The organism is Fructilactobacillus sp. X2R6C1 (assembly GCF_059901295.1).
On record NZ_JBWXUZ010000005.1, the window covers coordinates 115,343 to 167,670 of the forward strand.

At 38.9% G+C, this 52,328-nt stretch carries 45 protein-coding genes and 1 pseudogene (1 of these 46 cut by a window edge); 21 read left to right on the forward strand and 25 right to left on the reverse strand.

Translation table 11 applies throughout. From position 1 onward, the window contains the following. Positions 1-30 carry the final stretch of a type 1 glutamine amidotransferase domain-containing protein gene (locus tag AC6UDF_RS06465; protein WP_500724105.1) on the forward strand. It extends 666 nt beyond the left edge of the window, so only the last 30 of its 696 coding nucleotides appear in the window; the start codon falls outside the window, past its left edge; its stop codon occupies positions 28-30. Between the two features lie 84 nt (positions 31-114). Here the strand turns inward: AC6UDF_RS06465 and AC6UDF_RS06470 are convergent, their stop codons facing one another. Both AC6UDF_RS06470 and AC6UDF_RS06475 read right to left on the reverse strand, forming a co-directional pair. Then, on the reverse strand, positions 115-477 hold the full coding sequence (locus tag AC6UDF_RS06470; protein ID WP_500699737.1) for a MerR family transcriptional regulator: 363 nt from the start codon (positions 475-477) through the stop codon (positions 115-117). A 103-nt stretch (positions 478-580) separates the two neighbouring features. After that, positions 581-952, reverse strand: a complete 372-nt coding sequence (locus AC6UDF_RS06475; RefSeq protein WP_500699738.1) for a carboxymuconolactone decarboxylase family protein — start codon at positions 950-952, stop codon at positions 581-583. A 290-nt stretch (positions 953-1,242) separates the two neighbouring features. Here AC6UDF_RS06475 and AC6UDF_RS06480 point away from each other — a divergent pair, with 290 nt between their 5' ends. The 5 genes and pseudogenes from AC6UDF_RS06480 (at position 1,243) to AC6UDF_RS06500 (ending at position 6,723) form a co-directional block, all read left to right on the forward strand. Then, positions 1,243-1,839 (forward strand): MucBP domain-containing protein, encoded by a 597-nt coding sequence (locus tag AC6UDF_RS06480; RefSeq protein WP_500706041.1) that lies wholly within the window; start codon positions 1,243-1,245, stop codon positions 1,837-1,839. Positions 1,840-2,459: 620 nt separating this feature from the next. After that, positions 2,460-3,476 (forward strand): zinc-dependent alcohol dehydrogenase family protein, encoded by a 1,017-nt coding sequence (locus AC6UDF_RS06485; protein WP_500694283.1) that lies wholly within the window; start codon positions 2,460-2,462, stop codon positions 3,474-3,476. Positions 3,477-3,494: 18 nt separating this feature from the next. After that, positions 3,495-4,217 (forward strand): annotated as a pseudogene (locus tag AC6UDF_RS06490) (DUF6198 family protein); the annotation flags it as partial. Positions 4,218-4,289: 72 nt separating this feature from the next. After that, a complete protein-coding gene (locus tag AC6UDF_RS06495) occupies positions 4,290-4,682 on the forward strand; it encodes a VOC family protein (RefSeq protein ID WP_500696009.1) in 393 nt (130 codons plus the stop codon). Between the two features lie 286 nt (positions 4,683-4,968). After that, positions 4,969-6,723 carry a teichoic acid glycosyl transferase gene (locus tag AC6UDF_RS06500; RefSeq protein ID WP_500724107.1) on the forward strand — a complete coding sequence of 585 codons (1,755 nt, stop codon included), beginning with the start codon at positions 4,969-4,971 and terminating at the stop codon, positions 6,721-6,723. 49 nt (positions 6,724-6,772) lie between these two features. Here AC6UDF_RS06500 and AC6UDF_RS06505 read toward each other — a convergent pair whose 3' ends face one another. Continuing rightward, the gene (locus AC6UDF_RS06505; RefSeq protein ID WP_500724143.1) at positions 6,773-9,547 is read right to left on the reverse strand and encodes a cation-translocating P-type ATPase; all 2,775 of its coding nucleotides are present in this window, start codon (positions 9,545-9,547) and stop codon (positions 6,773-6,775) included. Between the two features lie 262 nt (positions 9,548-9,809). Between AC6UDF_RS06505 and AC6UDF_RS06510 the strand changes: the two genes are divergently transcribed. Beyond that, on the forward strand, positions 9,810-10,718 hold the full coding sequence (locus AC6UDF_RS06510; protein ID WP_500724109.1) for an alpha/beta hydrolase fold domain-containing protein: 909 nt from the start codon (positions 9,810-9,812) through the stop codon (positions 10,716-10,718). A gap of 19 nt (positions 10,719-10,737) precedes the next feature. Here the strand turns inward: AC6UDF_RS06510 and AC6UDF_RS06515 are convergent, their stop codons facing one another. The 3 genes from AC6UDF_RS06515 to AC6UDF_RS06525 all read right to left on the reverse strand — a co-directional run bounded on the left by AC6UDF_RS06515 (position 10,738) and on the right by AC6UDF_RS06525 (position 13,202). After that, complete coding sequence (locus AC6UDF_RS06515; protein WP_500724111.1) at positions 10,738-11,331, reverse strand: cadmium resistance transporter; 594 nt, start codon at positions 11,329-11,331, stop codon at positions 10,738-10,740. Positions 11,332-11,342: 11 nt separating this feature from the next. Further along, positions 11,343-11,858 carry a hypothetical protein gene (locus tag AC6UDF_RS06520; RefSeq protein WP_500724113.1) on the reverse strand — a complete coding sequence of 172 codons (516 nt, stop codon included), beginning with the start codon at positions 11,856-11,858 and terminating at the stop codon, positions 11,343-11,345. 156 nt (positions 11,859-12,014) lie between these two features. Beyond that, positions 12,015-13,202 carry a multidrug effflux MFS transporter gene (locus tag AC6UDF_RS06525; protein WP_500724115.1) on the reverse strand — a complete coding sequence of 396 codons (1,188 nt, stop codon included), beginning with the start codon at positions 13,200-13,202 and terminating at the stop codon, positions 12,015-12,017. Positions 13,203-13,363: 161 nt separating this feature from the next. On the opposite strand from AC6UDF_RS06525, the gene lepB reads away from it, so the two are divergent. From lepB to AC6UDF_RS06545, 4 genes are all read left to right on the forward strand, one after another. Next, the gene (gene lepB / locus AC6UDF_RS06530; protein WP_500724117.1) at positions 13,364-13,966 is read left to right on the forward strand and encodes a signal peptidase I; all 603 of its coding nucleotides are present in this window, start codon (positions 13,364-13,366) and stop codon (positions 13,964-13,966) included. Positions 13,967-14,029: 63 nt separating this feature from the next. Beyond that, positions 14,030-15,124, forward strand: coding sequence for a hypothetical protein (locus AC6UDF_RS06535; RefSeq protein WP_500724119.1), 1,095 nt, complete (start codon positions 14,030-14,032; stop codon positions 15,122-15,124). A 76-nt stretch (positions 15,125-15,200) separates the two neighbouring features. Further along, entirely contained in the window at positions 15,201-16,526 is a 1,326-nt protein-coding gene (locus AC6UDF_RS06540; RefSeq protein WP_500724121.1) for a C1 family peptidase, read from the forward strand. A gap of 440 nt (positions 16,527-16,966) precedes the next feature. Continuing rightward, positions 16,967-17,158: a hypothetical protein gene (locus AC6UDF_RS06545; RefSeq protein ID WP_500724123.1), complete on the forward strand. Its 192-nt coding sequence runs from the start codon at positions 16,967-16,969 to the stop codon at positions 17,156-17,158. Between the two features lie 62 nt (positions 17,159-17,220). Here AC6UDF_RS06545 and AC6UDF_RS06550 read toward each other — a convergent pair whose 3' ends face one another. Next, a complete protein-coding gene (locus AC6UDF_RS06550) occupies positions 17,221-17,379 on the reverse strand; it encodes a hypothetical protein (RefSeq protein ID WP_500720645.1) in 159 nt (52 codons plus the stop codon). 119 nt (positions 17,380-17,498) lie between these two features. Between AC6UDF_RS06550 and cls the strand changes: the two genes are divergently transcribed. Further along, positions 17,499-18,971, forward strand: a complete 1,473-nt coding sequence (gene cls, locus AC6UDF_RS06555) for a cardiolipin synthase (RefSeq protein WP_500724125.1) — start codon at positions 17,499-17,501, stop codon at positions 18,969-18,971. Positions 18,972-19,067: 96 nt separating this feature from the next. Here cls and AC6UDF_RS06560 read toward each other — a convergent pair whose 3' ends face one another. Further along, positions 19,068-20,492 (reverse strand): NAD-dependent succinate-semialdehyde dehydrogenase, encoded by a 1,425-nt coding sequence (locus AC6UDF_RS06560; RefSeq protein ID WP_500724127.1) that lies wholly within the window; start codon positions 20,490-20,492, stop codon positions 19,068-19,070. A 344-nt stretch (positions 20,493-20,836) separates the two neighbouring features. On the opposite strand from AC6UDF_RS06560, the gene AC6UDF_RS06565 reads away from it, so the two are divergent. Beyond that, the gene (locus tag AC6UDF_RS06565; protein ID WP_500694258.1) at positions 20,837-20,989 is read left to right on the forward strand and encodes a helix-turn-helix domain-containing protein; all 153 of its coding nucleotides are present in this window, start codon (positions 20,837-20,839) and stop codon (positions 20,987-20,989) included. 60 nt (positions 20,990-21,049) lie between these two features. Here the strand turns inward: AC6UDF_RS06565 and AC6UDF_RS06570 are convergent, their stop codons facing one another. After that, positions 21,050-22,363, reverse strand: coding sequence for an NCS2 family permease (locus AC6UDF_RS06570; protein WP_500724129.1), 1,314 nt, complete (start codon positions 22,361-22,363; stop codon positions 21,050-21,052). A 174-nt stretch (positions 22,364-22,537) separates the two neighbouring features. On the opposite strand from AC6UDF_RS06570, the gene AC6UDF_RS06575 reads away from it, so the two are divergent. The 4 genes from AC6UDF_RS06575 (at position 22,538) to AC6UDF_RS06590 (ending at position 32,040) form a co-directional block, all read left to right on the forward strand. Further along, positions 22,538-23,113, forward strand: coding sequence for an NAD(P)H-binding protein (locus AC6UDF_RS06575; RefSeq protein WP_500701521.1), 576 nt, complete (start codon positions 22,538-22,540; stop codon positions 23,111-23,113). Further along, positions 23,113-26,697 carry a PD-(D/E)XK nuclease family protein gene (locus tag AC6UDF_RS06580; RefSeq protein ID WP_500724131.1) on the forward strand — a complete coding sequence of 1,195 codons (3,585 nt, stop codon included), beginning with the start codon at positions 23,113-23,115 and terminating at the stop codon, positions 26,695-26,697. Before AC6UDF_RS06575 ends, AC6UDF_RS06580 begins: the two co-directional genes overlap by 1 nt. Beyond that, positions 26,684-30,409 carry a helicase-exonuclease AddAB subunit AddA gene (gene addA, locus AC6UDF_RS06585; protein WP_500724133.1) on the forward strand — a complete coding sequence of 1,242 codons (3,726 nt, stop codon included), beginning with the start codon at positions 26,684-26,686 and terminating at the stop codon, positions 30,407-30,409. The genes AC6UDF_RS06580 and addA overlap by 14 nt, the downstream gene beginning before the upstream one ends. A gap of 272 nt (positions 30,410-30,681) precedes the next feature. Then, positions 30,682-32,040 carry a cytosine permease gene (locus AC6UDF_RS06590; RefSeq protein ID WP_500694263.1) on the forward strand — a complete coding sequence of 453 codons (1,359 nt, stop codon included), beginning with the start codon at positions 30,682-30,684 and terminating at the stop codon, positions 32,038-32,040. 54 nt (positions 32,041-32,094) lie between these two features. On the opposite strand, the gene AC6UDF_RS06595 is transcribed toward AC6UDF_RS06590, so the two are convergent. The 7 genes from AC6UDF_RS06595 to AC6UDF_RS06625 all read right to left on the reverse strand — a co-directional run bounded on the left by AC6UDF_RS06595 (position 32,095) and on the right by AC6UDF_RS06625 (position 38,730). Then, entirely contained in the window at positions 32,095-33,810 is a 1,716-nt protein-coding gene (locus AC6UDF_RS06595) for an ABC transporter ATP-binding protein (protein ID WP_500694264.1), read from the reverse strand. A gap of 76 nt (positions 33,811-33,886) precedes the next feature. Next, positions 33,887-36,493, reverse strand: coding sequence for a class III lanthionine synthetase LanKC (lanKC, locus tag AC6UDF_RS06600; RefSeq protein WP_500694265.1), 2,607 nt, complete (start codon positions 36,491-36,493; stop codon positions 33,887-33,889). A 50-nt stretch (positions 36,494-36,543) separates the two neighbouring features. After that, a complete protein-coding gene (locus AC6UDF_RS06605; RefSeq protein ID WP_500694266.1) occupies positions 36,544-36,681 on the reverse strand; it encodes a class III lanthipeptide in 138 nt (45 codons plus the stop codon). Between the two features lie 17 nt (positions 36,682-36,698). Further along, positions 36,699-36,830, reverse strand: a complete 132-nt coding sequence (locus AC6UDF_RS06610) for a class III lanthipeptide (RefSeq protein WP_500694267.1) — start codon at positions 36,828-36,830, stop codon at positions 36,699-36,701. Positions 36,831-36,852: 22 nt separating this feature from the next. Further along, a complete protein-coding gene (locus AC6UDF_RS06615; protein WP_500694268.1) occupies positions 36,853-36,990 on the reverse strand; it encodes a hypothetical protein in 138 nt (45 codons plus the stop codon). Between the two features lie 257 nt (positions 36,991-37,247). Then, on the reverse strand, positions 37,248-38,384 hold the full coding sequence (gene recA / locus AC6UDF_RS06620; protein ID WP_500694269.1) for a recombinase RecA: 1,137 nt from the start codon (positions 38,382-38,384) through the stop codon (positions 37,248-37,250). A gap of 112 nt (positions 38,385-38,496) precedes the next feature. Next, positions 38,497-38,730 (reverse strand): hypothetical protein, encoded by a 234-nt coding sequence (locus AC6UDF_RS06625; protein WP_500694270.1) that lies wholly within the window; start codon positions 38,728-38,730, stop codon positions 38,497-38,499. 195 nt (positions 38,731-38,925) lie between these two features. On the opposite strand from AC6UDF_RS06625, the gene AC6UDF_RS06630 reads away from it, so the two are divergent. Beyond that, positions 38,926-40,665: an oleate hydratase gene (locus tag AC6UDF_RS06630; RefSeq protein ID WP_500694286.1), complete on the forward strand. Its 1,740-nt coding sequence runs from the start codon at positions 38,926-38,928 to the stop codon at positions 40,663-40,665. A 54-nt stretch (positions 40,666-40,719) separates the two neighbouring features. On the opposite strand, the gene AC6UDF_RS06635 is transcribed toward AC6UDF_RS06630, so the two are convergent. Continuing rightward, on the reverse strand, positions 40,720-41,130 hold the full coding sequence (locus AC6UDF_RS06635) for an ImmA/IrrE family metallo-endopeptidase (protein WP_500694271.1): 411 nt from the start codon (positions 41,128-41,130) through the stop codon (positions 40,720-40,722). Continuing rightward, entirely contained in the window at positions 41,111-41,428 is a 318-nt protein-coding gene (locus AC6UDF_RS06640; protein ID WP_500694272.1) for a helix-turn-helix domain-containing protein, read from the reverse strand. Before AC6UDF_RS06640 ends, AC6UDF_RS06635 begins: the two co-directional genes overlap by 20 nt. A 289-nt stretch (positions 41,429-41,717) precedes the next feature. Between AC6UDF_RS06640 and AC6UDF_RS06645 the strand changes: the two genes are divergently transcribed. Continuing rightward, positions 41,718-43,814, forward strand: coding sequence for a glycoside hydrolase domain-containing protein (locus tag AC6UDF_RS06645; RefSeq protein WP_500724135.1), 2,097 nt, complete (start codon positions 41,718-41,720; stop codon positions 43,812-43,814). A gap of 103 nt (positions 43,815-43,917) precedes the next feature. Here AC6UDF_RS06645 and AC6UDF_RS06650 read toward each other — a convergent pair whose 3' ends face one another. The 6 genes from AC6UDF_RS06650 to AC6UDF_RS06675 form a co-directional block, all read right to left on the reverse strand. After that, positions 43,918-44,433 carry a hypothetical protein gene (locus AC6UDF_RS06650; RefSeq protein WP_500694274.1) on the reverse strand — a complete coding sequence of 172 codons (516 nt, stop codon included), beginning with the start codon at positions 44,431-44,433 and terminating at the stop codon, positions 43,918-43,920. A gap of 583 nt (positions 44,434-45,016) precedes the next feature. Next, positions 45,017-45,529 (reverse strand): hypothetical protein, encoded by a 513-nt coding sequence (locus tag AC6UDF_RS06655; protein ID WP_500724137.1) that lies wholly within the window; start codon positions 45,527-45,529, stop codon positions 45,017-45,019. A gap of 668 nt (positions 45,530-46,197) precedes the next feature. Continuing rightward, complete coding sequence (locus tag AC6UDF_RS06660) at positions 46,198-46,656, reverse strand: hypothetical protein (protein ID WP_500710241.1); 459 nt, start codon at positions 46,654-46,656, stop codon at positions 46,198-46,200. A 147-nt stretch (positions 46,657-46,803) separates the two neighbouring features. Next, positions 46,804-47,559 carry a hypothetical protein gene (locus AC6UDF_RS06665; protein WP_500724139.1) on the reverse strand — a complete coding sequence of 252 codons (756 nt, stop codon included), beginning with the start codon at positions 47,557-47,559 and terminating at the stop codon, positions 46,804-46,806. A 195-nt stretch (positions 47,560-47,754) separates the two neighbouring features. Further along, on the reverse strand, positions 47,755-47,895 hold the full coding sequence (locus AC6UDF_RS06670; protein WP_500695882.1) for a hypothetical protein: 141 nt from the start codon (positions 47,893-47,895) through the stop codon (positions 47,755-47,757). Positions 47,896-47,950: 55 nt separating this feature from the next. Next, positions 47,951-48,484, reverse strand: a complete 534-nt coding sequence (locus tag AC6UDF_RS06675) for a GNAT family N-acetyltransferase (RefSeq protein WP_500694276.1) — start codon at positions 48,482-48,484, stop codon at positions 47,951-47,953. 144 nt (positions 48,485-48,628) lie between these two features. On the opposite strand from AC6UDF_RS06675, the gene brnQ reads away from it, so the two are divergent. Next, positions 48,629-49,981 (forward strand): branched-chain amino acid transport system II carrier protein, encoded by a 1,353-nt coding sequence (gene brnQ, locus AC6UDF_RS06680; RefSeq protein ID WP_500694277.1) that lies wholly within the window; start codon positions 48,629-48,631, stop codon positions 49,979-49,981. Between the two features lie 59 nt (positions 49,982-50,040). Here the strand turns inward: brnQ and AC6UDF_RS06685 are convergent, their stop codons facing one another. Then, the gene (locus AC6UDF_RS06685; RefSeq protein WP_500694278.1) at positions 50,041-51,222 is read right to left on the reverse strand and encodes a thiolase family protein; all 1,182 of its coding nucleotides are present in this window, start codon (positions 51,220-51,222) and stop codon (positions 50,041-50,043) included. 141 nt (positions 51,223-51,363) lie between these two features. Between AC6UDF_RS06685 and AC6UDF_RS06690 the strand changes: the two genes are divergently transcribed. Beyond that, on the forward strand, positions 51,364-51,903 hold the full coding sequence (locus AC6UDF_RS06690; protein WP_500694279.1) for a hypothetical protein: 540 nt from the start codon (positions 51,364-51,366) through the stop codon (positions 51,901-51,903). Positions 51,904-52,328 lie beyond the last annotated feature (425 nt).

The following is a 52,328-nucleotide window of genomic DNA, read 5'->3' on the forward strand; positions in this document are numbered from 1 at the left end:
GTGAGGGCGATAAATATAAACAAGAAATAAAAAGATATATAATACTAATTATCAATTTAGCTAAAAGGAGGCTCACAATGATTGCCATTGTGAGTCTCTTTTAAATAAAAATGATTAATTTTCCTTTTCTTTTTTCATTTGCTTATATATTTCTAATTTTTTGTTTATAAAATTGATGTAATTATTTACGATATTTTTGTTTTCAATAAGATGTTTTTTATGTTCATTTAGTAAATAAATTCTTTCATCAATTGAACTGTTACCCTTTTTTCGTAACATTGAATATTTAACAATTGTTTTTAATGGCATTCCAGTTTGTTTTAATCTTTTTATGAATTCAATCCATTTTATGTCTTTTTCTTGGTACATTCTTCGATTGCTTTTAGATCTTTTCGGATTCAATAATCCCAATTTTTCATAGTACCGTATTGTATCCATTGAAAGGTTTACTTTTTTAGAAAATTCACCAATATTCATAATTAATTATCCTATTCTGTTGATATAGATCTAAAATTGTATTTATATTAGCATGAATTATACTATATAATAATTTGTTTTTAACAGTAAAAGGCTAAATAAATTAACGTGATTTAAATACAGTTTTAGCTACTTCAATTGCATTCAACACTTTAGGAAATCCAACATATGGTATGCACTGGATAAACGTTTCTATTATTTCGTCTTTTGTAAGACCAACATTTAAACTCCCATTAATATGAACTTTTAATTGCTCTTTAGTGTCTCCTTGGGTTAATAGGGAAGTAATTGTTATCATTTCTCGTTGCTTTAAGTTTAGGGTTCCTCTTCCATAAATATCGTTAAAAGCAAATTCGATAATCAAAGATCCAACATCTGGAGCAACTTCATTCAATGACTCCATAACTTGATCGGCTGAAGACACATCGATCTTATCTAACAATTTTTTGCCATTTTCAAATCTTTTGTTATCCATAAAATATTATCTCCTTTATTTTTGTTAATTAGATAATATCTTATGGAGTTAACTCCATGTAAAGCGTGATTTTAGGATATTAAAAATATCATTTTAATTACGTACTACTAATAAGGTCATAATTTAAATTATTATAGATAATTGTAGAGAAATAAGTTTATAATTAAGATGAATAATTAGAAAGATAGGAGATTAAGAAATGCTATTACATAAATATTTAAAATTATTATCTCACTCGGAATCTTTTTTGTGGTTCTCAAGTAATTAATAAAAGTGTTCATGCCGATGATGTGAATAATCAATCAGTTACGCTACAAATTAATTATCTTGATAGTGAAAGCTATCAACCAATCTCGTCGTCTACTTCTATAACTGGAAATGCGGGATCTTCTTATCACATTACTCCTTCACAAATTAGTAATTATAAGTTTTTTGGTAGTAGTGACCCGATTAATGGTACTTTTACTTCTGGTGATAATGTAATTAATTTATATTATAGTAAGACTCCTGCAGCTAGCTCAAACTCATCTAATTCCAGTAGTTCAAAAACTAGTAAAGAGGCTCAAAGTGCCACTAGTTCTAAGAATTCATCCAGCAATAACAGTCCTATGAAAAATGGATCGAAAGCAGCAATTAATAATTCAAATAATCCAAATAAGTCTAGTAACACAAATGATTCAAGAAAATCGAAAGTCGATAAAAAGAATGCTAGTTCATCTCCGGTTACTAGTAAAACGGATGATAATGGTAAAAATGCTGGTAGCAAAAACAAAGTCAAAAATTCTGGTCATGAAAAGAAAGATACAAATAAAAAATCAACTAAGCATGATAAAAGAAATAAAAGTAGTAAAACGCCATGGATTATTGCAATTATTGTGTTAATTTAGTTGGTGCAGTTGGTGGATTCATCTGGCATCGTTTCCACAAATCAGAGCACTTTAAACATTAATTTTAATAAGAACTGAATATCAGTGAAATACAACTAATTTATGATTAGTTGTATTTTTTATGATTTATGTTTTATTTAAGTGTGAAATTTGAAATTATATAGAAAGTAGTACCATTATTTCTGTCGTTCATAATAAGTCTGAACTACAGTACTTTGATCATGTAGTTAATCTAAATAATTTAATTTGATAATCATCCCTGGACCACTAGTACATCTTCTAGCGGTTTGGGGATGTTTTTATTTCCGAACAATTCGTGTGATTTTCATTTTTATTTCTTTTTATCAAAACAATTATTGTGAAATTATTATTTATGTTAATTTATTTCAGAATAAAATGAGAATCAAAATGATTTGAAATATTGATCTTAGTATATTTGCTGATTCAGAAGTGCTTGTGAAGTTGTTATTTATTGCCATGCCAATAGTGTAAGCGGTTGCATTATTAAAATTCCGAGTATATATTGAATGTGTAAATAAAAACAAGCGCTTATTTTACTTACTATTAATTAATACTAAATTTAACATGATAAAAAGAGGCTATTTATTATGAACGATAAAATGAATGCTTTAGTAATGACTGCCAAACAAAAGATGAAGATGGAGCAGATTGACACTCCAACTCCTAAAGACGATGAAGTTTTGGTTGAAACGGCCTATGCCGGAATCTGTGGGACTGATAATGGGCTGTTCAACGGACTCCCAGGCTCCACTGACGCTACCCCACCAATCGTGTTAGGTCACGAAAATTCTGGGATTGTTGCCGCCGTTGGTAAAAACGTCCAAGAATTTAAAAAGGGTGATCGGGTGGCCGTTGACCCCAATATTTATTGTGACAAGTGTTTCTATTGTCGAACTGGTCGTTATGAACTCTGTGACAACTTGTCAGCCATTGGAGTAACTCGTAATGGTGGACTTGCTCAATACTTTACAGCACCTGAAAAAGTGGTTTACAAGTTGCCAGACTCAGTCTCACTTCAAGCTGCATGTTCACTTGAACCAATCTCTTGTGTGGTTCACGCAATGAAGATTACCGAGAACATTACCCCTTACCAACACGCTTTAATCATTGGTGATGGTTTCATGGCTCGTCTGTTCGCTCAAATTCTGCGTGACTACGGGATTCAACGAATTGATTTAGCCGGGATTCTAGACGACTCAGTGCTTGACCGTTTGAAGACTGAATTAAAGTTAGACAACGTGATTAACACGACGAAGACCCCAATTAAAGAAAATTATGACTTTGTGGTTGAAGCCGTTGGTCGTCCTGAGACTCAAGAAGAGGCTGCTGAGCACACCAACAAGGGTGCTCAAGTGCTGATGTTTGGAGTCGGTAAACCTGATCAGACCTTCTCAATGAATACTTACAACGTCTTTAAGAAACAGTTAACGATTAAGGGATCGATTATTAATCCCCATGCCTTTGAAGATGCGATTGCTTTACTGGCATCCGGTGCCGTTAAGACCACTCCGTTCCAGGATAATATTTTAAAGCTTGACGAAGTTGAAGGAGTTCTAAATCACACGACCCCTAAGATGGGGAAGTCGATTGTCGCAGTTAACCCAGAACTTAAATAGAAAAATGTGGTGATTGTTATGACTGCAAAGAAAACACCACGAACGATTTCGATGAGTGCTTCGATTATTTATTTTATTATTTCAATCATCATCAATTCACTTGGAAACGTTCTGACGTTGGTCACCAGTGCCAAGGTGGTTCCCCAGTTTTTGGGGTCCGCGTACTGGACGGCGGCCGAAACCAACTTTAGTATTGCGATTCATTGGAATCTTTTTTGGACTTTCGTCCTGATCGGAGTCGCCATCATCATTTTGAATGCACTCTTGCTTGGAAAATGGGACTGGGGCAGAGCCATTGGAAACATGATTTTCATGATTCCGTTTTCCTGGTTAGTTCAGGTATTCTATGACCTTTTGACCGAGATTATCAAGTTACCGGAGGCCCGTTCGTTGGGCTTAATCACCGTTTACGTGCTGGTCAACTTTATCGGAGTTGCATTTATTGCGATTGGAATTTCGATTTATCAACGGGTCAACCTGGTCTTACACCCAAATGACGATCTAATGCAGATCCTACGTTTCAAGTATTTTAAGGGGAACGCCGCTGAAGCAATGTGGGCTTCATACATCCCACCGACTGTTATTGGAATAATTGCGATTTTGATCACACATCGAATTGAATACTATGGGATTGGAACGGTTTTTGCCTTTCTTTTCCAGGGTGGCATTACCGGAATTGCCGATAAGGTCGTCTTTCCAAGCCTCAAGCACCAAGCGTTAGATACGTCTAATGGCATAGAAGATTCAACGGTGGCAACCGACGTTGATAATGATGAACACCAATTATCGCATAATAAAAAGGGGAGTAAGAAAATGAATATTAGTGATTACTTTACTGGTCTTCAACACGTAGGAATTCCTACCAAAGACCTTAACAAAACCATTCAGTACTATGAAAAACTTGGATTTAAAAAGATTGGCGATTTCCCAAATGGTAACATTCACTGTGCCTTTATGAAATACGACAACCTCACCCTTGAAATTTGGGAAGGCGAGCCAACCAACCCAGTTGATGGCGCGATTAACCACTTTGCCTTAAATACCACTGACATTGAAAGTGCCTTTAAGGCCGCTAAAGAAATGGGACTGAACGTCGATGATGATCAAATTCAATACATTGGGGCGTACTGGACGAAGGGAATTAAATTCTTTAACGTCTATGGTCCTAACCACGAACGCATTGAATTTTGTCAGATTCTGAAGTAACGATTGATTGCCATTAAATTATTAAAACCTCAATTTTTAAAACCCATACCAAAAAGGGGATGTTGAACAATTCGTTCAGCATCCTCTTTTAATTTTATAGGGATTTTTCTGATTTGTAATTATCAGATTGATTTATTTATCACATTCACAAAAAAACTCTTGCAATAAATCCTCTGGGGGGGGGTAACATGGCATTATGAGAAGTTAAAATTTAATAACAATGTCATGATAATGTTCGTTTTTAATGAATACTTAGTACATTGTAAGATAGGATTGTGAAAGAGTAATGCATTTTAAATCAAGAAGGATTCGTTTTAATAAGGTTTTTAATCGTACGAATTTAATGTTTTTTTGTATTTTTTTATTTGCTAGTATGATTTTTTTAGGAATATGTAGTTACACTTCTCCTTTGTACTATTTTGACTATTCACCAGATAGTAACTGCTATTTTACTGTTGGGAAAGCTATGATGAATGGAATTATTCCGTATAAAGATTTATTTGAACAAAAGGGTCCTTATGTTTATTTTATTCATGGAATTGCTTGGTTAATAAATTCCAAAAGTTTAGTTGGAATGTTTCCATTTGAAGTGTTGTCTTTAATGGCAATTATGTACTTTGCTTATAAAATAACGCATCTTTATATAAAGAGTAATCCTATTTCTGTTTCAGTAGGCCTATTAACGTCAATATTATCACTCTATCACCCATACTATAATTATGGAGATTCCGTTGAGTTTTTTGCTTTTCCTGCAGTTTTAGGACTTATTTATCTTGTTTTACTAATTAGTAATAGAAACTTTACAGTTACAAAGCTTGAATGGTTAATTCAAGGTATTATTGTTGGAATTATTATATTTTCAAAATTTACTTTAATCGGAAGTTGGATTGTCTTCTATCTTCTCATTTTTGGTTTTTATCTTTTTCATAAAAGGTTTGAAGCGATGAGAAACATGATTTTATATAGTGGATTAGGTTTTTTATTATCTACTGTTCCATGGATTATTTATTTTATTATTACTAATTCATTAAAACAATTTATTAATGTTTATTTTATTGCCAATATTTTCCAATATAGTGGATCTCATGCTTCTATCATTGGGAAATTAATTAATGCTTTAATAGTATTTGAAAAATTTCTTACTTCTGATCCAATAATATTTTGTTTTGGATTTTTAGGAATTTTATTTTTATGTTTATATAATAGCTTTTTTACAAACACGTTTACGCATATATTAATTTTGCTTATGTTATTTGGTAATGCACTTATTTCAATTTATGGACATGATCTATCTAATGTTCTTCAATATTATGAGCTTATATGGTTTCCTTACATTATTCTTTCAATAATTGCCTTAGTAGTCTACTTATATAAATCCTTATTAAAAAGTAAAATAAATGTAAAAGAGAGAAATATTATATTAGGAACTTTTCTTCTTTCCTTTTCACTTTTGCTAGGAATAAATAATAATGTAATGAACTCTAAAGTTTTTGCCAATAATGGATCGATGACTGTCAATCCAACTGGCAAGCCCACTCAACCTGCGCAAGTTATATTTGGTAAAATTATAGAACATAATTCGAAAGGGAAACCAACTTTATTAAACTACGGATCTCTTGATATGGGAATTTATACAACTTCAGGTGCAATGCCATCAACTTATTATTTTCAAAATTATAATTTTCCAGCAAAGTTTGAAAAGAAAGTTTTGAATTCTCAATATAATGTTATTAAGGATAGAAAAGTTCAGTGGGTAACTTTGAATACACTTGGAGGAACAAGTATTAGTGAATATAGTGGACCAGGTGGTGAAAAACAAGGACAGATGGCAGGAAGTAATTTAAATCCTGGAACACAACAAATTTCTTCGACGCTTTTTAAAAATTATAAAATCGTAGCAAAGCATGGGCAGAATTTTGAAAATCAGAATGTCACTTATTGGTTACTTGAAAGAAAAAAGATTTCTCATCATAAAAACAAACAACATAAAAATACCATTCAACGGGGTGCTTATCAAACAACATATAATAGTTATTATTGATCACAAAAAAGGGGATGTTGAACAATTCGTTCAGCATCCTCTTTTAATTTTATAGGGCTTTTTCTAGTTTTTGTAGGTGAGACATGTGTTGGTTGAACTTGTTGTGAATGTGTCGTCTTACGAAGTACTTTCTGACCTCATCAATTAGAACCAGTGGAATTGGGATGGCAATCAGGTAGATCCAGTCACTGACACCAATTGCGGCGGTTCCAAAGACACCTTGAAGGAACGGAACGTAGATTAGAAGGGTGATTAGGACAATCTGAAAGGCGATGCCCCACATGATGCGGTGGTTACTAAAGAGCCCAATTTTAAATAGGGAAGTCGAATCGGTTCGACAGTTAAGGACGGCAGCGATTTGACAGAAGCCGATGGTAGCTAGCGTCATGGTAGTGGCTTCGGCGTAAAATGTGCCACTGCCAGCTAGCGGAATCTTGGGCCAACCGTGTTGGTAGTTGACGAAGAAGTAACCGCCAGTTGACAAGATGGACGCAAATAGTCCGTACCAACCAAACGCTTTGATAATAAGTCCTTTGTTTAACAGGTGCGAGCTTCTTGAACGTGGTGGCCGTTTCATGATTCCCGGTTCACTCTTTTCGGTTCCAAGTCCCAGAGCTGGCAGGAGATCAGTCCCCAGGTCAACGGTTAAAATCTCCATAACCGTCAGTGGGAGTGGAATGGCACCGTTAGAGATTAGAAACAGAATTGATGGAAAGGCTTCGGCCATATTACTGTTCAAGATGTAAAGGAGGAACTTCTGGATGTTGCTGTAGACGGTCCGACCTTCTTCAATGGCAGAAACGATGGAGGCAAAGTTGTCGTCGGTTAAAATCATGTCGGCGGCATCCTTGGCGACGTCGGTTCCGTTAACCCCCATGGCGATGCCGATGTTAGCTTTCTTTAGAGCTGGAGCGTCGTTGACACCGTCACCAGTAGCGGCAACCACGTCACCGTTTTTTTGACACATGGAGACGATGCGATATTTGTCTTCCGGAGCCACTCTGGCAAAGATGACTTCACCCTTGACGGCTTCTTGAAGTTGATCGTCTGACATCTTGGTTAATTCCTCTCCGGTGATGACCCGAGCCTTATTAGAGGTAATGCCGATTTGGACGGCAACACTCTTGGCAGTTAAAGAACTGTCTCCGGTGACCATGATGATTCGAATGTCGGCACTGTGACACTTCTTAACCGCGTCGAAGATTTCCTCTCGTGGGGGATCGGACATGACGGCTAGACCAACAAACACAAGGTTCTTTTCGGTGTTGTCAATCGTGGCTTGTTTCGGATCATCAGTATCGTTATCGCGGTAGGCAAAGGCTAATGAACGTAGCCCCTGCTTAGCGTAATCGGCGTTCGCCTGGTTAATCTTTTGCCTGTCAGTTGCGGTGATGGGGCGCACCTGACCGTTTACTAGGATTTTGTCACAAATCGAAAGAATGTTATCAAGGGCACCCTTGGTGTAAATGACGTTACTGCCGTCTGGCGCCGTCTTTTGAATCGTGGTCATGCGGCGCCGATTAGCATCAAATGGGAGTTCTTTCAGCCTTGGAGTCTGCTTTGTTGCGTCATCACGGTTTAAACCAGCCTTGTCGGTCAAGATGTTCAATCCGGCTTCGGTTGGAGTTCCTAAAATTGACGGAGCTTTCTTGTTGTCCGGGTCGTACTTAATGGCCGTGTCATTATTTAACAGGGCAATCTTTAACAAAAGGGCCAAATCCGGTTCGTGAGCGAGATTGACATTTTTGCCGTTGAATTGGATTTTGCCATTGTTGAAATATCCCGTTCCGGTAACGGTATACTCCTTGTCTGGAAGCCAAACGTGGTTGACCGTCATCTGATTTTGGGTCAACGTTCCGGTCTTATCAGAACAGATGACGTTGGTTTCACCCAAGGTCTCAACGCTGTCTAAGTCCTTTAAAAGGGCGTGACGTTTGGCCATGACCTGAGTGCCATGGGCTAGAGATAACGTGACGGTCGGAAGGAGTCCCTCCGGGATAAAGGCCACGATCATTCCCAGTGCGAAGATAAACGATTTGGCAAGCGGGTAATGAACGAAGTAGATGGCGAGGATAAAGAACGTAATTCCAATCGCAAAAGCAATAATGGAAATTTGACGGGTCAAACGGTTCAATTCCTTAGTAAGTGGTGAGTCCGTCTTCTTCTGGTTTTGCGTCAGGCTGGCAATCTTACCAAATTCGGAGTTCATCCCGGTCTTAACGGCTAAAACGGTCGCCGTTCCGTTGGTGACAACGGTCCCAGCGTAGACCACGTTACTGATGGCAAACTTTCCGTCACCATGTTGGTATTTATTGTTCTTATCAACCGGAAGTGATTCACCGGTTAGAGCGGATTCGTCCACCTGTAGTGATGAAGAATGGACCACGACTCCATCAACCGGGATGGCGTTACCGGCTTGTAGTTGCAGTAGGTCGCCGGGGACAATCCCATCAGCGTTGATCTGAACTGATTTCCCGTTTCTGATGACGTTGACGTATGTTGGTAGTAGATTACTCAGGGCGTCGGTTGCCTTTTTGGCTGCATGTTCCTCCCAAAATGAGAAGAGACCATTAATAATGTTGACCGCCCAAATTGCGATTCCAAGGTCGACGGTGCCTGCCAGAATGGCAATCACACCACTGACCCACAGCAGCATGGCCATTAGTGAAGTGAAGTTTTTAAGGAAGGCGATTAAAACCGATTCCTGCTTACCTTTCTTGATGACGTTGTATCCGTTTTTTTGTAACTTTTGTTTAACTTCGCTGGTAGTTAGACCCTTGGTGCTCGATGTGTCTAGCGTGCTAGTGAGATCTGACAATGGCATTTTGGCGTAATCATCGTCAGTTAGAATTTTGTTATCCAATGTTTTTCACCCCTTTTTCCAAATATCGTTTAGAATGTGCTTCTAAACAACCGTGGACTGATTTTAGCCTCTTTTTTTAAAAAAGCAATAGAAAAAACTGACTTTCGCAAAATAAATTAATTTAACCTGAGTCAGGACGAAACCATCACGATTAAGTAGGAATAATTGCCGCTCTTTCGCTTTTGAATTATCATAAAATTAACTACTTCAAAGGAGTCTTAAAATGGTTAAATTCATTGAACGTGAACATAAATTTTCACCAGCTGATTCTGACTTCGTGGACCGCAAGTTCATCGATGTGGCCTATGCGGAAGGCAAACGACACAAACTTGACGTTTACCTCCCAAACGAAAAGCGGGACCGTTATCCGGTCATCATTGATGTGCATGGCGGTGGGATGTACTTTGGACAAAAGAGTTCCTTTAAATTAAATGGAGCCCTAGAACTGTTAAAACGCGGCTATGCGGTTGTCAGCCCCAATTATTCGCTTAGTTACATGAAACCATTTCCCACCGCAATCTACGAATTAAAAGCCGTGGTGCGCTTCGTGAAAGCTCACGCTGATAGTTATCACTTTGATAGTAACGCAGTTTTCATGATGGGTGAATCATCAGGGGCTCAATTAGCGATGTTACTGGCAGCTTCTGAAGCCAGTGGCCACCTTGAAAGTGATTTTGGTAGTCATTTTGACTATTCAAGTCAGGTTGATGGTGTGATTTCTTCGTACGGATTGTACGAAATGGACCTTTTAAAGCCGGAGTTTGAGGCGCTCGGTCAAAAGCCCAATTTTTATGAAACTGGTGACGCCGACTCTTTTGAGGGTGCCATGCTGGGATTTCACCGACCGATTGACGTTCCTGATTTAGTTGCCGAGGCCAATCCGGTGACGTACCTAAATGAAGCAATGGTTCCGGCACTTCTGTACGCGGGAACCGGTGATCGCGTCGTTCCTTACGTTCAAACGATTAACATGGCGGCCGAACTCATCAAGTTCATTGGCAAACAGAACGTTGAGGTTCACATTGTTGACGGTGTTCCCCACGGTCCGAGTGGTTTTATGAATGAGACCGTGTTTGACCAGAAGGACCAGTTCATGAAACGAGTTATAAAACAAAAGGAAAAGGCATCCTAATGGGATGCCTTTTTGTTAATTAGTGAAAGAAATGGGCAATCGTTCCGTTTTGAACTAAAACGGAGACTCCCAAAAGGATATACACGATTGATGATAGGTAACGGCCGTATTTTCCTAACAGATTTTTAATCGGTTTATTGTCCTCAATGAGGATGGCACAGAAGAAAAAGATGACCGCCATGATGAGCATGGTGATGAGTGCCAGGAGTAGTTCTAAGTTAGTTTTGCGGATGAAAATGGGAATGAAGACGGCGACGTTATCAGCACCACACGCGGTAATGGTAATCGCCACGACTTTCATCACAATTTTGAATTTTGATCCATTACTGGTACTGATGTCACTACTTGAGTGCGGCTTTGGTGGAAACAGTTCCTTAATTCCGAATAAAATGGGGAAGATCCCAAGAAGGCCCAGAATCCACATCTGGGGGACGGCTCCGAGAATTCGCGCAATTATCATTGGTAGTAGGGTTAATCCCACCGTTCCAATTAAGTCACCGGTTAGGACTAACTTGGGATTCCTGTATGTTCCTAACAAGAGGACTAAGACGAGTAAGTAATCCAGATTGGTTGAAAAATAAGCCACGATTGAGCTGAAAATAATTTCGATCATTAATTCACTCCCTAAAATGCTCGAACGGCAATGACGATGCCATCGGCGACGAAGAACAAGGCCAATAAGATGACCATTTCTGAGGTGGAGACAAACGACAGAATGGTGAGGGCAACTGAAACGATAATGCCCAAAATCCCGAGGCCAATCACGACTACGTGGTACCACTTCCGAACTTTAGGAATGAATCTGACCGTTAAAAGTTCGGTGAGGGAGTCCACGATTATCCAGGCAAATATTAAGATCAGGACCACGTGAAAGTTCAAGAATTGATGAAAAAACAAGATGATACTGATTACGAGTTCAATCGTTCCCGTTACTATCAGGGTCTTATTAATCACATTGAAATAGTTGGACAACTCGTAGTACAGAACGTAGCGATAGATTCCGGCTAGTAGGGTTCCAAGTGCCATAATGGTGATTAAAGAGCCAATTGGTCGGATAAATAGGAGGAACGCAACAAATAAAAAGTAGAGTCCGACTACAAGTGAGAAGGAGTCGAAGCGTTTGTTTTTGGTGGTGAGCATGGGGGGGTGTTCTCCTTACTGATAGAATAAATCTGCAGAAAACATGCAGAAAAGATACGGCAAAAATGTTAATTTGATAGTCTTTGTGTACTTAAGGGTGCTGAAAACCTGCAGAAAACATGAAGAAAACCTGCAGAAAAAATTAATGATTTTGCTTTATTTTCTCACAGTTTTGGGTCTGACCAACAATAAATTAATCAGAATCATGGCAATTAAAATGATGAGTCCCATTGGTAAATACGTATTTTCACCCATGATACCAACGAGTGGTGAAACAATTCCACCCATGGCGTTTTGCGTTAGACCCACAAGAGCTGAGGCACTGCCGGCGTTCTTACTGGCAGCGTTCATGGCGACGGTCGTGGATAACGTCAGCATGGCACCGATAAAGATGAGAATGATGAAGACTAGGATAATAACCACTAACAGGTTTTTAAACCAGATGGCACTGAGAATCAGGATGAAACTAGTGATGATGGTGGCCTTAATGAACCATTTTAATAGGGTGATGGAGTCGGTTTTCATTACCAAACGACCCGGCAACGCACTACCAATCCCAATGGCAACTCCGTTTATGGCGTATAAGAAGCTAAATTCGGTGACTGACATGTGAAACTGACTCTGAAAGACAAAGGAAGAGGAAGAAATGTAGCTAAATAGCGACCCGTAGACCAGTCCGGTTGCGAGCACCAGGCGGAGAAACTTGGGATCTTTTAGTAGGTAAAACATCTGTACTTCGGATTGAAAAAGGGAACCGGTGCTGCGGTTTTCGGGCGTCAGAGTTTCGGGAATGCCAAAGAGGCACATAAAAACGATAACAATTCCAATCACCCCTAAGATGAGAAAGATTCCCTGCCAGTTGGTAATTTTGATGATTAAACCACCAAAGATGGGGGCAATGATGGGGAAAATTCCGTTAACAGCGGTTAATAACGAATAGAAACGGGTCAGGATTTTTCCTGAAAACATGTCACGAGCGACGGCTCTAGAAATGACCTGACCGGTTGCCCCGGCGATTCCTTGAATGAGTCTTAAAGTGATTAAGGCATAGATATTGGGGATGAACGCGATAAGTGCTGATGAGATACTAAATAAGACAAAACCGATGATTAGTAGTGGTTTTCTACCATAATGGTCACTTAAGGGGCCGATGATGACTTGTCCAACTGCCAAGCCAATCAGACAAGCAGTGATGCTTAGTTGCATCATGGAGGCGTTGGTGTGAAACGTTGCCATCATCTGTGGGAGCGCCGGCATGTATAGGTCCATTGAGAGTGGACCAGTTGCGCTCACGATCCCAAGTAAGACCGCTAACCAAATGACATGACTTTTCTTTGTTTCCATTTTTTCATCCCTAGTAAAAAATTTGCGATCAATGACGCACTAATTGCTATTATAAGGTATACTTACTAAATATATAAAGGAAATTTTCGGGATGGAGTTCATCCCTGACAAATCATTAGTGATAGAATAAAATTATACATAATGATTGAGGAGAATCTGAAATGAAATTTTTTAAGAGCGTCATGAGTTGGGTGATTCCGATTGTGATTGGACTGATCCTAGCCTTAATAATCAGACAATATCTATTTACGCTGGCCAAGGTTGATGGACCGTCGATGCAGCCGAACCTTGAAAATGGAGAACGGATCATGGTCTTCAGACAGGCGAAGATTAAGCATCGAAGTGTCGTCGTGTTTAATGCGGCTGGGGAAGATCCAACCGCTGCCCCGAACACCGACTACGTTAAGCGAGTAATTGGACTTCCTGGTGATACTGTTGCATTTAAGGGTGGCAGTATCTACGTTAACAACAAGAAGGTTAACCAAGATTACATCAGTAAGAGTCAGCAGCAACAGGGAACCTACTACAATCGCATGCCTGGTGACTGGAATCTAACTAGTTTATCCAAGAACTGGCCTAAGAATAAGGGGGCTGTCAAAGTGCCAAAGGGAGAGTACTTCGTTTTAGGTGACCACCGGAGTGTCTCAAATGACAGTCGTTACTGGGGCTTTGTTCCAAAGAAGAAGGTCGTTGGGGTTGTCAAGACCTTCCCATGGAGTACCACCAAGCAAAAGCGGTATAATATTAATGAATTAGGATATTAAATCAATAAAAGCTCATCATATTTATGATGAGCTTTTTATTTAAATTAATTTTTGGGGGATTATATGAAGGGATTGATGAAGAAGCTTTTATTTGTGATGTGTCTGCTTTTTGTTGGATTGGTCGTCATTTTTTACCTTTTAGAATTTATGAAATCAAATCAAAATGAGACCCAATCATCAAAACAAGCACATGCCTATCAGGTAGTTGACAACAAGGATTACTCACGGGGCTATTATCCATACGAATCGGCCTATAAACCAAATGAGAACTATCCGAACACTTTACATACGATTCGGGGTGACGGTCATTCTGACTTTGTTACCCAGTACTTTTTACCTACTTATACCAGTAGATACGCGCGTTTGAACGACCGCAATCACCGGCTGATGCGTAATCCACAGAGTGTGGTACTACACGGACAGTATGCGTACGTTATGTACACCTTCTACGGTGGCTCCAACACCGGGTTCGTGGTGCGCTATGATTTAAAAAAGCTAAACGAACTGGGATTTGACTTGCCAGGCTACATGGGGAAGTTTCGTCATAGTAAGACCGAATTGGCCGCCATCAAGGTTGGGCCCGTCTTTCACACGGGGCATGGGCAGTCGATGGCCTATAACCCTAGGAATAAACAGATGTGGTTTATCAAACAGAATGGGTTTAAGCCGGTTGTCCAACGTCTGAACATGGACACCTTAAAGCCAGAACAAAAAGTCAGAACACGGGTTCAGTCGACCATTCCTGGTAAGGTTCCAATGGGAATGGTCCTCGCCTTTGATAAAACCGGTCGGGCGTATTTTTACAGCATTACTCATCACGGCATCGCTCCAAGGGGAGCCGTTAAGATTTATCGCGGTCAGATTAACGAACGGGGAGCTAAGTTCAAACTAATTCCGCAGTTAATCCGACACGCTCCTGGCATTGTACCCCAGTCCCTGGCATATAACGGTCAGAATAATAACCTTTACCTCGTTTCTAATGGTGGGGTCATGCGAATTCCGGTCAATAAGTTAGGCCACCTCAAGACCAGCGACATCCGGACGATTATTACTGACGGTCACCGTGAATTTGAGGGACTCTCATTTGAAGACGGGAAGGGCATGCTACTGGTCAACCGGGGACCCGAGCTGATGCGGATGACGAATCCTAATTTTTAGTCCCTTCGCTTGTAAAACGATTAGTTGGGACTTAGAATTACAATTAACTAATTAATCGAAAGAAAGGACAAAAATAATGACAGAATTTAACCACCCAATTACACCAGATGACGTTGATCAAATGCAGGCCGATCTGGAAGTGCAACCAAAAAATGAAGTGATCTCACGGGCCATCATGACCAACGGGATTGATAAAGCTTCTGAAGATCCTAAGACCGCAGTCCGCTTAAACCGCACCTTTTCAATTGACATTGATACGGGAACGGTTTCTAATCAGAAACACAGTGGCCGCTGCTGGCTATTTTCATTGTTAAACACCCTGAGACATAAATTTGCGGTCAAGTACAACAAGAAAGACTTTGAGTTATCCCAAAACTACCTGTTCTTCTGGGATAAGATTGAACGGGCTAACATGTTTTACGACCGGATGATTGCACTGGCCGATCGTCCCACTAGTGACCGGGATGTTGATTTTTATTTGAGTATGCCAGGTGAAGATGGTGGTCAATGGGCCATGGCTGCGGCACTGGTTCAAAAGTACGGCGTTATGCCAAAAGAGGCCTTTCCTGAAACGGCTGTGACTGATGACACCACTGATTATGATGAAGTGATGGACAGAAAGTTACGTCATGACGGGATGGTCCTCAGAAACTTGGTTAATTCCGATGCCTCAGACGATGATATTAATCAAATGAAACAGAAAATGATGACAGAGGTCTACCGCATGACGGCTTACTCATTTGGTGTTCCACCAAAGACCTTTGACCTTGAATATCGTGATGATGATAAGAAGTATCATTTAGACCAGGGTCTGACTCCCAAACAATTTTACGACAAGTACATCGGCGTTGACCTAAACGATTATGTCGTTTTAACCAACTCACCTGACAAGAAAATGGATGAGATGTATTCCCTTCCAAGTCAAAACAACGTTGAGGGTGGCATGCCAATTGAGTTCTTGAACGCTCCAATGGACGAACTGAAGGAAGCCGCCATTAAGCAACTTAAAGATGGCGAGACTGTTTGGTTTGGAAATGATGTTTTGCATCAAATGAACCGACAAAAGGGTTACTTAGACAGCAAACTCTACCGTCAATCTGCCTTATTTGATGTAAACATGACCATGACTAAGGCTGAACGCCTCAAGTACCACGAAGCTGAAGTTTCCCACGCCATGACGTTGACCGGTGTTGATTTAATCAACGACGTTCCAACGAAATGGAAAGTTGAAAACAGTTGGGGCAAGAAGGTGGGAGACGATGGTTACTTCGCAATGACCGACGAATGGATGCAGGACTTCGTTTACGAAGTGGTTGTTAAGAAGAGTTATCTAAAACACACCCAAAAAGAGGTCTTGAAGAAGACTCCAATCAAGTTGGATCCATGGGATTCATTACAATAAAAATTGATTTAACATCCTTCTGATGTGGAGGGTGTTTTTTTATGGATTATTTTATTCCGTATGATAATATATAATTATAAAAAAGCAATCGCATTGATATACAGCTGCCAGTACAATGGCTTCATACTTTAATGAATCGTTATTGGGATGCATAGCTAGGACAGTTATTGATCACAAAATGTTATTGGTAAAAACACGTAAATATTCCATTTTTGGTTTTAACGTAAGTTCGTTTCACAGTAATTTACCTCTTTTTTAAATTTACATTCGTTGTTTTGGCATGAAAAAAGTGTTTGTGACATTATACACTATTACAATCCATTTAACAGCGGGTTAAAATTCCAAAACACCGCTACTAAGCGGTAGACACTGATTTATATTGCTTGTATAATTTGCATCAATAATTATTAAACAAGCAGTAGAATAGGTGGGAGAGTAAGATGAAGTGGTTTTTAAAAATTGGATTGTACGTCGTTGAATTTATGATATTTGGATCGTTATCTTTGGTACTAATTAGTCTCCCCATCGATTACTTTCCGATGCTAATATTGGCGTTCTCAAATTTAGCGTTCTTGTTGATCATTAACCAACGTGTTCAAAATACAATCAATCATCATTATAAATATAAATGAAACATAAAAAAGTGTTCCGTAGTTGTGAGCGATGTTTACTAATCGCCAACTATGAAACACTTTTATTTTCTCAAAAACAATTGATAGACTAAGATCGCGATTACTATGGCGGCAAAGACCACGGTTGCGACCTGCGGGTTGGCAATTAAGGCGTTGACTAATCGATGAAGAATCGAAAAACTGTGCACACCATGTAGTCCGAGGACAAAGTAAGAATTCATTTTCATCACCTGCTATTTCATGCGAAGTACATATTATTTTAATCCATCGTTAGCAAAAAAGTAAGCAAAGTCTTTTAAAATTATGTATTATAGACGTATAAAACCTAGGAGGATCTACAATGGCAATTGATTGGATGTTAATTTGGCACATTATCGTCATCGGTAATGCGATTTTTGCGATTATTACCGTGTTCAGGCAACCCCGAGACATCGCCGCAACGTGGGCATGGCTTTTAGTACTGGTATTTCTACCATTACTAGGTTTCATTATTTACGCTTTCTTTGGGAGAAAACTACCTAAGAGTAAGTTCTTTCGGTTAAAGGGTAGCGTGAAAAAACACGTGAGACACGAACTTAGTGAAGAAAAAGCAATGCTTAAAAAACCGAAGGATGCTGACACACCATCAAAACAGATTGCGTGGGAGTCGGCTAACATGGTTCGCATGTTTATGAATTCTGATACCTCGCCACTCTATGACAACAACAAAATCGACGTTTTCACTAATGGCGACAAGTTGATGGATCAGATGTTTTCTGACATTAAGAACGCGAAAAGTTCCATTAACCTTGAATTCTATACTTTTTATGCTGATAAAATTGGTAAAAAGGTCTTAGCGGCATTGGTTGAGAAGGCCAAAGAGGGCGTTGACGTCCGGGTCATCTATGACTCATGGGGTTCGATGGGAACCACGCAGAAGTTCTTTAAACCGCTGTTTGAAGCGGGCGGCCATGCTTACCCTTTTCTACACACCCATTCTAATTTCTTCGATTTCCGGGTTAACTTTCGAGATCACCACAAGATTTTAGTGATTGATGGTGAGCATGCTTACGTCGGTGGCTTTAACATCGGCGACCAGTACATGGGTTGGAGCAAGAAGTTTGGCAATTGGCAGGACTGTTCAATTCGGATTCACGGAAACGCCATTTATGGACTCCAGTCCCAGTTTATTTTGGATTGGAACGCCACTGATGGAAAACTCCAAATTAATCCCAACAACCCCGAAATGATCAAGAAGTACTATCCAGTCATTCATACCGACGGTGAAGCGGTGATGCAGATTGTTTCCAGTGGCCCTGATACCAGTATGGAACAGATTAAGATTGGCTATATTAAGATGATTGAAATGGCCAAACACAAGGTCCAGATTACTACGCCATATTTAATCCCTGACCCATCGGTCTTAGATGCCTTGAAGATTGCGTCCATGTCGGGCGTTGACGTCCAAATCATCGTGCCAGACATGCCGGATCATCCGTTCGTATACCGGGCCACCCAGTACTATGCACGTCAGTTAACCAAACTGGGGGTCAAAGTCTACTACTACAATAACGGCTTTATGCACGCTAAAACGGTGGTCGTTGATGATAAAATTGTTTCAGTTGGGTCCGCTAACATGGATTATCGTAGTTTTAAACTAAACTTCGAGATTAATTCATTTACCTATGATGAAGCATTTGGAAAACAAATGGGAGCAATTTTTGAAGAGGACTTGAAGAATAGTACCCTTCAAACAACAAAGATGTTTGAATCGGAATCATGGTGGTTAAACTTCAAGCAGCACTTTAGCCGTTTGTTAGCCCCAATTCTCTAACGTTCAAATTTAAAAATAAAGAAGAGCCTAGATCAAACGATCTAGACTCTTCTTTATTAAAAAGGATGAATTATTTAAGTTCATTCTTAGTTTGATTTATTTTTCAGGATCAGTGGCAACCAGTGCACCTGCCAGGTTATGCATATCTGGTTCTTGAGCGGTAACGATCAATTGCTGATTGACGAAGGCCATTTGACCAATGTCACTCATTTCTCTTCCGTAGCCAGAGCCCTTCACACCACCGAATGGTAATGCTGGAAGGGAAGCGAGGAAGTTGTTAACAAAGACCATCCCGGTTTCAATCTGGTCGGCAACCTTGGCGCCGTGTTGGGGATCGCCAGAGAAGACGATTCCACCTAGTCCATAAGGGTTGTCGTTGGCTAAATCAATGGCTTCTTGTTCACTGTGGGCCTTGTAGACCGAAGCAACTGGACCAAAGAATTCAGTGGTGTAACCAGGGTTAGACTTGTCGATGTCGGTAAGAATGGTTGGCATGAAGAATTGGCCTGGGAGATCAACTGGTTCATTGCCATAGACTACCTTAGCGCCGGCTTTAATGGTGGCATCAACTTGGGATTGAAGTTTGTCCTTAGCCTTTTTTGAATTCATTGGAGCAAGCGTTGTGGATGGGTCCATTGGATCGCCCATTTTAACCTTACTGAAGTCTTCCTTTAATTTCTCAACAAACTTGTCATAAACGTTGTCCATGACGATAAAACGTTTGTCAGAACAGCAGACCTGACCGTCGTTATAGAGACGAACCCGCCAAGCAATGTCTTCCGCTTTGTCTAAATCAGCGTCATCTAAAATCAGGAATGGATCCATTCCACCCAGTTCCATTGAGTTTTTCTTGAGGTTCTTACCAGCGGCCTCAGCGACTGAAGATCCACCTCGTTCGGAGCCAGTTAGTGCTACTCCTTGAACCCGTTTGTCTTCGATGGCTTTTGTGACCTGGTCGTATGATAGGAACATATTGGTTAAAGCGCCCTTTGGTGCCCCAGCCTTTCTGATGACGTCCGCAAATGATTGAGCTGAGTCTGGGATGTTTGAAGCATCCTTTAAAATCATTGGGTTTCCGACCATAAAGTTGGGAGCGAAGACTCGCATAATTTGGTAGTAAGGGAAGTTCCATGGCTCAACCATGACTAACGTCCCGAGGGCGTGGTAGTGAACTTCAGCCTCACCAGTTACAATTGAAGAGATGGCCTTTGGTTGAAGCAATTCTTCGCTGTGGTCGGCGAACCAATCAGCAATGATGGCACAAAGTTCAACTTCACCTTGAGATTCGCGGAACAACTTGCCCATTTCAATGGTAGCGGTCTTAGCTAGATCGTCCTTGTTGTCACGCAAAGCCTTGGCAACGTTGTGAAGGATTTTAGCTCGTTTTTTAATGTCTTGTTTTTTAGTACTTTGATAAAGCGCTTCGTCAGTTTTTAGGACTTGCTCTAATTCTGCGTCGGTAGCGTTTGGATAAGTCTTAATTGTTTCGTTGTTAAATGGATTTACAGTCTCATATGCCATAATAACTCTCCCTTATTATAAATAAACTTGAATTAAACTTTAGTGACCAAATAACTATGAGAATCAGTTAGCTAACTCGGATCTCACCTTGAGTATAATCCATTCGGAAGCGGTTACAATGAAATTGGCTTAATTGTTTTGAAAAAATTATTTACCTATATATTTACGAAAAAGATACAAAAATCTTGCAAGTGGGAAAAGAACAAAAAATAAATATATCCTTGATAAGGGGAGAATATAATGAATAAGTTAGAAAAGTATGTCTTAGATAGAGATAAAAAAGAACCCGGCTTTAAGAGTGGGGTTCAAAAAGAAGAAGGCAATTAGAAGGTGCTGTTTCAGTTATGAAAGCACGAAAAGATGCGGGATATTCTCAAAGAGAACTTGCTAAAAAGGCTAGAATTCCTCAGTCAACTGTTAACCGCGTTGAGAAGGGTGATAACGTTAGTGTAAAGACGCTTTCAAAAATTGCGACGGCGTTAGGTAAAAAAACTTAGTATTACCATTTCTTAAAAAAGCCCCAAAATGAACTTTCAAATTCATTTTGGGACTTTTTGTTATTTAATGTTTAGTATCCACAAGAAGACTAGGAAGATAATTGCTAACGAGTACATCATCCAACCGACTTCTTTACCACGTTTAGCGGCAATCATGGTAATTGGGTAGGCGATGAAACCAAGTGCAATTCCGTCAGAGATACTGTACGTTAGTGGCATTCCAATTGCGATCAGAAAGGCTGGGGCTGCCACTTCAAACTTGTTCCAATGAATGTTACCAAGTGACTTGGCCATCAAGATTCCAACGATAATTAGTGCTGGAGCAGTGACTTGACTGGTAATGACGGTCAAAAGTGGTGAGAAGAACATCGCTAACAAGAATAGAATTCCGGTCACAATGACGGTAAAACCAGAACGACCACCAACTGCGATGCCAGCTGAAGATTCGACGTAGGCACCCATTGGCGAAGTTCCAAGAAGTGAACCAACAAGCATGGTAACCGAGTCGGCACCTAAAGCACGGCCGATTCGTGGAATTTTATTGTTTTTCATGTAACCAGCCTGTTCGGCTAATCCAACTAACGTTCCGGCGGTATCAAAGAAGGTTACCAAAAGGAACGTCAACACGACGACAATTAACTGGGGCGTGTTGATCTTGTCAACGTTGAATAATCCTACTAGGAAAGTGGATTTAATGCTTGGAACTGCTGAGACGATTCCGGTAGGCATTTTGATTAATCCGAAAAGGACTCCAATTACGGCTGAAGCAACCATCCCAATGAAGATTGAGGCTGGAACGTTAGCGGCCATCAAGAACAAGGTGATGACTAAGCCGGCAACCGTCAGTAAAGTGAGTGGGTTACTGAACGAACCAAGTCCAACTAACGTTGACTTATTGGCAACCACAAGCCCACCATTGTTCAATCCTAGAAAGGCAATGAACAGGCCAATCCCACCCGCAATGGCCGATTTTAAGTCAGATGGAATTGAATCGATGATTTTTTCTCGCAACTTGAGCAAGGTCAAGATGACGAAAAGAATGGAGGCAACAAACACGCCGGCTAGTGCGGTCTGCCATGGAATCTTCATCCCAATACATACGGAGTACGCAAAGAAGGCGTTGAGCCCCAGACTGGCGGATAATGCAAACGGATAGTTTGCGATGATTCCCATTAGGAAACAGCCAAAGGCAGAGGCGAGGGCCGTTGCCGTAAAGACGGCACCTTTATCCATTCCTGCGGCACCCAAAACGTTCGGGTTTACGAATAAAATGTACACCATGGAAACAAAGGTCGTAACTCCCGCAACCGTTTCACGGGTGAAGTTAGTTCCTAATTCCTGAAAGTGAAAAAGCGAGGCAATTCGATTAGCCATTTCCACAACTCCTATCAAATTAATATTCGGTTTTTCAAAAACGAATTACGATAATAGGATAACACAAAGTTAAAATGTGTCAAATCACGAACGATACTAATTACAAGGCAAAAATCGTGCATTAACGTCCGTTGACATGTTTGTTAGAATTAGAGTATGAATGGAGTTTTAGAGATGAAGAAGATTTTATTATTAGGAAATACTCCGGCCGAACAAATGGTCTTTAACTATTTTAATAGAAGTAATAAATTTCAGGTTTTTGAGATTACCGCGGGCGATTTTACTAAGGAACGGACGTATCAGGGACACTTAAAGGATGTTGATATCGTGGTTTCTTTTCTGGGACCGATGGACGTCGATTTGGACATGGAAGCGTTGTTTTCCGTGATTTATTCGCACCGCCTTCAACTAGAACGAGTTATTTTTCTTTCGGTAGCAGGCATTGACAAAGAAGTTGACGGAAAGTTGGATTATCCCGGGGTTGACGATGTTTCCGAATTTTTAAAGCAGCAACAGTACGCCATAAAAGTAATTGATGAATCGGAAATCCCCTACACTGTTTTTCGCTTGGTTAACGTAGTTAATACCAAACACAACGATGGTCATACGATTGAAGAAGGAAAGTCCGTTCCAGTTGGAGACGTTTCCCATGAAACGGTTGCACATTTTGTAATTGACGCAATCGTGAACGAGAAATTTATCAATCAGTCACAAGCACTCATTGAGGAGCGTTCAGAAAGGAAAGCATAATGGCACTACAATTTGTTTTAGGCAAAGCCAGTAACGATCATTTTAAAAAAGTGGTCGGCGATCTTGATCAGTCCATGCAGCAACATCCAAATGATGCTTATTTTTATTTGGTACCGAATCACATCAAGTTTGAGTCCGAACTAGGGACGCTGAAACAATTGAATCATAAGCAGCAGAGCACGTTTGCTGAGACACGGGTCCAGGTCTTTTCCTTTTCACGATTGATGTGGTATTTTCTCGGCAACAGTAAGGAGTACCAACTACCTCGGCTTTCAAAAGATGCTATCAACATGATTATTTTTCAGATTATTGAAAATCAACAGGAACAATTATCCGTATTTAAGGGTGAAGGAGCCCAACCAGGTTTTATTTCGCAGGTGGCTGATCAGATTAACGAACTGCAGCAGGGCAAGATTGACCCCGATACGCTGGATAAGATTGCTGATCTTGATCCTGGAACGATTAATCCCGAATTACAGGGAAAACTGAAAGACATTAGCGTGATTTATCGCGAATTCTTGAAAAAAACGGACGGAAAATACGTCTATAGCTCACAGACTTTGACAATGTTAAACCAGTACCTACTGAACACCGACCTGTCCCAGATGCATTTTTACATCAGTGGTTTCTCCCAGTTTTCCGCTTCGGAACTAGACATCGTCAAAACGTTGATTGATAAGGCCAAAGACATCACGATTGACCTCAACTTGGACCGTTCGTATCCAAATGAAATGCCCGATAACTCGGCCTTCTTTTTGCGTTCGGGAAGACTGTACAACCAGCTGTACCAGTACGCTAAGGCAAGCGGGGTCAAAATCATGACTGATCAGTACGCGGGCGACTGTCGTTGTAATGACGGCATTAAGGAACTAGAGGACTACTGGATTTCAAGTAGTCAAGTGGGCTCCCCAATTTTGCCGAACACGAATGGCAACTCGGACCTCGAACTTTTTCGGGCTGATTCCAATTATGACGAGTTGATGAACATTGCGACCATGATTCGTCAGATGGTTGCCACGGGACGCTTTCGTTACTCCGATTTCATGGTGGTTACCAGACATTTGGACAAGTATCAAAACGTCATTGATCCCATTTTTCAGATGCAACAAATTCCGTATTTCGTGGACATTCAGAAACACATGGATAATCATCCCCTAGTGGAACTAATTGACGCGTTGCTTTCCATCTATCGTACCGATCGGAAACGGAATTACCGCTACGACGATGTGATGCGATTACTAAAGTCAGAATTGTTACTGCCAAAAGATCCAGACGGAAAGCCAATGAACCTTGACCGTTACCGCCGCTGTCTTTCGTTGTGTGAAAATTTAGTCCTAAAGAATGGCTACGAAGGAAAACGCTGGACTCAGGACGAAGACTGGGAGTACGCCACTGTTTCTGATAATGATACGGGGATTGTGTCAAATCGAAATAAGGAAATCTCCACTGACATCAACGTCATTCGCCACTTTGTAAAAGAAACGTTACCACCATTTTATAAGAAAATGGCGCAAGCCAAGACGGGGAAAGATGCTGCCAACCTGCTGTACCAATTTTTGGACGAGAATGGTGTGATTAATGAACTAAAACACTGGCAGGATCATGCCACTGAACGTGGTGACTTACAGGAAGCTGGTCAGTCTGAACAAGTTTGGAACACGCTGTGTGGTTTACTGGACGACTTTGTGACTTTTTTGGGTGATCATCCCTTTGAGATGGACACCTTCTTGGACCTCTTAAAGGCTGGTTTTGAAGGAGCGTCATACTCCCAGATTCCTTCTACTTTGGATCAGGTCACGATTTCTGAAACTGGACTAGTCCAGTTGAACGATAAAAAAGTGACCTTTGTGATGGGGGCTGACGACAATAGTATGCCGGCCACCATTGAAAACGATAGTCTTTTTAACGACGCTGATCGTGACCAGATGAACGATCATTTTACTGATGATCAGTATTTAAATGACGACAGTGAGACCCAGATGGTCAACGAACCCTACTTAAATTATTTAGCTTTCATGACCCCGTCTAATAAATTGGTCTTTTCGTACAATTTGGGTGGCGGAAAGGAAGACGTGACTCAGTCCATCTCACCGTACGTTGCCAGAATTAGGGATCACTTTAACCTAAAAGAGCAACATGTAAGTGGGACGCCAGCATCGGATTCTAATGATGTTCGGCAGTTCATTGGTTCCAAGCGTGCCACCCTGAAGTTTTTGGTCAAGGCCGCACTCGATGCGAAGGTTAGTGGTAAAAAATTGAGTCCGGCTTGGAATCAGATTAAAGCGAACCTTGAAAATGACCCAACGATGCGGACCATCACGCAGAAGTTACTTGGCAGTCTGACGTATGAGAACGTGCCAGCTTCTTTGAAGCCACAAATTGTGACGGGGCTGTACGGGAAAACGATTAATACCTCCATTTCTAAGCTAGAAGAATTCTACTATGATCCGTACGAATACTTTTTGAAGTATGGACTGCGACTAAGAGAACGAGACGAGTTTAACCTTGATCCCAGCAGTACGGGAACGTTCTACCATGAGTCCCTTGATGAGCTGGTCAAGAAGATTAATGCCGAACACATTGACATTACTAAATTAACCAACGAACAGATTAAAAACATGGTAACTGAAATCACTGATACCATTATTGAAAACGACCCGAACCTGCAGTACGAAATCCTGAAGAGTTCTAACCGGATGGAGTACATTGCTAGGCAGTTAGTTCAAACCGTGATCCAGATGGCGACGGCGCTTAGAGACCAGTCCCACTACACCAAGATGCGGCCGAAAAACACCGAGGTCATCTTTGGTGAACCCGGAAAACCGAATGGCATTGACGGTCTGAACTTTGATTTAGGCAGTCAACACTCGGTGAACGTGCGGGGCCGAATTGACCGGATTGACCAGATGTTCATTGATGGGACTGAGTATCTCGGGGTGGTCGACTATAAATCCGGTGAAAAGAAGATTGATTTATCGGAAGCCTATGACGGAACGCGGATGCAGATGATGACTTACCTTGATGCGGTGCTACAAAATCAGGACAAGCTGTCTACTACTGACAAGGTGAAGTTAGCGGGAGCGCTTTACATGCACATCTTTGACCCGATTTTGAAGCCGCAGGACGTCAAGAATTTTGATGATCCGAAGCAGCTGGAAGCTGCATTGATGAAGGCTCATAAGTACACGGGCCTCTTGGTTAATAACGACGGTATGTTAAAAGACATGGTCAATAACGTTGACGATGCCGGTAATATTTATCCATATCAGTTTACCAGTAAGGGTGATTTATACAGTAATGCGGTCAAGACCAGCATTGTTGAACCACGTGACTTGGACCTTCTACTGAAACGGACTGAAGATCGGATTAAGAATGCCGGTAAGCAGATTTTTGCCGGAAACATTAAATTGGAACCGTCTCAGTATAAAGACCAATCCAAGATTATTTATTCTCCCTATAAACCGGTGATGCAGTTTGACCCATTATTAACTGAAAATAACTATCGAATTGTGAAAGACATGGGGAACAACAAGGACGTGATTGACTTCTTAAGAAAGGAGGCACGTGATAATGGCGAACAATAGTATGAATTTTACCCCCGAACAAGAAAAGGCCATTACGGAAAAGTTTCAGGGAAATGCGTTAGTGTCGGCCTCAGCTGGCTCGGGAAAGACCCGGGTGTTGGTTCAACGAGTCCTAAATAAGGTCGAACACGGCGTTGACGTTGACCATCTGTTGATTGTGACGTTCACGAAGGCCGCCGCTAAGGAGATGCAGGATCGCATTAAAAAGGGTCTCCAAGATCAAATTAATCAGACCAGTGACAATGCGCAAAAACGAAACTTAGTCAAACAAATTCGGAAGTTGTCAGTGGCCCACATTTCAACGATGGATGCTTTTTGCCAGTGGTTGGTCCAGAAGTACTACTACGCTATTGACCTAGATCCCAACTTTCGGATTTTGGCCGACCGAACGGAGCTGGAGATGCTCCGGGATTCCGTCTGGGAAGACGTGCGTGAAGACCTGTACGGAGACGATGAGGATGGGTCATTTGCCAGATTGACCCGCAATTTTTCTAGTGATCGAGGTGACGACGGTTTAACCGACGTGGTTCTGGGACTTTATGATTTCGCAAACGTTGATCGAGATCCAGTGGAGTGGTTAGATAAGCTTTCAGACTTGTATCAAATGGACGGTAGTATCACTCGGAGTGCGTTTTACCAGAAATACCTCCTCCCAGAACTTCAAAACAAAATGAAGCAGGCCATTAGCTTACTTGAACAGTCCCGTCAGGAATTTTTAAACGGTGCCATGTCTGATCGGGCCGATTTGGTTGAAGCTGACATTAAAAAGTTGAATCAGATTTACGATCGGTTGAAAACAGCGGACTGGGATGCCCTCTATGATGTATTTCATGATTTTAAACTGGGAACCATGTCTCGGAAAAAGGTGGATGATTCCCAAAAAGAATTCAAGAAACGAGCCATGGAACTGCGTAAAAATGCTGATGATACGATCAAAAAGAATCTTACCAATCGATACTTTTTTGCCAAACAGGCAAAAAATCTGGATGTGATTCATCATTCTGAAACCATCGTTAACAAGTTAGTGGACGTCGTTAAGACGTTTTCGACGCGCTATGCTGAGGTCAAAAAACAAAAGCACGCCTACGAATTTATTGATATTGAACACTTTGCGTTAAACATTTTGACGGGAAAGGGCAAGGACAATCCTGAAATTCAACATCAGTTTCAGAACTACTTTAATGAAATCATGGTTGATGAGTATCAGGATAATAATCGTCTTCAAGACGCCATTTTAAACGCCATGAAGAATCCGAAACATGAGAACATGTTTATGGTAGGAGACGTCAAGCAGTCGATTTATCGTTTCCGGTTGGCCGATCCCGGGATGTTTCTGGAAAAACTAGACGATTATCAAGAATCCGATAATCCGGATACGGCGGTCGTTTTGGCCGATAATTTCCGTTCGGCCAAAAACGTCGATGACTTTACCAACTTAGTCTTTTCTCAAATCATGGATCGGGGTCTTGGTGAAATGAACTATACCGGCAACGCCAAGTTGAAGTACGGGGCCACTTACTACGGTGACGACGTTCAATCAAACGCCAATATCATGATGTACGTTGATGATTCAGACCATGATGACGACGATCTGACCCTTGAACCAGACAGTAGTTCTGAAGGTCAGGTTAAAATGGTCGCCGATCAAATCCAGGACTTAATGAAAAAGAAGATACAGATCTACGACAAGGCCACGCACGAGATGCGTGACATTCGTTACGGTGATATTGCCATCTTGGAACCAACCCGTAAGAACAATTTAGATATTTCCAAGGAATTTGCCCAAAAACAGATCCCACTTTCAATTGATGGTGGCGAGAGCTACTTTAAAACCACTGAAGTTCAGATTATGATGTCACTCTTACAGATTATTGATAATCCTTATCAAGATATTCCGCTCGCGGCTGTCCTGCGTTCGCCAATCGTGGGAATGGATGAAAATGAGATGGCTTATCTGCGAATTAACCATAAGACTGGTGACTATTTCACGTCGCTTCTTGATTTCTACCACAACTATCCGACACAGGAACCAACCGAATTCGGGAACTTGGTTTCCAAAAAAGTGCAGTTGTTCTTGGACCAACTGAATGATTTTAAGGACTTTGCGACAAAGCATGAGCTTTCGGACTTGATCTGGCACATTTACAGTGTGACGGGTTTCTTGGACTACGTTGGTGGGATGCCAGCTGGAAAGAAGCGCCAGGCTAACCTGCACGCTTTGTACGAACGGGCCGCTGAATACGAAAAGAGTAGTTTTAAGGGCTTGTTTGCCTTCGTGCAGTTTGTCAAACGACTGCAGGACAAGGACGACGATTTAGCGGAGGCCCCTGCAGAAATTGAGACCGACTCGGTCCACGTCATGACGATTCACGGTAGTAAAGGACTGGAATTTCCGGTGGTCTTTTTGATGGACGCCACCAAACGGTTCAATAACTCTGACAGCCGGGGAAACTACATTTTCAATAATAAATTGGGAATTGGGGTTAAATACTTAGACCAAAAAAAGCATGAACTGTTGCCCAGTTTGCAGTACGTGGCCATTAACGATTTAGAATACAACAGTATGCTAGCCGAAGAGATGCGGCAGTTGTACGTTGCACTGACACGGGCTGAACAGCAACTCTACATTACTGGGATTGTTAAGAACAAGAAGTCGGTCGAAGATGAGACCAAGAAGTGGGAGCGCGCCTATCAGAGTTCAGACCTGGTCTTAAATCAGTCCACGAGAAGTAGTGCGAATAACTTTATGGACTGGATTGGGGCCGCACTTGCTCGTCATCCGAACTACTATCAGGACCGCGGAAAAGTTGATGCCACTCCCGTTTTGGTGAAGGATCCGACGAACTTTAAGGTCGAATTTGTGACGGCGAAGGATTTGCAGCAACCTGTGACGACCGAAACAAAGTCGGCCACAGAGGAACAGGAATTTCCAGCTGATCAAATTGATCAATCACAAATTAAGCAGATTATGGGGTTCAAATATCCATACAAAGCAGCCACTACCACCACGGCCTATCAGTCCGTTTCGGAAATCAAACGATTGTTTGATGATCCGGACAACATTCAGCTGGGAAGTGTTGCCGAAAGTCGCAATATGATTTTAAGACGAACGCGATACAATAACTCAACGTTTATACAGCCGCAGTTCATGCAATCGGTCGGACAACCCAACTCGATGGAGATTGGAACGGCAACTCATCTGATTTTGCAGAAGATTAACGTCAAAGAACCGGTTAATCACGAGACGATTTCAGAATTATTAGCGCAGTTGGTTAATGATAAGTTAATTACGCCAGAAGTGGCTAAGAAGGTCAACGTTGACTCGGTTGTCGAGTTTTATCAAAGTGACCTTGGTAAATTGATTAAGGCTCATCCCGATCAACTTCATCGGGAAGTTCCGTTTTCACTGCTGGTTTCGGCCGACCAAATCTTCTCTGAATTTGAAAACGATTCAAAACAAAAGTTGTTGGTCCACGGAATTATTGATGGTTATCTTGATTTAGACGAGGGACCCGTTCTGTTTGATTACAAGACCGATTTCGTTAATCCGAAGAAGCCGGATGAAAGTGTCAAGAAGATCATTGACCAGTATCGTGGTCAGGTAAATATCTATGGGATTGCTTTATCGGATATCTTGGGCAAACCAGTTAAAGACGAATATTTATACCTGCTATCAAATAATACTTTGCAGCGGGTTAGAGCTAAGAAGTAAATAATAAGAACGTCAGTCAAAAATGATTGGCGTTTTTATTTTCATAGAAAACGAACAATATTAGCTAACCAACTTAATTGATTCAAAGAAAAACGAATGATAGAATTTGTGGTAACTTAATGATTTGCCTAATGTAATTCAGAATTTTAGTAATTGAGGAGGCGTTCGAATTATTCGTTGTGAAGGATTCTTTCAGTGGTATACTTGAAATAAGTTGCAAATACGACCATCAGACAGTAAACCAAACCAGTCGTTAATAATTGGAGGATAAAATGGAGCGAAATAAGAAATATGCATTTGAGTCAATCCCAATTTCCGAACGAGACATGAACTATTGGGATATGTTTGCCACGTGGTTCGGAGCGAACGCTAACAACGGAACCTGGTTCATTGGTGGCGTGATTGCCGCCGCTGGTTTCTTTGGCGGAATTAGTTCCGCCGTCATTGCTTCGGCAATTGCTTTCGCGTTTTTGAGCATGGTGGGCTACATGGGATACCAAACGGGAGCATCGACCACGATTTTGTCCAGAGCTCCCTTTGGAATTCGGGGAAGTGTCGTGCCATCAGTCATTAACCTGACGCTCTTTATGGGGTGGACGGCCGTTAATACGTTTATCGCCGCCACGTCACTTGCGTATCTGTTTCACAGTATGTTTGGCTGGGCGTTGTTTGGTCAACCTGGCGGTTACTTTGGGATTATTGTTGGAATTATCATCATGAGCATTCTGCACTTACTTAGTATTATTGCTGGTCCCAAGTCCGTTCAAATTATCGAACGAATTGGAGTGATTTTGGTAATTATTTTTGTGATTATCGAAGTCATCGTGGTCTTTCGTGACGTTTCGTTTTCACAGATTGCCAAGTATCAAGTTCCAATGAAAGCCCGGATGCCATTTGGGGTCGCCCTCGATACGATTGCTGCGGCTGCCCTTGGCTGGGTAGTTGGTGGAGCTGACTTTACCCGGTTCACTTCCAGTAAACGCATTGCCACCCAGGCTCCATACGTCGGTGCCATTCTTGGGATGGTCAGTTTCGTCATCATCGGTCTGTGCACGACGCTGAGTGTTGCTTTGACGTCCGGGGTCTTTAATCCTAATAACTCCGATCCTAGTACGGTTGCTAATAAATTGGGACTGGGTGTCATCGCGATGGTTGTCATTGTTTTGACCAGTATGACTGCTAACGCCGTCAACATTCAGTCTGGTGGCTCCGCTCTAAATAACCTGATTCCTAAGATTAGTTTGAATAAATCGCTGTTCATCGTTACCATCTTGTCCATGATTTTGACGCTGGTTCCTTTGATTAACGGTAGTTTCCTTGATGCCTTTACCGCATTTCTAAACTATACTGGGATGTTCCTTGGTCCAATCATTGCCATCTTGGTGGTTGATTACTTTGGGTTGTCAGATGGGAAATACGATTTGAAAGCTTTAGAAACTCCCGCAGGGAAATATTGGTACAAAAATGGAATTAACTGGTTTGCGATGTTATGTATTGCCATCGGGGTGGTATTGTACATTGCGTTAAACATGTTGCCAATTATTAAGGCGACGGTTGGTGCCACCTTCATTTCCATGATTGTGATTGCCATTATCTACTATGTCGGTAGTAAGTTAATGAGAAAAGCGTAATTAAATAACAAACTAAAAAAGCATCAAATCATTATGTAATGATTTGATGCTTTTTTAGTTTTTATCAATGAATTGTTCATTTACGAAGCGATGATATTCTGGAACTCGATTCATTAATTCTTCGTGGTTTCCAAAGCCTAATATTTTGTGACGGTCTAGAAAGTATATTTTATCGGCATTTATAATGGTTGAAAGTCTGTGTGCAATGGCAATAATTGTTTTGCCGGTCATCATCTTATCAATTTCATGTGTTACTAATTGTTCAGAATCAGAGTCCAGACTAGAAGTTGCTTCATCAAGAATTAGGAATTTAGGATGTTTTAAATATGCTCTAGCAATTTGTAATCGTTGTCTTTGTCCTCCAGATAATTTAAGTCCTTGTTCACCAATGATTGTTTTTATTCCATCTGGTAATGATGATACACAATTTTCTAAATCAGCAATTTTAATTGCTGTTGATATTTCTGATTTGCTTGGGATATTTACTAAACCAAGAACTAAGTTATCATAAAATGTTCCAGAAAAAATAGTGTTATCTTGAGTTACTACTCCAAAAAGCGAACGCCATTGCGAAATAGAAAAATTAGAAGCGTCATTGTCATCAAACAAGAGTTTTCCATATTGGATTGGATAAAGTCTTGTTAATAAATTGATAATAGTGGTTTTCCCAGCGCCTGAGGGACCAACGATTGCAATTTTATCACCAGGAGTAAAATCCATTGAAACATTACTTAGTACTAGGTGATTTTCATAAGAAAAAGATACATTTTTTAATTTAATAACTGAATTTTTTGAAGTGTTTTTAATAACAGGATTTTTATAGTTATTTTCTGGACTTAACTGTAAGATTCTAGTAATTTGTTTTGTTGCTCCCTTTGCTTGCTTGTAGCTTGCATAGAAATCAGCTATGACATTAATTGGTCCAATTACTTGGAATAGATACATTAGAAAAGCGACTAGGGTTCCAATGGAAAGAGTTCCAGCTGATACCCGAACACCACCGTACCAAATGATTATAATAATCAATAAAAGTCCAAACATGGTTTGAATTGGACCTGTTATAGCAAAAATTGCATTCATTTTTAGTGATAAATGATAAAGTGCATTTACGTCTTTTTTGAATTTATTTTGGATACTATGTTCTGCGTTATTTAATTTAACCGCTCGAATGTTTCTAAGACTTTCAGAACTGGTTTCATTCATTTGAGCTAGTTTCTCTTGAGATTTAATTGAAACCTTCTCATCAATTATTCCAATTGGGATGGTAACCATCGCGTCTAGTGGAAATGCAATTAAGATAAGTAAAGATAGTTTCCAATCAAGTGAAAATAAAATTGCAAATGTTCCCACCACAGTAATTATTCCACTAATTGAAGAGGGAATTATTTCAGTAGTAAAGTTTTGAATTATTGAGGCATCATTAATAACTCTACTAGAAAGTTTTCCACTTAATTGGTTATCAAAATAGGTAGTTGGTAAATAAAGAAGATGATCTTGAATACGAGTGCGAATATTTGCAATTTGTTTGGCTCCTGAACGACTAAGCAAATATCCACTAATTGCTGTAAAAATGGCACTAAAAATTAGCAAGGCCAAAATTCCAATAATTGTCCACGTATTATTTTTTTGACTGAGTAACGATTTAATGTTGATAGCCTTACCAATTAATAGGGGAATAAATAAAGAAACTATTGTTCCAATCAGACTTAAACCGAGTCCAACGAAGAAGCCGGCATCTAGTTTAATGAAATTAATTTTTGTCTTTTTCATTATTTTCCTACTTTTAATTTATTTAAGAATTAATCATAATAAATGATTTTATACGATGACATTAATTTAATTTTGATTAGGAAAGAAACAGTTGATTTAAGACAGATTTAGGCACTGGCATCCATTTCCAAGCGTTATTATCTTTAATGCCTTGTAAGACAGTCATTAGACCAGCATTTCCAGTAAACAAATCATTTGAAAAACGATATCCATATGTTCCGGGTGACATAATATTATTATTAGAATCTACAAGCAGATAGTTTTCTAATGACTGGACTAATTTATCGATGTCGGATAATTTGTTTTTATTATCAATTCCTATAAGGATAATTCCACTGATCCCTCTGGTTAGTCCAGATGAGTATGTGCAGTAAGTTTGGAGATTTTTAGTGAATTGTTCTTGAAGGTTTAAATATTTTTCGTTTTGAAATTCATGTAAGCGTCTAATAAATTGGCTCAATACTAATCCGACACCAACTCCTCCTTCTCCTAGATATGGAAGTATTCTGGGAAAACCAATTGAATTATCCAAAATCTCTGCAGATTGTGAGTCGGAAATTTCAATGTTTTTATCTAGTTCAAAATTCAACATATCTTTGGCATTTTTCAGAGTTTCTTTGTTTTTTGTTACATCAAATAGTAGTAATAAAAATAAACTCGCGCCTGACCATCCATTCATTAATCCATAAGGAATGGTATCTTCATCATCTGGTTGAGTTCCCGAACCATTTATAAATAATGTATTTAAGCGGATCGCGATTAATTTACTCATTTCTAAAAATTTATTATTATTATTTTTTTTAAAGAAGGCTAGTAAACTTAAACCAATTCCGCTTAATCCAGAGTAAAGAGTGTAATCTGTTTCTTTTAAAATTCTATTTTTTTGATCAAGTATAAATTCAAGAAATTGGTTTGAATGTTCCTGTAAGTTTAAATCATCTAAAATAGACGCGATTCCTGAAATACCATTAAATAGTCCAAGACTGGTGTCTTCATTGAAGTGGCTAATAAGATTTTTGCTGCTATTATTAGCCCAATTGATTTCTTTTGTTAACTTTGTATTACTCCGATTTAATGCCATTAGTATTCCAAAACCACCATTAGCGATGTTAACTTTTCCAAGCTTGTCAATAAATTGTCTAATGTCACCACCTGAAAAACTATCATTTTGATTTGATGAATATTCAATTATTCCGGTTTTTAACCCATTGATGAGTTTGTCTACTGCTTTTATATTGATTTCAAATTTTGGGACGTCGAAAATGTTCTTTAATTTTGGAATGAAATTTTTACAATCCTTTTCTGTATTTTGTAATATATCAAGTGCTTTTTCTCCAAAATAATCTGTTATCCATTTATTTTGATTTTCTTCAATTTTTAAAGACAAATCAGAAACGAACTCAATCGGTAGTAACAAAAATCTTGAGATCCTCATGTAAGCAAACCAATCAGCACTTTTAAAGTCACTAATTTTAGAATTAACGTATCCCATAGTTTGTAGTTCTGGATGATATTCATTTGAGAGGAGGGTAGCAGTCTCAAAATCGATTAGTTTAATGTTATTGTTAGGAGTAACCATAATATTATTTGGATTTAAGTCACCAATAGCAAAACCAGCCTGATGAACTTCTGTGATTGCCACTTTTAATTGTTTGATTAATTGATCTATAAGTTTTAAATATTCATTTCGATTCTTTTCGTATGAGAAAGGAAAGTTTTCTGGAATGAAATCGGATAATGAATTTCCAGGAACAAATTCTTCAATCAAGTAATTATTTTCCCATATCTCAAAATAATCATAGACCTTAACTGTTCTGTTAATCCCATTTAATTTTTTTAGGGTATTGTATTCATTCTTTACACGGAAAAAACCATCATTCCCTTGTGCATCAATTCCAGACTGTTTTCGTCCCTCCTTCATTACATAATTTTTACCATCTTTTGTGACTTGATAGACGCCGCCACCATTACTAAAGTGAATTGCGGAAATAACCTCATAGCGTTTGAATTTAGTTAAATCAATTTTGGAATATTCAATCGTTTGTATTTTATCCATTTTTTTAATTTCTTTTGGTTCAGAAATAAATGAGGGAACGTTATAGTATGGAACCCTTAAGTCTGGCACTAACTCTCCATTTGGATTTTTGATTCCCATGATCGTTTTTCCATCATGTACCATTGGCATTCCAATAAATCCCCCATACCTAAAGAAGATGTTGGAATTGTACCACTGTTTATCGTTTAAAATATATGCACCCTTGGGGATGTCATTGGTTAGGTCAGTTAGGGGACTTAATAGTTGAATAAATTGATCTTCATCTTTGGGGTAAATTGTTATGAATTTTCCACATGCAGATCGATCACCATATTTTGAATTTTTCATAATTAATTCTTTTTTGGTAGGAACAAATTTAAAAGAAATGTTATTTTCTATCAAATACGGTGTGATTTGGTCCAATGTTTTTTGCGCGTAATCAATGGGAGATGTTACATGAATTTTCCACCCTTGGTTTGGCAGTTGTCTATTTTTATTGATAAAATAATTCCAATTTTTATCGATATGATGATTCCATTTATCCTTGTCGTGAATAGTAACTTTATAAATTAAACTGTTTGTTTCGGCTGTGGTGGGTTGATAAAATAATGATCCTTTTTTTAAATAATCTAAATATCTTAAATCCATAACTACATCCTTTAAGTTTAAAATAAAAAGAGAGTCCTATTAGGGCTCTCTTATCTCTTGCATATAAGAATACTAACGTCACTGTTAATTGTGCATCCAACGCTCAGATGAGAACCCTTACGTCCTTTTCGGCGCTTTTTTCTTAATGCTACATTATCAAGTTGTTGTAATTGCAGAATAGGTTTCATGAAATGCTCCTATAGTATTATTTGCACATAATACTAATATTGCTGTTGTTGCCACATCCCATAACACTAATATGAGAATCTTTTTTCCCGCCAACAAGCTTCTTGGCATTTTTACCCACAGTCTTTTGGAGGTCTAGCAAAGTTTTCATAATAAATACACCTATTGTTAAATTACTGACAGAAGACACTTACATTGCTTCGAACATCACATTGAACACTGATATTACTTCGTACTCCGTGATGGTGATGACGACGCTTCTTCTTTAACTCCACGTTTGGTTGTGCTTGTAAATTAAGCAAGTACTTCATATTAAATCTTCCTTTCTTGTGAGAGGTTTAATTACCATAATTAATATAAATTAAACGATATAGAAAGTCAACAATTTTTTAAAAGTTATAAAAATTGTTTTTTATAGTTGTGTAATTACACTGAAAATTCATTTGAGTATTCGATATTTGACTTATGTAGATTTAATTAAAATATTGTTTAAAGCTTTATCAAGATTATTATTTGTATTAAAAAAGCATCAAATCATTACATAATGATTTGATGCTTTTCCATTTAATTAAACGTCTAACTTAGTTTCGCTATCTTTTTTGGTACTTGCTTTGGTTGTTTTCTTAGTAGTGGCCTTATTGTCAGTTGACTTGGATTTTGCATCCTTGTCACTGTCATCGTCCTTTGATTCTTCATCATTGGCAATGCCATAGGCTTCTCTGACCTTGTTCTTGATTTCTTCGACCATCTCAGGTTTGTCACGCAGATTGGCCACGGTCTTATTTAGGCCTTGTCCCAGTCGTTCCTCACCGTATGAGTACCATGATCCAGATTTGTCGACGATGTCTTTGTCAACGGCTAGGTTGACCATGTCAGCAATCGGTTCGATACCCTTTCCAAAACTCATCAAAGTGTCAACGGTCTTGAATGGGGGAGCCACCTTGTTCTTTACGACTTTAATCTTGGTTTCTCGACCAACGACGTCTTGACCTTCCTTTGATTGCTTACCAGAACTAACACGGAGTCGCACACTTGAGTAGAACTTAAGGGCCCGACCACCAGGAGTTGTTTCTGGGTTACCGAACATCACACCAACTTTTTCTCTTAGTTGGTTAATGAAGATAACGACGGTATTGGTCTTGTTGATACTGGAAGCTAGTTTTCTAAGTGCCTGTGACATTAGACGAGCTTGTAAACCAACGTGAGAATCACCAATGTCACCCTCAATTTCAGACTTCGGAACTAGGGCAGCTACTGAGTCGACAACGATTAAGTCGATAGCACCGGATTGTACCAGTGCATCGGCAATTTGCAGTCCTTCTTCACCGGTTCCTGGTTGCGATAACAAAAGGTTGTCAATGTTAACTCCCAGGCTGTGAGCGTATTCCGGATCCATCGCGTTTTCGGCATCGATGTATGCGGCCGTTCCGCCAGCTTGTTGGAGGGCAGCAACGGTCTGAAGGGCAATCGTGGTTTTACCAGATGATTCGGCACCGAAGATCTCAACGACTCGGCCACGAGGGAAACCCCCAATGCCAAGGGCGATATCTAAGGATAAAATGCCGGTTGAAATGGAATCAACGTTTTGGTTAGGGGATTCGCCCATCCGCATGATAGCGCCAGTTCCAAATTCTTTTTTGATTTTGCTGAGTGCTTTATCGAGCTCGATTTGACGCCCGTCGACACTGTTTTTAGAATTTGCCATAAAATTCCTTTCTTTTTACATATTACGTAATTGCGAACATACGTTTGGTTATTTAATATAATCAATTGTACACTAATAATTACGTAATTTCCAATTAAATTAAATCAATTAATTAGATTCGTTTATTAACGTAATAGGGCGAAGTTTGATCGTTATTTTTAGCATCTGATTGAGCGTTATCCGAAAGGAAAATATCGAATGATTTTTTGTCTTTTCCATGAACTACTACGACGTTTTTGGCCTCCACTTGTTTGTCACGGTAAAGTTGAGCAGAACGAACTGCATCATTATAGTCGTGAAAGTTTCCAAGTGAGTCGCCGGGATTGAAAAATACTGTTTCTGGCATAGTAATTACCACCTTTCTTCTACTATATTGTACCAGATTACGACCTTAATTATCTATTCGCAGGCTGACATGTGAGTTGCTTAATGGTTGACGTAAGAACATTAATTAAATAAATTATTAAATCAAATTGATAAGTTACATTCCAACTTTTGGGTACGTTATAATATAGATATAAGCATATGTGAAACTGCTAACATAGAGACAAATGCTTACTACGTATTTAAATCTAGGAGGTTTAATATGACTAAGAAAAAAGCAATTATGATTGGTGCCGGCATTTCCAACATGGCCGCCGCCGTTTACTTGATTCAAGAAGGTCACTGGGACGGAAAGAACATTACTTTCTATTCATTAGACGACCATGGCGCAAATGATGGTGCCAAAACGGACGTGACCGGTAATGAATACTGGAATCGCAATCACGAAACGTCTGACCAGACTGGCTTTGTCGCTCGTGGGGGAAGAATGTTGAATTACCGGACCTACGTTGATTTGATGGATCTCTTAAGTCGGGTTCCGTCAGCCACCGAAGAGGGAATGACGGCTGCAGAGGACACTCGTGACTTTGATTCTAAGCATCGGACCTACGATAAAGCGCGTTTGATGGAAGGCGAAAAGGGCATTATTAATTCCGCTAAAATGGGATTTAACAACAAGGATCGGCTCCTATTGACGAAGTTAATCATGATGCCAGACGACAAAGAAACCGAACTTGATAACGTCTCCATTGCTGATTACTTCAAGGACGATCCCCACATGTTTCAAACTAACTTCTGGTACATGTGGGAGACAACCTTTGCCTTTCGTACCCAGAGTTCAGCTCAAGAACTCAGGCGTTACATGCACCAAATGATTTACGAATTTACCCAAATTAACACGCTCGTGGGGGTTAACCGAACTCGATACAATCAGTACGAAAGTTTGATGCTACCATTAATTAATTACTTGAAGAAACAAGGCGTAACGTTTGTCTTGAATCGTCGGGTTAATGATTGGGACTTCAAAGAAACCCCAATGAACGAAGAAATTACCGTTAAGGGCCTAGAAATGGAGAACGTTGACACTGGTAAAGATGAACACATTGATGTCGATGATGATACTGCGGTCTTCTTCACCAATGGTTCCATCACCGATTCGGCTACGCTTGGAGACTTCAACACCCCGTCCGGTGAGAACACTGATTATGGGGCTGCCTCAAGTTTGTGGAAGAAAGCCACCAATCACTTCTACAACTTAGGTAATCCGGACAAGTTCTTCGCCGACCGGAATGCCAGTGGCTGGAGTAGTTTTACCGTAACCACTAAGGATCATACTTTCTTAAACGAAATCACCCGTATTACTACGCAACTGCCTGGGAATGCTTTGAACTCCTTCCTATCAACGAGTCCAATTACTCCGTTAGGTCAAAAAGACGTGAGAATGTCGATTGTGGTTCATCATCAACCTCATTTCACCGACCAAAAGCCAAACGAAACCGTTCTTTGGGGTTACTTCTTGTATCCATACCGTCGCGGTGAATTCGTTGACAAGCAGTACATCAAGATGACTGGAAAAGAAATGGTTCAGGAGTTGATCGGACAGCTTTCAAAGGTCGACCCGGGTCCCGTAAATATCCGTGATAAAGAAAAGGAAATCATGGATTCAATTGTCAACTCCGTTCCGGTGTACATGCCATACGCTTCGGCATTGTTTAACAACCGTGCTAAAATTGACCGTCCCAAGGTCATCCCTGACCATTCAACGAATCTAGCATTCACCGGTGAGTTTGTTGAACAACCTTACCAAATGGTCTTCACCGAACAAAGTGCCGTTCGTTCTGGTGAAATGGCCGCTTACCACTTTGCTGGTGTTCCAATGTCAAAACTCGTGGACAACCCACGATTTGATAAGAATCCGAAGATTCTGGCCAAGGCCGCTAAAAAATTATTTGAATAGATGATCGTAAATGAAAAGCTCAACTTCGAAATGAAGTTGAGCTTTTTTGATGTTTCAATCAACATAGTCTTTAATTTCAGTAAAACACACGTCACGTAGTGAATCCGGGATGGCAAATAAATCCATGAATTCCTCTAGGTTAAGCTGGTCAATTTCCTTGTTGTCAGCGTAGAAGGGAACTAGAAGCCTAACGGCATTCACGTTGGCCTTCTGTTCGTACTTGGGATTCATCAGAGTGGTAAAACTAAGAATGGCATCATCCTGATCGCACTGCAGGACGTGGCTAATTTCGTGCGCAATGATAAATGGAAGTTGTTTTCGTAGCTGCCAGTTGGCATTAATCACAATTGAATGGGAACGAACGTCCGCAAAGGATTGAGTATTTTGATGGAGTTTGTCCGTGTATACAACGGCAATGTCATTATCTAACGCATAGTTAAAAAGACTATTGATGATTTCGTGCATTTCGAAGTTTCCTTAAGATTTCCACGACTGTTTCACGGTCTTCTTCTGGGATGGGTTTGCCCCCAAACATCATGATCGTTGAGAGGTCATCTAAGTCAGCCGAGTTACCAGTTGAGTTTCCTAAGAGATAGTCAACGGAGACGTTGAAGTAGTTGGCAACTTTTTTGAGTTTTTGCGAATTAGCGGTTTGGTCCCACTTTTGCATGGTTCCGTTGGAGAACCCAAGTTGATGCTCTAATTCGCGAATGGAAATATTTTTATTTTTAGCAAGCTCTTTAACCCGTTGATAGATCGACATTTTTGACTCCTTTTAATTATTTACATAGAAAATTAATCTATGAAATTGTTGACATGTAGAAATAATGGATATATGATTGTTCTTGTAAACAGATGAGAAATCAAGCAACAACCTCGAAGAGATGTCGGTTTAGATTATTTCAGCTGATTTTCTTTACCATCATTGTAGAACTTTTGTCTATAAGATTCAATGATTATTCTACATGATTGCAAATTGATTTTGATGTGTTTACGTGCGAGTTAGCGCTAGCTCTTAAATTTTATAAAGAAAATTTTAGGAGGAAATAATTATGGATGAACAAGTTTTAAGCGTTCAAAAGTGGTTGAACCAAGAATACGGTAATGTTTCAGGATTTGATAAGGTCAAGGAAAATGGAAAGACGGGTTGGCCAACTATTTATGCTTTAAGAATGGGACTTCAGCATGAACTAGGGATTAGTCCACTTGGTAGTGGTTTTGGTGATAAAACCAAGAAAGCACTAAGTGGAATGGTCGATCAGTTGAAGGTCGGTTACAAGGGCAAGATTGCGAAGTTAATTCAGGGTGCTTTTTGGTGTAAGGGAATTAGCCCGAATGCGTTTGATGAGAAATATACCAAAGATACACAGAATGCAGTAAATAAATTACGTAATGATGCTGGATTAGATAAAGGTGGGGTTACTGTTCCATTAATGGCTGGTCTATTTGATATGGCTGCCTTTGAATTACTTGATGGTGGTAAAAAGAAATATCGTCAAATGCAACAATATTTAAACCATAACTATTTAGATTATTTTGGTGATGATCTTGGCTTGGTTCCAACTGATGGTTTGTATCAACGAAATACAAACACAGCTTTGATTTATGCCCTGCAAGCTGTTGAAGGAATGACACCTGGACAAGCAAACGGAGTTTATGGACCTGGAACCATTAATAAAACGCCAACTTTAACTGAAGGGGACAAAGGTGCAGGCGTTAAGCTACTTCAATATGGATTAATGGTTAATGATTTTCTGAGTGGATCTGTTGATGGAGTATTTAATAATTCGGTTGCTGAAGATGTGGTTAATTTTAGGAAGTTTATGAATTTACCACCATTTACAGGGAAAGCTGATTTAACCGTTATCAAGGGGTTGCTTACCAGTAATGGGAATACTAATCGAGATTCAAATGCTTGTGATACTTCATTTCAATTAAGTGATAAAGACGTTAAAAACATCAAAAATTATGGCTTTGAAATTGTTGGTCGCTATTTAACTGGATCAGTTGGCACTGGCTCAAAACGTCGTAACAAAAATCTGACTGATGATGAACTGAAAAGAATTACTGATGGTGGCCTAAAGGTGTTTCCAATCTATCAAGATAATGATGGCAGTCAGGAATACTTTAAATACGGCCAGGGTTGTGCTGATGCAGGAATTGCAAATGCAACAGCACAACGGCTTGGATTCCCAAAGGATACTATTATTTACTTTGCTGTTGATACTGATATTCAAGCTGGTGACATTGATAGTACGGTTATTCCATATATGGAGGGAGTCAAAAAAGCATTAGGCGGCTCAAGTTATCAAGCAGGAATTTACGGAACCAGAAATGTTTGTGCTCAAGCCCTTGGTAAAGGACTTGCAAAAACGGCGTTTGTATCTGATATGTCAACTGGATATAGTGGAAATTTGGGTTATCAGATGCCTAAAAATTGGGCAATTGACCAATTTGTTGAATACAGTTTAGGTGACATTGCGATTGACCAAGATGCGTCGTCTGGTAGAGATGATGGTACTAATAAGATTAAGCCAACGGGAATTGGAGAAATGTCTGCTAAAGAAGCTTTAAAGAATATTGTTGATAATACACAGGTAGAAATTGATGTTCCTTATGTGCTATACAATGATAATAAATCATTAAAAATTACTTTAGTAGGTGAAGCTGATATTAAGCCAGTCCATGGATCTGGGATGTTTACCATTAGTAATGGGAAATTACCACTAAAATTTATGTTTGATTGGGTCATGCAAAGTTGTAATAACAATGTTAATGCTGGCGTATACATCGTTAGTTTATTTAATAAGTGGGAATTTGTTCAAAAAATTGAAGATGGTCAAGTTTCAATTGAGATTGTAGAAACTAAAGACGGTTGGAGTATATCAGTAGAATTTAATATTTTTAAGTTAAAAATTAATAATAAAAGTTTTGATACAGAGCTTTCTATTTCAATAGATATTGATTCTCATCCACATGATTATCCTGACTTTAAGAGTTATGAAAAAGCTTATGATGAGGTTACCGATAAATTAGGAGAAAAGACTGATACGCTTGCGTTGACACCGGCATATGTAAGATATGCAATTGAGGGTGAAAGTGTTGGTATTGCTGTAATAGTTGCATTTTTAGCGGCACTAGTAGGATGATATATGTCATTATTTGCGTAATTTATGTTGTATTAAAATGATTAAATAAATGGACCTGTAATTTGTAATTACAGGTCCATTTATTGATTTATATCTCAATTACTTATTTCATCTTTTTAATTCCCTCAGTAAGTTCTTTTGAATATTTCTTTTTCCGATATTTTAAGGTGCTTTTAGAAAGATAATATAATAAAAATCCAGAGCAAATTAAAAACGTTGGCAGCATTGGAGATTCATATGCCTCCCATAAATTGTTTGAAAGTAATAGTATTTCAATTGATCCAATGAAAACAAAAATTCCAAAACACAGAAATAAAATAATGACCCATAAACAATAATAATGTTTTAACCTTGAAGGTCGCATATGCTTAATCTTATATTTTTCTATCATTAATCTTATTGTAGTTCCTAGTGCGGTAATAAATAGCGAGAATGTAATTCCATCGATTGTCCCCATGATCCAAAGGATGAATTTGTTTGCATGCATATTAAGGAGAATGGATCCCAAAGTGAAGGTAATGATTACCAATATAATGGATGGTAGCAATAAGCGTGACATAATGTGGTATTTATGTAAGTATTCTTGGTAGTCTTTGATGTAGTCCGGTTTTTCTGACATTTATCTTCCTCCTCACAATTAGGATATTACCTTATTAGTAAAATACAAAATGATAGATTATTCCTAATGCAACATTAATAAATGAAATTATGCAAGTAAATATAATTAATATATAGATATAGTTAATATGTTTAAAAAATGATTGTTTCAGTTGCTTAATTAATTTTGGTTGTTGGTTCCCATTATTGTAAATGTTCCAGCGTTTGATTGTCATGTACAAAACAATACTAGTCAGAATAATTACGTATGACATTAGCATAATTAGTCCACTAGGGTTCCCGATTAAATAATTCCAGCGATCTGTTAATGTTTTGTTCCACATATAATTATCAGTTAAAGTATGTCCAATGATATTGTTAGAGGCAAAATATAGAAAAAGAATCAAAATGTATATTAGGGGAGAAATATTGTTAAATATTTCTCCCCTTTTTCTTAAATAATGTCTGGAACGCTCATAGGCAACAATTTCATAGATAATTACTATAAGCATACAAAAAAAGAATAATTTAGCCAGCAGATAATAACCTAATTGAAAATATGATTGCAAAATAATTCCTCCAGTAAAAGTACGTTATCAATGCCCTTATGTTCCATCTTTTTTAATCCCCTCAGTAAATTCTTTTAAATACTTCTTTTTTCGATACTTTAAGATGTCTTTTTCCATCGAATAAATAAATATACTTCCAAAAACTGAAAATGTGGTCATGTTAGAAACAAGATATATATAACTTAAATTATGTAAAATTGGCATCAGTACAATTAAAATAATAAAAAGTAATATACCAAAGACAAATAAAATTATTAAGATCCATAAATTAAGGTAGTATTTCCTTCTCATTAAATTTGCACTCTTAGTTTTTTTTATTTTTAAATTTAACCATGCTCCTAATGAGGCTATAAATAATGCCAGTACAATTCCAGTCAGTAATCCCATTATTAAAATAATAACCTTATTTACATCTAGCTTGATGAGAGTAAATCCTATGGCTAAAAAAATTACTGATATTATGATAGAAGGGACCAATAAGCGAGAAGCAGTATGATACTTATGTAAAAATTCTTTTCGATCTTTAATGTAATTGGCCTTTTCTGGCATTTTATTTCACCTCAAATGTTATTTTTCTTAAAGTAAATGATAGATAGTGACTAACACGATGTTTACACTTGCAGCGACGCAAGAACAAATTACCAACCAATACGCAATGTTAATGTGTTTAAAAAACTTTGATTTTAATGTTCGATATGCTATAGATTTAACAGTTAAACTTGCATCATCATTTAACTTTTTTCTAGTAGTTAAAAAGATGAGGATAATGAAGTAAGCAGCTAACACAGTTAAAATGAAAAAGACTAGATTATTGTGGAGTAAAAATTGACGTCGCTTCTCTGCATTATTGGTTATGTAATGTTTATCAAAGAAGGCGTGGCTAAAGTAACTGGTTATGCAACAATAGAAAAATATCATAATCATATATTTAATGTTATGCAATTTGTATTTAGAATTATGGGTTTTTTATTAAATAAATTTTAGAACGAATAGATGCAACAAGAATATAAAGAAAGCCCAATAAAGCTAAAATGTAAGTTATCCATTTAAATGTTGTATATAAGTCATGAAATATCATTTATGTACTCCTAGTAAACTATTTAATATGCAAAAAGGTCAGCATTTTGATGCATACTCTTTTATTACGGTTAAGTCAGTGAATAGGAATAACTATTAAGATGTATTTTTTGCTTAAACTTTTTAATTACGATGCTTTCTTACTTCAATACGCTTTTGCATAAATAATAATATAGTAGGGTAAATGAAGTGAATACTCCTGCTAAACTTGTAAAATAATCAATTACAAACTGATTGTTACTAAACACTACTATAATAATTGATGTTATTAATAGAAAAAATGCTAAAAGCATTAAAATAATAGTGAATAGCTTAATCATGTCTGACTTTCTTTGTAATTGTTTGGCTCCCTTTTTCTTTGTCTTTTTGTGAAGCATTAAAATTAAGCCAGTTTTAGAGACAATAATTGTAAAAGAAACACCAAAAATGAATGAGACAATATAATTAATTAGTTTGTTATTCGTAGAAGATAAAATCAAAATTCCAATTATAAAGATTAGAATTGCTATAATTAATGAAAGTAATAAGTGCCTAGATATTTTTGAAGCTTTACTTATAATTTCCTTTTGATTTTTATCATAGTCTAATTTATTTCCCACCTATAATTCACCTCTATTTCATTTTACACGTTTTTCGTCATTTCAAAAATTCCAAAACAAAAGGCCCAGCCTATGAATATCATGGGTTGAGCCTCTTTTTATGCCAGAATAATTAGGATGATAATTAAAACCGAATATTTTTATTGATTAATCATTATCTTGGTCATTATTGGTATTGGGTTCTGTAGTTGTGTCATCGTCAGAGTTGGTATCAGTATCTGAGTTATTGTCATTATCAGAATCTGAATTATTATCATTAGAATCAGTATTTGAATCTGAATTATCGTCGTTTGAATTAGTGTCAGTATCTGAGGAGTCATTGTCAGAGCTATTATCGCTAGAATTAGAGGCACTAAATGTACTATTTAAATGGTCATTCGTACTTCCCATTATAGTTATACTACCATTTTGATTTATAATAAGTTGGATTGTTTCAGGCTTACTCATAGTTGATGATGCCGTGGTATCACCATCACCAGAATTACTACCACCTTTAATGGTATAAGTATTTCCATTCTTTTTATATGATTTAACTAGAATACTACTATCTTTAGTTCCTAGTCCAACAGTTTCACTAGTAATTGTTAAGGTATCTGAATTTTTCTCATCTTCTCCGTCGGGACCTTTATAATCTCCCTGTAATGATTGAGGCAAAGTTGTTCCAGTTTCCTCAGCATCTGAACTGTTATTTTTAGTTGAAGCTTGATCAGTTGCTTGCTTATTTTTGTTGTCAGTTTCTTTTTTGTGCTTAGTTGGCTTACGTTTCTTAGATATACTTGTAGTATTTTTCTTATTATTACTATTGTTATTATTTCCATTTATTTTAAATGCAAATATTATTCCTAAGGCAAATGCTAGGAGGACTACTAGAACGACTATAATTATATTTTTCTTGTTTTTCAAACCAGTTTACATCCCTTAACTTTTTATTAAATTTTGACACATAAATAATTATATTCTTTAGATAACAGAATTAATAGGGCGAATGTGAAATCTGGTACACATTATAAATGATTAGTTATTAATTATAGTAGAAAAAATAAACAAAATTACAAAACAAAAGGCCCAACCCATGAATATCATAGGTTGAGCCTCTTTTTATGCCAGAATAATTAGGATGATAATGAAACAAATTGCCAACACCGATAATGCCAAAAAACGTTTTGACGTTAATTTGTGGGTCTTGTGATAGGTCCATCCCATGCAGCCCAAAATTACGATCAATCCGAACGTTGCCATTATGATTAATTTGATTAATACCGCTGTGTCGCCCAATTTGGCCACTTCCTAGTTATTATTTTAATTCGATTTGGTAAGCGAAACGTTTTGTTCCATGACTCTTTTTACCGTTTGCGTAAATGATACCACGTTTAGTGAAACCATTTGAGAGAATGACGTGCTGCATTCCTTTGTTGTCGGGATGAGTGTCGATTCTGACGTCTTTAAAACCACGAAAAGCGGAGATTGTGAATAAGCCACTGATGAATTTGGATGCTAGTCCCTGACCGCGATAGTCGTTTGAGACGGCGATACGGTGAATGGCAGAGTAGTGACCTTGGTCACCATTTTCCCACTCGCCACCTTCAAGGTGTAAGTAATCGGGGTCGATTCCTAAATGCAGGGTGGCGGTTCCAGCAACTTTTCCGTCAACATCTAGGACGTATGAGATGCCAAATTTAACGTCTCTGGCTAAATCCTCTTCACTCGGGTAATCACTTTGCCATTGGTCGATGCCTTGTTCGCCCAAAAACTTCTTGGCGTTTTTGATGATAGTGTAGATATCGTTTAAGTCAGCTTCAGTAGCTTTTCTTACGTAAATAGTAGACATAATAACACTTCCTTACTTTTATTATCAGACGATAAATAATTATAGTGAAGCTCATGTGGTTTTTCAACCACCAAATTAATTATGGAGCCGGCTTTTTTTCTGGTAAAATGCATTGAACAGTAATTTAGGAAAGTTGGAGAAAACTTGGAAAAGAAATTAAGTGTAAGGCAGATTATTTACGTTGGAATTATGTTGTTTGGGATCTTCTTCGGCGCTGGCAATTTGATTTTTCCCGTTAATATGGGACAGATGGCTGGTGGCAACGTTTGGTGGGCAACCCTCGGATTTGTTTTAACTGGAGTGGGTCTCCCCATCCTAGGCATCATTGCGTTAGGGGTTACTGATAGTTCTGGAGCCTTTGAAATTTCTTCAAACGTTGGCAAGTCGTTTGCGTACGTCTTTACGATTTTAATTTCTTTTATAATGGGACCACTTTTGGCCATTCCGCGTTTAGCAGCCACTTCATTTCAGATTGGAATTGCACCATTTCTTAGTTCTGGTCGTCAGCAGTTAGGCTTAATCGGCTTTATTTTAATTTTCTTCGTTGCCGTTTTTTTACTCTCGTATAATCAAGGGCGCTTACTGGAATACATCGGAAAATTTTTGACCCCGTTGTTTTTGATTTTACTAGCGGTCATCATCGTCATGTCGATTATTAAGCCAATGGGTTCACCACGTTTCTATCATCCAATGGGTGAATACGGTCATTCCCCACTTCTTTCAGGTTTCGTTGAGGGATACAACACGCTAGACGGGGCCGGATCGATTGCTTTTGGGATTGTGATTGTGGAAACCGTGCGTGGATTAGGGGTTAAAAGTCCCAAGCAGTTAGCCGTTAGCATCGGAAAGGCCGGCTTGATTGGTGGATTGATGATGGCAGTTGTCTACGTTCTATTAAGTTACATGGGCGCTAGCAGTCTGGGCGATTTTCGGCCGTCGGCGAATGGTGGCATTGCCCTTGTTCAGATTGCGACGCATTACTTTGGCGGGTATGGAAACATTTTGTTGGCGCTAATTGTGATTGTGGCCTGTCTTAAGACAGCGATTGCGATGAGTAGTGCCTTTGCGGATACAATGTCTGACGTCTTCCCGAAGCTTAAGTACCTTCCCGTTCTGATTTTTGCGGTGGTGATGTCAGCGTTTTTGGCAACGCTTGGTCTGACTGAAATGATTAAGTTTATCATGCCAGTCTTGATGATTGTTTATCCGTTTTCCATCTGTCTGATTTTGATTTCGTTAATTAAACCATTACTTAAAAACTCTAAGATTGTTTACCAAATGACGATCTGGTTCATCGCCATTCCAGCTTTTCTAAGTGGAATTACCACCATTTCAGAGTTGAAACACGTGCCAGAATTAGCTTGGTTATTTAAAATTAATGACCTTTTGCCGCTGGCGCAGTACGGAATGGGATGGGTTTTGTTCGCATTGATTGGATTTGCGATTGGATTGGTTCTTTCGGTGAAAAAGACCAGAAAACAATTGAAGCAAGGATAAATAAAGACCCCGGTAGTTAAAAATGAATCTAACTACTGAGATCTTTTTTTGTTTCTTCATTATAATGTGTGAACGGTCATTGCCATTCCCATTCCACCACCGATACAGAGGGTGGCCAGTCCCTTAGTCTGACCAGTCCGTTTGAGGTTGTTGATTAAGGTGATGAGGATTCTCGAACCGGAATCGCCAAGGGGGTGACCCATTGAGACGGCACCACCGGTAATGTTAAGCTTGTTATCGGGAAGATTGAGGTCACGCGCTACCGCTAAACTTTGAGAGGCAAAGGCTTCGTTTAGTTCAAACAAATCAAAGTCACTGATTTGTTGACCCGTCTTATCCAGTAGTTTATTAACGGCGTAGTAGGGGGCATATCCCATGATTTTAGGGTCACATCCGGCTTCGGCGTAGTCATCCAGCACCGCCAGCGGAGTTAGACCAAGCTCGTTGGCCTTACTTTGCTTCATTAATAGGATTGCAGAGGCTCCATCATTTAGGCTAGCGGCGTTTCCGGCCGTCACCGTTCCGTTTTCTTTAAAGGATGGCTTTAACTTTTTTAATTGTTCCATTGAGGTGTCAAAACGAACGCCCTCATCCTTATCAACCACGGTGCTTCCGTGGCGATTCTGAACTTCAATTGGGATCATTTCTTCATTAAAGTAACCATTTTGTTGAGCTTTGCTGGCTTTTCGATGGGACTGAAGGGCAAAAGCATCCTGATCCCTTCTTGAAATGTTGAACTGGTCGGCAACGTTTTCGGCGGTCATTCCCATCGGTTTTCCACTCCAAGCGTCGTTTAGTCCGTCTTTTTCAATGCTGTCTTCTAAAGTGATTGGGCCAAATTTGTGGCCCTTTCTTTCGTTCACATTTAGGTATGGAGCGTTCGACATGCTTTCGGTTCCCCCGACAAGGACGATGTCAGCATCGTCCATTTGGATGGCGGATTGCCCCAGTCGGACCGCTTTCATACCGGAACCACAAACTTGGTTAATGGTGGAGGCGGTGGCTGTGTCAGAAATGCCAGCGTTTAACTCGATTTGTCTGGCGACGTTTTGTCCACCACCCGCTTGAATTACATTTCCAAAGATGACTTGGTCGATTTGTTTCGGATCAATTTCTGCGTCTTTGATGGTTGCCTTGGCGGCAATAGTTCCAAGATCAACCGAAGTCAGGCTAGCGAGGGTGCCGTTGATTTTACCAATCGGAGTCCTCTTTGCGCTTACAATTACGATATTGTCATTCATAGATTCGATGCTCCTTTGACATGATTCGTTGATAATTATACATGTTTTTACTTAACTTTTTTTAAAGTGCAAAAGTTAATGTTAATTTCGAGTTTCTACTATAATAAAGTGAATAATAAAAATACTTTAGGAGATGAAGTCATGGATAAGGATGAAGAAGTACAACAAGTAGGGGAAATGATCGATCGTTGGTTAGATGATATTGATGATGAACCTGATGTCTTAGAGAAGACGCAGGATGAGATTGACGAGATTGATACCATCATTGATAGTTTTGCTGAAATTGCGATTGTTGGGTTGGGAGTTCAGCCTAAGAACTGGAACGTCGATTTGGTTACTAACGTAATGTTTAATCGTTTTACCTTGATGCTAGATAGTGATGAAAAAACGGACTCGCTGTTTCAACTAATTCCCTTTGCCTTAATCCATTTATTTTCTTATTTAAACGATCAGGGAATTATTAGTAATGGTCCTAGTTTGAATAAATGGGTAGAAAATAATAGTAAAGCATTACGTTCAATGTACGATTCTAATTTTGATGCCTTTTATAAGAAATTGGTTAGTGCGATGGAAGATGCTGACGTTGATTTAGAGGATAAGAGTGCAGTGGATGCTTTTACGACGCGTTATCTAAGACAACACCCGCAAGATGGAATTGACTTATATTCAAAGAAAAAGTAGGCCAATTTTCTTGATAAAAAATGAAAATTAAAAAAGTTTGACCTTTTTTGACCAAAAGTGTTGACAAATGATTTGAGCGCATGTATAGTAGTAAATGCTCAGTGAGGGAGACAAAGTGATTTGATAATAATCGATTAGTCACTGATTATGAACTGAATTAATTATTTTAATCATTTCTCTTGCATCTTCATTATGAGCGTTGTATAATAGTCTTTGTTGTCTGGGTTCTCCGGATACAATGCTTGAACAAATAAATTTAAAATAATTGAGTTTATCTGTTGACATTTAAAACGCAACGTAGTATAGTTAAACATGTTGCGTTAAGGAAGAATCAAACAGCAACAATCAAGAGTAGATCTTTGAAAACTGAACAAGATTTTGATTACAAGTGTAAGGTAATTTTAAGTTGTAGAACTTAAAATTAA

Coding starts and splice junctions, on each gene's coding strand:
- AC6UDF_RS06470 (WP_500699737.1), bottom strand. CDS start 477: ATGAATATTGGTGAATTTTCTAAAAAAGTAAACCTTTCAATGGATACA.
- AC6UDF_RS06475 (WP_500699738.1), bottom strand. CDS start 952: ATGGATAACAAAAGATTTGAAAATGGCAAAAAATTGTTAGATAAGATC.
- AC6UDF_RS06485 (WP_500694283.1), top strand. CDS start 2,460: ATGAATGCTTTAGTAATGACTGCCAAACAAAAGATGAAGATGGAGCAG.
- AC6UDF_RS06495 (WP_500696009.1), top strand. CDS start 4,290: ATGAATATTAGTGATTACTTTACTGGTCTTCAACACGTAGGAATTCCT.
- AC6UDF_RS06500 (WP_500724107.1), top strand. CDS start 4,969: ATGCATTTTAAATCAAGAAGGATTCGTTTTAATAAGGTTTTTAATCGT.
- AC6UDF_RS06505 (WP_500724143.1), bottom strand. CDS start 9,547: ATGCCATTGTCAGATCTCACTAGCACGCTAGACACATCGAGCACCAAG.
- AC6UDF_RS06510 (WP_500724109.1), top strand. CDS start 9,810: ATGGTTAAATTCATTGAACGTGAACATAAATTTTCACCAGCTGATTCT.
- AC6UDF_RS06515 (WP_500724111.1), bottom strand. CDS start 11,331: ATGATCGAAATTATTTTCAGCTCAATCGTGGCTTATTTTTCAACCAAT.
- AC6UDF_RS06520 (WP_500724113.1), bottom strand. CDS start 11,858: ATGCTCACCACCAAAAACAAACGCTTCGACTCCTTCTCACTTGTAGTC.
- AC6UDF_RS06525 (WP_500724115.1), bottom strand. CDS start 13,202: ATGGAAACAAAGAAAAGTCATGTCATTTGGTTAGCGGTCTTACTTGGG.
- lepB (WP_500724117.1), top strand. CDS start 13,364: ATGAAATTTTTTAAGAGCGTCATGAGTTGGGTGATTCCGATTGTGATT.
- AC6UDF_RS06535 (WP_500724119.1), top strand. CDS start 14,030: ATGAAGGGATTGATGAAGAAGCTTTTATTTGTGATGTGTCTGCTTTTT.
- AC6UDF_RS06540 (WP_500724121.1), top strand. CDS start 15,201: ATGACAGAATTTAACCACCCAATTACACCAGATGACGTTGATCAAATG.
- AC6UDF_RS06545 (WP_500724123.1), top strand. CDS start 16,967: ATGAAGTGGTTTTTAAAAATTGGATTGTACGTCGTTGAATTTATGATA.
- AC6UDF_RS06550 (WP_500720645.1), bottom strand. CDS start 17,379: ATGAATTCTTACTTTGTCCTCGGACTACATGGTGTGCACAGTTTTTCG.
- cls (WP_500724125.1), top strand. CDS start 17,499: ATGGCAATTGATTGGATGTTAATTTGGCACATTATCGTCATCGGTAAT.
- AC6UDF_RS06560 (WP_500724127.1), bottom strand. CDS start 20,492: ATGGCATATGAGACTGTAAATCCATTTAACAACGAAACAATTAAGACT.
- AC6UDF_RS06565 (WP_500694258.1), top strand. CDS start 20,837: ATGAAAGCACGAAAAGATGCGGGATATTCTCAAAGAGAACTTGCTAAA.
- AC6UDF_RS06570 (WP_500724129.1), bottom strand. CDS start 22,363: ATGGCTAATCGAATTGCCTCGCTTTTTCACTTTCAGGAATTAGGAACT.
- AC6UDF_RS06575 (WP_500701521.1), top strand. CDS start 22,538: ATGAAGAAGATTTTATTATTAGGAAATACTCCGGCCGAACAAATGGTC.
- AC6UDF_RS06580 (WP_500724131.1), top strand. CDS start 23,113: ATGGCACTACAATTTGTTTTAGGCAAAGCCAGTAACGATCATTTTAAA.
- addA (WP_500724133.1), top strand. CDS start 26,684: ATGGCGAACAATAGTATGAATTTTACCCCCGAACAAGAAAAGGCCATT.
- AC6UDF_RS06590 (WP_500694263.1), top strand. CDS start 30,682: ATGGAGCGAAATAAGAAATATGCATTTGAGTCAATCCCAATTTCCGAA.
- AC6UDF_RS06595 (WP_500694264.1), bottom strand. CDS start 33,810: ATGAAAAAGACAAAAATTAATTTCATTAAACTAGATGCCGGCTTCTTC.
- lanKC (WP_500694265.1), bottom strand. CDS start 36,493: ATGGATTTAAGATATTTAGATTATTTAAAAAAAGGATCATTATTTTAT.
- AC6UDF_RS06605 (WP_500694266.1), bottom strand. CDS start 36,681: ATGAAACCTATTCTGCAATTACAACAACTTGATAATGTAGCATTAAGA.
- AC6UDF_RS06610 (WP_500694267.1), bottom strand. CDS start 36,830: ATGAAAACTTTGCTAGACCTCCAAAAGACTGTGGGTAAAAATGCCAAG.
- AC6UDF_RS06615 (WP_500694268.1), bottom strand. CDS start 36,990: ATGAAGTACTTGCTTAATTTACAAGCACAACCAAACGTGGAGTTAAAG.
- recA (WP_500694269.1), bottom strand. CDS start 38,384: ATGGCAAATTCTAAAAACAGTGTCGACGGGCGTCAAATCGAGCTCGAT.
- AC6UDF_RS06625 (WP_500694270.1), bottom strand. CDS start 38,730: ATGCCAGAAACAGTATTTTTCAATCCCGGCGACTCACTTGGAAACTTT.
- AC6UDF_RS06635 (WP_500694271.1), bottom strand. CDS start 41,130: ATGCACGAAATCATCAATAGTCTTTTTAACTATGCGTTAGATAATGAC.
- AC6UDF_RS06640 (WP_500694272.1), bottom strand. CDS start 41,428: ATGTCGATCTATCAACGGGTTAAAGAGCTTGCTAAAAATAAAAATATT.
- AC6UDF_RS06645 (WP_500724135.1), top strand. CDS start 41,718: ATGGATGAACAAGTTTTAAGCGTTCAAAAGTGGTTGAACCAAGAATAC.
- AC6UDF_RS06650 (WP_500694274.1), bottom strand. CDS start 44,433: ATGTCAGAAAAACCGGACTACATCAAAGACTACCAAGAATACTTACAT.
- AC6UDF_RS06655 (WP_500724137.1), bottom strand. CDS start 45,529: ATGCCAGAAAAGGCCAATTACATTAAAGATCGAAAAGAATTTTTACAT.
- AC6UDF_RS06670 (WP_500695882.1), bottom strand. CDS start 47,895: ATGGCAACGTTCGGATTGATCGTAATTTTGGGCTGCATGGGATGGACC.
- AC6UDF_RS06675 (WP_500694276.1), bottom strand. CDS start 48,484: ATGTCTACTATTTACGTAAGAAAAGCTACTGAAGCTGACTTAAACGAT.
- AC6UDF_RS06685 (WP_500694278.1), bottom strand. CDS start 51,222: ATGAATGACAATATCGTAATTGTAAGCGCAAAGAGGACTCCGATTGGT.
- AC6UDF_RS06690 (WP_500694279.1), top strand. CDS start 51,364: ATGGATAAGGATGAAGAAGTACAACAAGTAGGGGAAATGATCGATCGT.